At 72.8% G+C, this 57,671-nt stretch carries 40 protein-coding genes, 1 pseudogene and 1 riboswitch (1 of these 42 cut by a window edge); of the genes and pseudogenes, 18 read left to right on the forward strand and 23 right to left on the reverse strand.

All coding sequences use genetic code 11. The features are described 5' to 3' along the window. Nucleotides 1-643, reverse strand: partial view of a (5-formylfuran-3-yl)methyl phosphate synthase gene (locus tag GTY67_RS33710; protein WP_093688126.1) — the 5' portion only. It extends 110 nt beyond the left edge of the window; 643 of the gene's 753 nt are visible here — the first part of the coding sequence; the start codon lies at nt 641-643; the stop codon falls past the left edge of the window. A gap of 230 nt (nt 644-873) precedes the next feature. Here GTY67_RS33710 and GTY67_RS33715 point away from each other — a divergent pair, with 230 nt between their 5' ends. The 5 genes from GTY67_RS33715 (at nt 874) to GTY67_RS34740 (ending at nt 3,573) form a co-directional block, all read left to right on the forward strand. Next, nucleotides 874-1,053 carry a hypothetical protein gene (locus GTY67_RS33715; protein WP_093688128.1) on the forward strand — a complete coding sequence of 60 codons (180 nt, stop codon included), beginning with the start codon at nt 874-876 and terminating at the stop codon, nt 1,051-1,053. A gap of 226 nt (nt 1,054-1,279) precedes the next feature. Beyond that, nucleotides 1,280-2,011 (forward strand): HemK2/MTQ2 family protein methyltransferase, encoded by a 732-nt coding sequence (locus tag GTY67_RS33720; protein ID WP_202462430.1) that lies wholly within the window; start codon nt 1,280-1,282, stop codon nt 2,009-2,011. Further along, the gene (locus GTY67_RS33725; RefSeq protein ID WP_093688132.1) at nt 1,995-2,252 is read left to right on the forward strand and encodes a CDGSH iron-sulfur domain-containing protein; all 258 of its coding nucleotides are present in this window, start codon (nt 1,995-1,997) and stop codon (nt 2,250-2,252) included. The genes GTY67_RS33720 and GTY67_RS33725 overlap by 17 nt, the downstream gene beginning before the upstream one ends. Then, complete coding sequence (locus tag GTY67_RS33730) at nt 2,252-3,259, forward strand: iron-containing redox enzyme family protein (protein WP_161281551.1); 1,008 nt, start codon at nt 2,252-2,254, stop codon at nt 3,257-3,259. Before GTY67_RS33725 ends, GTY67_RS33730 begins: the two co-directional genes overlap by 1 nt. A gap of 146 nt (nt 3,260-3,405) precedes the next feature. Further along, nucleotides 3,406-3,573 carry a DUF6381 family protein gene (locus tag GTY67_RS34740; RefSeq protein ID WP_176727412.1) on the forward strand — a complete coding sequence of 56 codons (168 nt, stop codon included), beginning with the start codon at nt 3,406-3,408 and terminating at the stop codon, nt 3,571-3,573. Between the two features lie 23 nt (nt 3,574-3,596). Here the strand turns inward: GTY67_RS34740 and GTY67_RS33735 are convergent, their stop codons facing one another. The 3 genes from GTY67_RS33735 to GTY67_RS33745 form a co-directional block, all read right to left on the reverse strand. Next, entirely contained in the window at nt 3,597-4,352 is a 756-nt protein-coding gene (locus GTY67_RS33735) for a transporter substrate-binding domain-containing protein (RefSeq protein WP_161281552.1), read from the reverse strand. An 88-nt stretch (nt 4,353-4,440) separates the two neighbouring features. After that, nucleotides 4,441-4,950, reverse strand: a complete 510-nt coding sequence (locus tag GTY67_RS33740; protein ID WP_161281553.1) for a DinB family protein — start codon at nt 4,948-4,950, stop codon at nt 4,441-4,443. A gap of 64 nt (nt 4,951-5,014) precedes the next feature. Beyond that, nucleotides 5,015-7,432: a polysaccharide lyase 8 family protein gene (locus GTY67_RS33745; RefSeq protein WP_161281554.1), complete on the reverse strand. Its 2,418-nt coding sequence runs from the start codon at nt 7,430-7,432 to the stop codon at nt 5,015-5,017. Nucleotides 7,433-7,755: 323 nt separating this feature from the next. Here GTY67_RS33745 and GTY67_RS33750 point away from each other — a divergent pair, with 323 nt between their 5' ends. The 6 genes from GTY67_RS33750 to GTY67_RS33775 all read left to right on the forward strand — a co-directional run bounded on the left by GTY67_RS33750 (nt 7,756) and on the right by GTY67_RS33775 (nt 14,983). After that, the gene (locus GTY67_RS33750; protein WP_161281555.1) at nt 7,756-8,856 is read left to right on the forward strand and encodes a substrate-binding domain-containing protein; all 1,101 of its coding nucleotides are present in this window, start codon (nt 7,756-7,758) and stop codon (nt 8,854-8,856) included. Nucleotides 8,857-9,073: 217 nt separating this feature from the next. Continuing rightward, nucleotides 9,074-10,381, forward strand: a complete 1,308-nt coding sequence (locus GTY67_RS33755; RefSeq protein ID WP_161281556.1) for a sugar ABC transporter substrate-binding protein — start codon at nt 9,074-9,076, stop codon at nt 10,379-10,381. A 105-nt stretch (nt 10,382-10,486) separates the two neighbouring features. Further along, nucleotides 10,487-11,470 (forward strand): sugar ABC transporter permease, encoded by a 984-nt coding sequence (locus tag GTY67_RS33760; RefSeq protein WP_343238808.1) that lies wholly within the window; start codon nt 10,487-10,489, stop codon nt 11,468-11,470. Beyond that, nucleotides 11,467-12,399, forward strand: a complete 933-nt coding sequence (locus GTY67_RS33765) for a carbohydrate ABC transporter permease (RefSeq protein ID WP_161281557.1) — start codon at nt 11,467-11,469, stop codon at nt 12,397-12,399. The genes GTY67_RS33760 and GTY67_RS33765 overlap by 4 nt, the downstream gene beginning before the upstream one ends. A 56-nt stretch (nt 12,400-12,455) precedes the next feature. Next, nucleotides 12,456-13,442, forward strand: a complete 987-nt coding sequence (locus GTY67_RS33770) for a hydroxyacid dehydrogenase (protein WP_161281686.1) — start codon at nt 12,456-12,458, stop codon at nt 13,440-13,442. Between the two features lie 59 nt (nt 13,443-13,501). Then, on the forward strand, nt 13,502-14,983 hold the full coding sequence (locus GTY67_RS33775) for an HAD-IA family hydrolase (protein ID WP_161281558.1): 1,482 nt from the start codon (nt 13,502-13,504) through the stop codon (nt 14,981-14,983). Here GTY67_RS33775 and GTY67_RS33780 read toward each other — a convergent pair. From GTY67_RS33780 to GTY67_RS33790, 3 genes are all read right to left on the reverse strand, one after another. After that, nucleotides 14,980-15,849 (reverse strand): class II fructose-bisphosphate aldolase, encoded by an 870-nt coding sequence (locus GTY67_RS33780; RefSeq protein ID WP_161281559.1) that lies wholly within the window; start codon nt 15,847-15,849, stop codon nt 14,980-14,982. The genes GTY67_RS33775 and GTY67_RS33780 overlap by 4 nt on opposite strands. Before the next feature lie 47 nt (nt 15,850-15,896). Beyond that, nucleotides 15,897-16,781, reverse strand: coding sequence for an SIS domain-containing protein (locus tag GTY67_RS33785; RefSeq protein WP_161281560.1), 885 nt, complete (start codon nt 16,779-16,781; stop codon nt 15,897-15,899). 162 nt (nt 16,782-16,943) lie between these two features. Further along, nucleotides 16,944-19,151 (reverse strand): AAA family ATPase, encoded by a 2,208-nt coding sequence (locus GTY67_RS33790; protein ID WP_202462750.1) that lies wholly within the window; start codon nt 19,149-19,151, stop codon nt 16,944-16,946. Nucleotides 19,152-19,458: 307 nt separating this feature from the next. On the opposite strand from GTY67_RS33790, the gene GTY67_RS33795 reads away from it, so the two are divergent. Beyond that, nucleotides 19,459-19,713 carry a hypothetical protein gene (locus tag GTY67_RS33795; protein WP_093688157.1) on the forward strand — a complete coding sequence of 85 codons (255 nt, stop codon included), beginning with the start codon at nt 19,459-19,461 and terminating at the stop codon, nt 19,711-19,713. Nucleotides 19,714-19,791: 78 nt separating this feature from the next. On the opposite strand, the gene GTY67_RS33800 is transcribed toward GTY67_RS33795, so the two are convergent. From GTY67_RS33800 to GTY67_RS35255, 3 genes and pseudogenes are all read right to left on the reverse strand, one after another. Further along, nucleotides 19,792-20,220: a pyridoxamine 5'-phosphate oxidase family protein gene (locus GTY67_RS33800; protein ID WP_093688159.1), complete on the reverse strand. Its 429-nt coding sequence runs from the start codon at nt 20,218-20,220 to the stop codon at nt 19,792-19,794. Nucleotides 20,221-20,284: 64 nt separating this feature from the next. Beyond that, nucleotides 20,285-21,199, reverse strand: a complete 915-nt coding sequence (locus GTY67_RS33805) for a serine hydrolase (RefSeq protein ID WP_161281562.1) — start codon at nt 21,197-21,199, stop codon at nt 20,285-20,287. Nucleotides 21,200-21,962: 763 nt separating this feature from the next. Further along, nucleotides 21,963-22,085 (reverse strand): annotated as a pseudogene (locus GTY67_RS35255) (LysR family transcriptional regulator); the annotation flags it as partial. A gap of 182 nt (nt 22,086-22,267) precedes the next feature. On the opposite strand from GTY67_RS35255, the gene bla reads away from it, so the two are divergent. Next, nucleotides 22,268-23,233 carry a class A beta-lactamase gene (bla, locus tag GTY67_RS33815; RefSeq protein WP_343238809.1) on the forward strand — a complete coding sequence of 322 codons (966 nt, stop codon included), beginning with the start codon at nt 22,268-22,270 and terminating at the stop codon, nt 23,231-23,233. Between the two features lie 13 nt (nt 23,234-23,246). Here the strand turns inward: bla and GTY67_RS33820 are convergent, their stop codons facing one another. From GTY67_RS33820 to GTY67_RS33855, 8 genes are all read right to left on the reverse strand, one after another. Further along, nucleotides 23,247-24,944: a thiopeptide-type bacteriocin biosynthesis protein gene (locus GTY67_RS33820; protein ID WP_161281564.1), complete on the reverse strand. Its 1,698-nt coding sequence runs from the start codon at nt 24,942-24,944 to the stop codon at nt 23,247-23,249. A 70-nt stretch (nt 24,945-25,014) separates the two neighbouring features. Continuing rightward, the gene (locus GTY67_RS33825) at nt 25,015-26,937 is read right to left on the reverse strand and encodes a TOMM precursor leader peptide-binding protein (protein WP_161281565.1); all 1,923 of its coding nucleotides are present in this window, start codon (nt 26,935-26,937) and stop codon (nt 25,015-25,017) included. Then, on the reverse strand, nt 26,934-28,928 hold the full coding sequence (locus GTY67_RS35260) for a hypothetical protein (protein ID WP_161281566.1): 1,995 nt from the start codon (nt 28,926-28,928) through the stop codon (nt 26,934-26,936). Before GTY67_RS35260 ends, GTY67_RS33825 begins: the two co-directional genes overlap by 4 nt. After that, the gene (locus GTY67_RS33835) at nt 28,925-31,753 is read right to left on the reverse strand and encodes a lantibiotic dehydratase (RefSeq protein ID WP_202462433.1); all 2,829 of its coding nucleotides are present in this window, start codon (nt 31,751-31,753) and stop codon (nt 28,925-28,927) included. The genes GTY67_RS35260 and GTY67_RS33835 overlap by 4 nt, the downstream gene beginning before the upstream one ends. Before the next feature lie 186 nt (nt 31,754-31,939). Next, complete coding sequence (locus GTY67_RS33840; RefSeq protein ID WP_237502975.1) at nt 31,940-32,116, reverse strand: thiazolylpeptide-type bacteriocin; 177 nt, start codon at nt 32,114-32,116, stop codon at nt 31,940-31,942. A gap of 265 nt (nt 32,117-32,381) precedes the next feature. After that, the gene (locus GTY67_RS33845) at nt 32,382-44,594 is read right to left on the reverse strand and encodes a non-ribosomal peptide synthetase/type I polyketide synthase (RefSeq protein ID WP_161281568.1); all 12,213 of its coding nucleotides are present in this window, start codon (nt 44,592-44,594) and stop codon (nt 32,382-32,384) included. A gap of 411 nt (nt 44,595-45,005) precedes the next feature. Beyond that, complete coding sequence (locus tag GTY67_RS33850) at nt 45,006-45,344, reverse strand: antibiotic biosynthesis monooxygenase (RefSeq protein WP_093688177.1); 339 nt, start codon at nt 45,342-45,344, stop codon at nt 45,006-45,008. Between the two features lie 94 nt (nt 45,345-45,438). Further along, nucleotides 45,439-46,299 (reverse strand): helix-turn-helix transcriptional regulator, encoded by an 861-nt coding sequence (locus tag GTY67_RS33855; protein ID WP_161281569.1) that lies wholly within the window; start codon nt 46,297-46,299, stop codon nt 45,439-45,441. A gap of 127 nt (nt 46,300-46,426) precedes the next feature. Here GTY67_RS33855 and GTY67_RS33860 point away from each other — a divergent pair, with 127 nt between their 5' ends. The 4 genes from GTY67_RS33860 to GTY67_RS33875 all read left to right on the forward strand — a co-directional run bounded on the left by GTY67_RS33860 (nt 46,427) and on the right by GTY67_RS33875 (nt 51,024). Beyond that, nucleotides 46,427-47,419, forward strand: a complete 993-nt coding sequence (locus tag GTY67_RS33860) for an aldo/keto reductase (protein ID WP_161281570.1) — start codon at nt 46,427-46,429, stop codon at nt 47,417-47,419. 479 nt (nt 47,420-47,898) lie between these two features. Next, a riboswitch (cobalamin riboswitch) is annotated at nt 47,899-47,972 on the forward strand. Between the two features lie 119 nt (nt 47,973-48,091). Continuing rightward, nucleotides 48,092-49,201: an iron ABC transporter permease gene (locus tag GTY67_RS33865; RefSeq protein ID WP_161281571.1), complete on the forward strand. Its 1,110-nt coding sequence runs from the start codon at nt 48,092-48,094 to the stop codon at nt 49,199-49,201. Continuing rightward, nucleotides 49,201-49,986, forward strand: a complete 786-nt coding sequence (locus tag GTY67_RS33870) for an ABC transporter ATP-binding protein (RefSeq protein ID WP_161213678.1) — start codon at nt 49,201-49,203, stop codon at nt 49,984-49,986. The genes GTY67_RS33865 and GTY67_RS33870 overlap by 1 nt, the downstream gene beginning before the upstream one ends. 15 nt (nt 49,987-50,001) lie before the next feature. Continuing rightward, nucleotides 50,002-51,024: an ABC transporter substrate-binding protein gene (locus GTY67_RS33875; RefSeq protein WP_161281572.1), complete on the forward strand. Its 1,023-nt coding sequence runs from the start codon at nt 50,002-50,004 to the stop codon at nt 51,022-51,024. Nucleotides 51,025-51,039: 15 nt separating this feature from the next. On the opposite strand, the gene GTY67_RS33880 is transcribed toward GTY67_RS33875, so the two are convergent. Continuing rightward, entirely contained in the window at nt 51,040-51,666 is a 627-nt protein-coding gene (locus GTY67_RS33880) for a TetR/AcrR family transcriptional regulator (protein ID WP_093688187.1), read from the reverse strand. A 124-nt stretch (nt 51,667-51,790) separates the two neighbouring features. Here GTY67_RS33880 and GTY67_RS33885 point away from each other — a divergent pair, with 124 nt between their 5' ends. Continuing rightward, nucleotides 51,791-52,477: an SDR family oxidoreductase gene (locus GTY67_RS33885; protein ID WP_161281573.1), complete on the forward strand. Its 687-nt coding sequence runs from the start codon at nt 51,791-51,793 to the stop codon at nt 52,475-52,477. 139 nt (nt 52,478-52,616) lie between these two features. Here GTY67_RS33885 and GTY67_RS33890 read toward each other — a convergent pair whose 3' ends face one another. The 4 genes from GTY67_RS33890 to GTY67_RS33905 all read right to left on the reverse strand — a co-directional run bounded on the left by GTY67_RS33890 (nt 52,617) and on the right by GTY67_RS33905 (nt 57,044). Continuing rightward, nucleotides 52,617-53,444 carry an aldo/keto reductase gene (locus GTY67_RS33890; RefSeq protein ID WP_093688191.1) on the reverse strand — a complete coding sequence of 276 codons (828 nt, stop codon included), beginning with the start codon at nt 53,442-53,444 and terminating at the stop codon, nt 52,617-52,619. Nucleotides 53,445-53,590: 146 nt separating this feature from the next. Further along, nucleotides 53,591-55,006, reverse strand: coding sequence for an NAD-dependent succinate-semialdehyde dehydrogenase (locus GTY67_RS33895; protein WP_161281574.1), 1,416 nt, complete (start codon nt 55,004-55,006; stop codon nt 53,591-53,593). 220 nt (nt 55,007-55,226) lie between these two features. Continuing rightward, nucleotides 55,227-56,132 (reverse strand): NAD-dependent protein deacetylase, encoded by a 906-nt coding sequence (locus GTY67_RS33900; RefSeq protein WP_161281575.1) that lies wholly within the window; start codon nt 56,130-56,132, stop codon nt 55,227-55,229. A 267-nt stretch (nt 56,133-56,399) separates the two neighbouring features. After that, nucleotides 56,400-57,044 carry a TMEM175 family protein gene (locus tag GTY67_RS33905; protein WP_161281576.1) on the reverse strand — a complete coding sequence of 215 codons (645 nt, stop codon included), beginning with the start codon at nt 57,042-57,044 and terminating at the stop codon, nt 56,400-56,402. Nucleotides 57,045-57,671 lie beyond the last annotated feature (627 nt).

The following is a 57,671-nucleotide window of genomic DNA, read 5'->3' on the forward strand; positions in this document are numbered from 1 at the left end:
CGCAGACCGCGCCGCGCACACCCACGATGTCCGTCCCGATGCGGGTCAGCGTCGCGAGGTCCTCGGCCTTCACGCTGCCCGCCAGGGCGGCGAGCAGATCGGCCTCATGGGCGAGCCGGACGAACTCCGCGCACGCCGTCGGCGACACATGGTCGAACAGCCGCGTCCCGTCCTTGATCGCGGTGTCCAGCATCGCCGCGTCGGAACCCGAGCGACGGGCGATGTCCGGCAGCGCGAGCGGGTTGACGCAGCCGATCCGGTGGGCGTCGGCATAGCCCGAGGCCACGACGAACGCGTCCGGCCGATAGTCCTTCACGGCCCGCACGACCCCGCTCATCACCTCGATGGCCTGGTCGGGCGTCGTGCACCCGTACAGGCCGACCTTGATGTACGTGGCACCCGAGACGGCCGCACCGAGCGCCGCCTGCGCCACCGTGCCGGGCTTGAACGGCACGTCCCCCACGGTCGCGGAGACCGGCTTGTCCGCCGGGACCGCACCGCGGATCTCCCTGATGACCCACGGGTAGTTCGCGCCGAGCGAGCCCTCGTCGGGCTTCTTGACGTCGACGATGTCGAGGTGTTCCGCCGCCTTCGCGCATTCGAGGGCCTCTTCGACACCGTCGGGGGAGATGAGAAGCAGCAACGTGGATTCCTTCCACCGCAGGTCCACCCGCCGGAGGACGGGTGCGCGGATTCGCCGGGATCTTGTGCGGTCGGCTCATCCTCGCCGCGGCCCGGGGCCCCCGGCAGGGCGCGAGGGTGGCGAACGGGGCACTGCCGCGATGTGCTCACGCCCCCAAGGCGCGCCCTCCGCTGTCTGAACCCGCGATTCGAGGGCACATGGGTCTCACCACACTAGGAAGGGAATCACCCATGCTCGGTATAGCCGCGGCAGTTCTGTTCTTCATCGCCTTCCTGATCAACGCGGCGGACATCTCGACGAACGATGTGTTCGCATCGACGAATGTCATGCTCATCGGTCTGACGCTGCTGGCCCTGCACGTGGCAGGAGTCGGTTCCGGCCTGCGCACCGGAACCTCGCGCAGGCGCTGACGCAGGAGGAACGCCTCACAGGGCGGGGCCCCGTACATCCGTGTACGGGGCCCCGCCCTGTCACGCGCCGTGGCCTCTTCCGCCGCCCTGTCACCGACCGGGTTTCGCAGGTGTGAACGGGTCCGGCAGGGGAACTCGCTACGTCGGCCGGCCCCGAGTACCGGTCACGCTCTGCGAACTCACGATTGGCGCCCCGGACCGAAGGAGCGGAGCCTTGACGGGTGGCATGACCCACGATTCACGCGTCCGACGCGTGCAGGAGGTACCCGTGACCGCTGCTGTGCCCACGTCGGCCGCTTCCCGGCGGCAGGGTGTACGCACCCTGCCCGGTGTCTACGCGCCCCAGCACGACACCCATCTGCTGCTGAAGGCCCTGGCCCGCGAGACCGTCCGCCCCGGCTCCGACGTGATCGACCTCGGCACCGGCAGCGGCCTCCTCGCCGTGGCCGCCGCCCGCAGGGGCGCCCGTGTGACCGCCGTCGACGTCGGCCGCCGGGCCGTCCTCACCGCCCGGCTGAACGCGCTGCTCGCCCGGCAGCGGGTGACCGTCCACCGGGGCGACCTCGTGGACCCGGTCCCGGGACGGACGTACGACCTGGTGCTCAGCAACCCGCCGTACGTCCCCTCACCGCTGGGCCCGCCGCCCCGGCGCGGCAGCGCCCGCGCCTGGGACGCGGGGCACGACGGGCGCGCGGTGGTGGACCGCATCTGCGACGCCGCCCCCTACCTCCTGCGCCGGGGCGGCGTGCTGCTCCTGGTCCACTCCGACCTGACCGGTACGGAGGCGACCCTGCGGCACCTGTCCCGAGGCGGGCTCAAGGCCGAGGTGAGCGACACGGCGAGCGTGCCGTTCGGGCCCGTCCTGCTCTCCCGGCTTCCCTGGCTGCGCGGCCGGGGCCTCCTGGACGCCCACACCGACGAGGAGAAGCTGGTGGTCATCCGTGCCGAGCAGCCCTGAACGGTCCGCCCGCCCCGCCCGCGTCACCCTCGGTACCGACGGGCCGCTCCTGGTGGAGGGCCCCGTCGAGGTGGTCGGCGACGACGGCACCCTCTACACCTCGCGCCGCTTTACCGCCGCGATCTGCACCTGCCGCAAGACCCGTACGTACCCGTGGTGCGACACCAGCCACCGGCGCCGGGTGAAGCCGGAACCGGAACCCGCCGAGAGCGGGACCGACCGTACCGATGGAGCCGCCTGATGACCGCCTACCGTGAGCCGAGGCGCCGTAGCCCCCCGCTGCCCGCCCCGCGCGGACCGCTGTCCGGCGAGGTCATCGCCGCTCTGCGCACCGGCGAGGCCCCCCGGGCCCACGCGGCCGGTGACGCGGACCCCTACGGTGACGACCTCCAGCTCGCCCTCTACGTCCTGTACGAACTGCACTACCAGGGCTTCGCGGACGTGGACGAGGAGCACGAGTGGGACCCCGCTCTGCTCGGCCTGCGCCGCTCCCTGGAGCAGCCCTTCCTCGCCGCCCTCCGCGCGGACGCCCGCAGGGACGGGGACGTGGACGCCGCGCTCGCCGGTCTGCTCGTCGAACCCGTCGGCGACGACGGCCACAGCGTCAGCCATTTCCTCCAGAACCACGGCGAGCTGTGGCAGCTACGCGAGTACGCGGCCCTGCGCTCGCTCTACCACCTCAAGGAGGCCGATCCGCACGCCTGGGTGATCCCCCGGCTGTACGGACGGGCCAAGGCCGCCATGGTGGCGGTCGAGTTCGACGAGTTCGGCGCCGGACGGGAAGCGGACATCCATGCCCGCCTGTACGCCGAGCTGATGGACGACCTGTCCCTGGAGACGGCGTACGGGCACTACCTCGACGCCGCACCCGCCGATGTGCTCGCCACCGTCAACCTGATGTCCCTGTTCGGACTGCACCGCTCGCTCAGGGGCGCCCTCGTCGGCCACTTCGCCGCCGTCGAGGTCACCTCCTCACCCGGCTCCCGCCGGCTCGCCGCCGCGCTGAAACGCGTCGGCGCGGGGCCGGCCGCCCAGCGGTTCTACGACGAACACGTGGAGGCCGACGCGGTGCACGAACAGGTCGTACGCCGCGACGTCATCGGCGGACTGCTCGCCGACGAACCGCACCTGGAGGCCGACATCGCCTTCGGGATCGAGGCCACCGGACTGCTGGAGGACCGCCTCGCCGCGCGTCTGCTCGCCGCCTGGCGGAGCAACTCCACCGCGCTGCGCGGCCCGCTGGACTGACCGGCGGCGAAACGGCCCCTCACGTCAGTTGTCACCGTACGTAACCGCAGGAGATGCGGTCCGGACCGACTCCGGTGACGCTGGGGCTCCGACCGCGCACGCAACACCAGGTTGCCGACGGAGGAACCACGACGGAGGAGACCCTCATGGACCTGCCCGACACCCCGCTCGAACGCACCCGCCGCACCCGTGAACGCGCCGAGGAGCTGGGCCGCGCCGCCGACCGCGCGACCGACCCCGAACACCGCCAGCGCCTGCGGGAGAAGGCCCGGCGCCTGCTCGGCGAGGAGGCGGAGGGCCAGGAGAGGAGCTGACCCGCGCCGAGGCGAGGCGCGGGTCAGACGGCCAGAGGGGCGGCCGGTGCCACGAGCGCGCCCTCGATGCCGTGCCGCTCCAGCGAGTCGGCGACGAACCCGCTCGCCTTCATCTCCTCCACGAAGGACGCCAGCACCTCCTGCGCCGTCGTACCCCGGGGGGCCGGGATGCCCATGGCCTGCTGGATCACCATGAAGCGCCCGGGCAGCACCCGTACGCCGGGGGCGCGCCGGGCCTCATTCTCCAGCAACTGGCGGATCCCGGCGGCCACTTCGACCTCTCCCTCCCGCAGGGCGGCGAGCGCGGCGGGAGCGCCCCGCCGCCGCACGATCTCGGCGTTCTCGATCGCCCGGGTGAGGAAGAGGTCGTAGGCGCTGCCCGAACCGACCGAGATCCGAGTCCCCTTGACGTCCACCTCCCCGTTGCCGGTCAGCGTGGAGGACTCGCGTACGAGGTAACTGCCCTCGATCAGCACATAGGGAGCGGTGAACAGCAGCCCCTCGCTCCGGGCGGGGTCCACGGCGAAGAACCCGATGTCCGCCTTCTCCGCCCTCACCGCGTCCACCGAAGCGGCCGCCCTCTCGAAGACCACGAGCTCCACGCCCACCCCGAGCCGCCGCCCGAACTCGTACGCGAGGTCGACCGAGACCCCGACCGGGTCGCCGCCCGCCGGGTTCCGGCTGGCCAGGATCGGGTTGCCGAGGTTGATGGACGCGCGCAGTGTGCCGTCGGGTGCGAACGCGGGAACAAGGGCCGGAGCTATCTGCTGCTGGGTCATGCGGGCGAGTCTACGAGCCCGGTGCCAGGCGACGACGGAGCCCGAAATCCCCGCCGCCGACCTGGCCCGCGACCGCCTCCGTACGGCCTCACGCGCCCACCGTCCCGTCCACCCCTTCGCGCAGCAGGTCCGCGTGCCCGTTGTGACGGCCGTACTCCAGCAGGACATGCACCATGACCATCCGGAGCGAGACCTCCTCGCCCCACCGGGGCTGGTAGCCCGCCAGAGCCAGGGAGCCGGCCTCCCTCTCGATCCGCCGCGAGGTCTCGACCTCGGCCTCCCAGGCGGTGAACGCCTCCACCCGGTTCGACGCGCTCGCGTCGTACGCCGCCTGGAAGTCGACCTTCTCCGACCAGACCATCGGGGCCTCGTGGTCCTCGAAGGTCCGGCGGAACCAGGCCCGTTCCACCTCCGCCATATGACGGACCAGGGCGAGCAGCGACAGGGTCGAGGGAGGCATCGACTTCCGGCGCAGCTCGTCGTCGGTCAGCCCCTCGCACTTCATGGCCAGGGTCGCCCGGTGGTAGTCGAGGAAGGCCCGCAGGGTCTCGCGCTCGTCACCGAAGGAAGGAGGTCCTGTCCGGTGGTCCTCTGTCATGGCCGCATCCCTCGTTCCGTCGTTCCGGCGGTCAGTATCCCTCTCGCCTTCCCCGCCCCTGGGATCAGGTCAGCCGCACCTTCACCGTCTGCGTGGCCCCCCGCGTACCGGAGAGATCGCCGAACACCAGCCGCAGCGAAGCGCCCGTGGTCGCCGAGGTCACGGTCGACGGCTTCGAGACGACGGAGGCGACGGCCCTGTTCCAGGTCAGGGTCAGGCTCGTCCGCATCCGCATGGGGTCGCTGACGCAGACGGTGGCCGTGCCGTCGGTGTGCTCGGTGACCATGACCGAACAGGGGGCGTCCGCGACGAGCGGCCCGACGCTTCCGCCGAACCAGAAGTTGACGGCGGTCAGCCCGAGCGAGGGGACCGAGACCCCCTGCTGGTCATCGGTGTTGGCGAGCACCCGCAGCCAGCCGGGGTCGGCGGCCCGGGCGGCGGTCCGCTGCTCGGAGGCGCCGGGCAGCAGCTGGTAGGCGTACGAAGCGTCCGCCGGGTTCTGGCCGTGGTCGACCCAGAGGGTGAGATAGGTGCGCGTCAGCGTCTCCGTGGAGCCCCCGGTGTTGATGTCGCGCCACCGCCCGGACCGGTTCTCGCGCACCGCCTTGACGGTCGCCCTGCCCGGGAAGACATAACCGCCGTGCCCGCCGAGATGGGCCCAGGAGGCGTCGGTGAGGGTCGCCGACCACGGGCGGGTGACGGGCTTCGCCGAGCCGTCGACGGTGAAGGGGGCGTTCCCCGTCGGCCCCAGGTTGCGGTTGTCGACCGTGGTCTCCACCGCCGTACCGTCCTGGCAGCGGATACCGGCACCCAGACAGACCACCGTGTCGTCCAGGAAGAACCACGACTTCTTCGCCAGCAGCGTGCTGGACAGCCCCTTGAGGTACTGCCCCACCGCCGCCCGCTTCTTGTCGGTGACCCCGCCGACCCAGTTCACATCGGGCAGCGCCGCCCCCCAGTCGCCGCCCGCCCCGTCGGCCAGCGGCTTGCGCGAGGCCGTGGTGCCGGGAAGCCGGTACGGGTCGACGGTGGGCCAGAACGCGTCGCTGTACTGGCCGTTGGCGAAGGTGTCGCCCCACCAGTAGAGCATCCCCGACCCCGTGTGCCAGCCGCGCAGGTTCTCGCCGTTGCCGCATTCGTAGTACGTGATCCGCCGGTCGGCCATGGACAGGGCGGCGGCCCAGCCCGGACGGCGGTGGGTGGCCCGCGCCATGTCGGGGAAGAGGCGGTGGCCCTCCGGCTCGGGGAGCGGGGTGAGCGAGGTGTCGTCCAGGACGGACTTGAGGCGGGACAGGGCGGTGAGGTTGAGGGAGGGGTTGCTCAGCGGCGGGCTGTAGTAGTCGCGCTGGGCCCAGCCCTTGACCAGCGAGCGCCACCGGGCGTTCTCGGCGGCCGACGCGCCCCGGCCGAGCAGCACGATCGAGGCGAGGATGGGGTGGCCGCGCCGGTGGTCGTCGACCTCGCCCCGGCTGATCGCGCGGCCCGCCACGGAGTCCATGACGAGCCCGTTGTAGAGGAACGGCGCCCAGGCGTTCTCCACCGCGTCGAACACCACCTGCCGCTTCGGGTCGGTCACCTCCCACGTGGTCCCCTTGAGCAGCGCGAACAGCAGCCCGAGCCCGCCGAGCATCACCGAGCCGTAGCTGCCCGTGTAGGGCACGGTGGTGTGCTGGATGAACGAGCCGTCGCCATAGAGGCCGTCGCCCTTGGTGACCAGCGGGAAGACGGGGGAGAGGGCGTCCCGGGCGAGCGCGATCTTGGCGGCCGTCCCGCCGACGACGCCGCGCAGGGCCAGCACCCGGCACAGGTCGACCCGGTTCGCCCCGGTGCTGGTCCCCGTGTACGAGGCCACGGCGGAGTCCGGTACGAAGTGGTCGACGGCGGCGCAGTAGCGCCCGAGCTGCGCCGGGGTGAGGGCGTCGTACATCAGCACGCACACGTCCAGCAGGGCCTGCGGTGCGCCGATCTGCCAGCTGTACCAGTTCCCGTACCGCACCTGACCGGCCTTGTAGACCTGGCTGTTGAGGTGTTCGAGGCCGGTGACGATCGCGTCGCGCAGCCCGGTGTTCCCGGTCAGGCCGGTGCCCTGCTGCCGGTAGGCCTGCGCCATCGTGTTGAGGCGGATGAAGCTGTCGGCCATCTTCGCGGAGAAGCCGTACGACTCGGGGTCGGTGTTCGGGTCGGGGTCCGCGTACACGGCGTCCGGCCACAGCGCCCCGTTCGCCGGAGCCATGGTGTCCAGCCACCCCCGGGCCTGGGTGCCCAGCGTCGCCAGCCGGCTCTTGAAGGGTTCGGCGGTCGGACTGAACCCCTCGCCGAGGATCAGGGCGCTCCAGGTGGCGCGCAGTGCGGCGTACGGATCGTCGGCCGCTGTCGCGGTGCCGGCGTTGCCGGGTGCGGCCAGCGCGAAGGCGCTGCCGCCCGCGGCGGTGAGCACGGCGGAGGTGGCGAGGAACGTACGGCGGGACCAGGCAGAAGGCATGGGTAGCTCCAGGTCGGGCGTCTCGTTTCCGGTGGAACCGGTGCGCCGAGCGCTGACCAGATCCCTGGATCCGACTGTTCTGAGCGGGCAGGCACTTTCTAACAGCCGTCCCGCAACCCGCTCAAGAACTTTGGCCGAATTGATCGTGTTGATCGGTTCGGTGGGGGTGTATATCGCCGGCCAGGGGGAACCGGCCCGCTTCCCCGCCGTACGGGCAGAGCCGCCGGTGGGATCGTTTCGAGCGCATGTGATCGATATGGTTGAGGGGCGTGAACCAGAGCAGCCGTCACCGCCACAGCCGTCCCGAGAGACCAAGGGGATCCATGCGACTCCACGTCGACCAGCGCCACGAGCGGGTGCTCCAGCTCGTCCGCGAACGAGGCAGCCTCCGCGTCGCCGAACTCGCCGAGGAGCTCGGCATGTCCGCCGTCACCCTGCGCAGGGACGTCGAGGCGCTCGCAGCCCAGGGGCTGGTGGAGCGGCTGCACGGCGCGGTGGTCTGGCCCTCCGGGGCGTCCAGGCCGGCCCCTGCCGCCACGCCCTCCGCCGAAGGCCTGGTGGTGGGCATGGTCGTCCCGACCACCGAGTACTACTACGCGGACGTGGTGCGCGGCGCCCGGGAAGCGGTGGAGGCGGCCGGCGCGCGCCTGACCATCGGGCTCTCCCGCTACCTCCCCGACGAGGACGCGGCCCAGGCCCGCCGCCTGCTCTCCACCGGCGCCGACGGCCTCCTCCTGACCCCCAGCTGGGAGCGCGGCCACCCGGAGCCGGGCGAGGGGCTGTGGGCGGCCGAGCAGGACACCCCGGTCGTGCTCGTGGAGCGCTGGGCCCCGCTCGGCCACCCGGCGGCGGGCCTGGACCGGGTGCGCTCCGACCACGCCCACGGCGCCGCGGAGGCGGTCGCGCACCTGGCCGGGCTCGGCCACCGCTCCATCGCGCTCGCCGTGCAGGAGAGCCCCACCGCCCCCCGGCTCAGGGCCGGTTACGCGGCCGCCGTCGCCGCCCTCGGCCTGAGCCCGGTCGCCGCCTCGCCCCTGGAGGGGGCCCCGTCACGCTCGGAGACCGACCGCTTCGAGCGGACGCTGGAGTACCTCTGCGAAGGGGTGGCGAGCGGAAACGTCACCGCCGCGATCGTGCACAGCGACGCGGACGCCATCGTGCTCATCCCGCGCCTCCAGGCCCGTGGCGTGCGGGTGCCGGAGGATCTGGCCGTCATCGCGTACGACGACGAGGTGGCGAGCCTGGCCGACCTGCCGCTCACCGCCGTGGCGCCGGACAAGCACGCGGTGGGCGCGGCCGCGGCGAAGCTCCTGCTCTCCCGGCTGGGGGTGCCCGACGAGGGCCCCGCCGCCCGCCGCCACCTCGACATCCTGCCCACGCTGCGCGTCCGGGTCTCGTGCGGAGCGGCCGACGCCGACGCCTGACCTGACGCGCCCCAGCCGTACCCCCGGGTCAACAGGCCCTGCGGGTACGGCTTTTCGCATGCCCGGCGCGCCCCCGCAGCCGATCCTCCCGCCGACCGCCCTTGTGATCGATTCGATTGAATTGGTCATTTGCTCTTGACGGTGATCGGTTCTGCGCAAAATGATGTGTGCCGTTCGCCTCATCTCCCGCAGTTCGAGGTCCCGTAGGAGCCGGCCCATGTCCTGTACGCACCGCACCACCCGCCTCGCCCTCGTGGCGTCCGCCGCCTCACTGGCCCTGCTCACCACCGCCTGCGGTGGCGGCTCGGGCTCGGACGCCTCGGGCCCCGGCGACGGCAAGCCCGTCACGCTCACCTTCTGGTCGGCCACCGCGGGCGCCAAGGAGACGGCCGAGGCGTTCAACAAGACGCACTCCGACATCAAGGTGAAGTTCTCGCTCGTCCCGGCAGGCCCCGAAGGCGTCACCAAGCTCTCCAACGCGGTCAAGGGCGGCAACGCCCCCGACATCACCACCATGGACTACTCAGCCCTCCCCGAGTACGCCAGCGAAGGCAACCTGGAGGACCTCACCCCCAGCTCCGGCGAGCTGGTGAAGAAGGAGTTCCCCGAGGCGGTGCAGTCGCTGGTCAACCTGGGCGGCTCCACCTGGGCCGTCCCCTTCGACGTGACGCCCATCCAGCTCTACTACCGCAAGGACCTCTTCAAGAAGTTCGGCGTCGAGGTCCCCACCACCTGGGCCGAGTACCGCACGGCCGCGGAGAAGATCCACCAGGGCGACCCGAACCTCACCATCACCAACTTCGGCGGCGGCGACCCGGCCCTCCTCTCCGGCCTCGCCTGGCAGGCCGGCGCCCGGTGGTACGGCACCAAGGACGACGCCTGGAAGGTGAACATCGACGAACCGGCGTCGCGGAAGGTCGCCGCCTACTGGGACGGCCTCCTCAAGGACGGCCTCGCCTCCAAGACCCCCCTGTGGGGCGAGGGAGAGACCAAGGAGCGCGCCACCGGCAAGGTCGCCACCATCATCGGCGCCGCCTGGAGCGCGGGGAACTTCCCCGTCAGCTACCCCGACAGCAAGGGCAAGTGGGGCATAGCCCCGCTCCCGACCTGGGACGGCACACCGAGCACCGGCATGTACGGCGGCACCTCCTACATCGTCCCCAAGGGCAGCAAGCACACCGAAGCGGCGGCCGAGTTCATCAAGTGGGTCACCACCGACCCGAAGGCCATGACCGCCCGCCTCTCCTCCCTCAAGACCCCCAGCAGCGCCCTGCCCGCCAATGAGGGCATGCGCGCCGCCGCGGCCAAGGAGTTCGACAGCTCCTACTTCGGCGACCAGGACGTCTACCAGCTGGCCGGAGAGGCCGCCGACACGATCGTGCCCGGCTGGACCTGGGGACCGGTGCAGCAGCAGGTCACCTCGGCGCAGATGGCCGCAGGCGGGGACCACACCAAGATGCTGAGCGCCGGACAGGCGAAGGGCGAGAGCGCGGTCACGGACCGCGGCCTGAAGCTCGCCAAGTAGCCCGGCGCCCGACCGGCGGGGCGCGCAACGGAACCGACAGGCCCCGACCGCCCCGCCCCGGGCTCCCCTTCCCCCCTCCCGCCCATCCTGCCGAAGGAGCACCAGGTGGCAGCCCCACTCACCCGGCCGGCCAAGAACCCACCACCCCGGGCCGCATCACCCTCGGGCGGCCCCGCCGCACCGAAGAGCCCCGGCGGCCCGGGCGCGCGACGTGGACAGCGCCGAGCCGTGGCCCTGTTCATGGTGCCGTTCTTCGCCCTCTTCACCGCCGTCACCGTCCTGCCGATGTTCTACGCGGCCTGGATGAGCCTCTTCCGCGAGGAGTCCTCCGGCCTCGGATTCGGCGGCACCGAACGGGTCTTCGCCGGATTCGGCAACTTCACCGAGGCCCTGGGCAACGAGGCGTTCCTCCGCTCCTTCGGCCACATCGCCTTCTACTGCGTGCTCTACATCCCCGCCATGGTCGGCGGCGCGCTCATCCTCGCCCTGCTCGTCGACTCGGCCATGGCCCGGGCCCGGCGCTTCTTCCAGATCGCCTACTTCCTGCCGCACGCGGTACCGGGCCTGATCGCCTCGCTCATCTGGCTCTACCTCTACACCCCGGGGCTCAGCCCGGTCACCGACGTACTCGACGCCCTCGGCGCGAACTGGAACTTCTTCGGCCAGGACGAGGCGATCTACTCCGTCGTCAACATCTCCGCCTGGCAGTGGACCGGCTACAACATGATCATCTTCTATGCCGGGCTCCAGGCGGTCCCGCGCGAGGTCCTGGAGGCCGCGACCGTCGACGGCTCCGGCGCCCTGCGCACCGCCCTCCAGGTCAAGGTCCCCATGATCAGGCCGACCGTCGTGCTGACCCTGCTCTTCACCTGCGTCGGCGCCATCCAGCTCTTCGACGCCCCCAAACTCGTCCAGCTCCGCGCCAACACCATGGGCGAGGACTGGTCGCCGACCATGTTCATCTACACCGTGGCCTTCAAGGGCCACGACTACGGCCTGGCCGCCGCGAGCTCCCTGCTGCTCGCCCTCGTCGCCGGCCTGCTGTCCTTCGTCGTCACCAAGCTCGGCAACCGGTGGAAGGCCTCATGAGCACCCAGACAGCCACCCCCGACGCACCGCCCGCCCCCGAGCCCCGTACCAAGGCGGGACGCCGACCGTCCCCGGCCCCGCGCCCCCGGCGTACCCAGGGGCTCACCTCGAAGGTCGCGGTCAACGCCGTACTCGCCGTCGTCGCCGTCTACACCCTCATGCCGCTGACCTGGCTGCTCATCGCCGCCACCAAGAACTACCGCGACCTGTTCGCGACCAACCCGTTCAGCCTCGGCGACTTCCACCTCCTGTCCAACCTGGAGGCCCTGTTCGCGTACAACGACGGGCTGTACGGCCGCTGGCTGCTCAACAGCCTCCTCTACACCCTGGTCGCGGCCGTCCTCTCCACCCTGGTCTCCGTCGCCTGCGGCTACGCCTTCGACAAGTACGTCTTCCGGGGCAAGGAGAAGCTGTTCGGCGTCGTCCTGGTCGGTGTGCTGATCCCGTCCACCGTCGTCCAGCTCCCGCTGTACCTGATGGCCTCGGAGCTGGGTCTCGTCGACACCTACTGGGCCGTGCTGATCCCCAGCCTGGTCAACCCGTTCGGCGTCTACCTGGCCCGCGTCTTCTCCGAGGGGTACGTCCCCGGCGAGGTCCTCGAAGCGGCCCGGGTGGACGGGGCGGGGGAGCTGAAGACCTTCACCAAGGTCGCCCTGCCGATGCTCGCGCCCGGCTTCGTGACCATCTTCCTGTTCTCCTTCACCGCCAACTGGAACAACTTCTACGGCGCGCTGATGATGCTCAACGACGAGCGGCTCTACCCCGTCAACCTGGGCCTGTTCATGTGGAACCAGAACGTCTACCAGCAGCCGGAGCTCTACCCGCTGGTCATCATCGGCTCCCTGGTCGCCGTCGTCCCCCTGATCGTCGCCTTCCTCTGCCTCCAGCGCTTCTGGCGCTCGGGCCTCACCGCAGGAGCCGTCAAGTGAGCAGCCCCGCCACCACCGCCGGCCGGCTCCGCACCCGCCCCCGTACCGTCCTGGCGATGAGCGGGGAGACCCGCGACGCGATCCTCCCCCCGCTCGCCCTGGAACGGCTCACCCGGGTCGCGGACGTACAACCCGCCCTGCTCGTCACCGACTTCGGGGCCGACGACCCGCCCCAGCGCGCCGCACTGCGGGACGCCGAGGCCCTCTTCACCGGCTGGGGCTGCCCGCCCCTGACCGCCGACGCCCTGAGCGCCATGCCCCGCCTGCGGACCGTCGTGCACGCGGCGGGCTCGGTCAAGCACCACATCACCCAGGACGTCTGGGACCGGGGCATCACCGTCTCCACGGCCGCCACCGCCAACGCCCTCCCGGTCGCCGAGTACACGGTCGCGGCGATCCTCTTCGCCAACAAGCACGTCCTGGAGAGCGCCCGCGTCTACCGGGAGTCCCGGACCCGGGTCAACCTCCTGACCACGTTCCCCTCCATCGGCAACTACCGCCGCACGGTGGGCATCGTCGGCGCCTCCCGCATCGGCCGCCGCGTCGCCGAACTGCTGCGCCCCTTCGACCTGCGCCTCCTCGTGCACGACCCGTATCTGGACGAGGAGAGCGCACGGGCCCTCGGCGTGGAGCTGACCTATCTGGACGCGCTCGTCGCGCAGAGCGACGTGGTCACCATCCACGCCCCCGAACTGCCGCAGACACACCACCTCTTCGACGCCGGACGCCTCGCCCTCATGCGGGACGGCGCCACGCTCGTCAACACGGCCCGCGGCTCGCTGGTCGACACGGACGCGCTGGTCAAGGAGCTGGTCACCGGCCGCCTCAACGCCGTACTCGACCACACCGAGCCCGAAGTGCTGCCCGCCGACTCACCGTTGTACGAGCTGCCGAACGTGCTGCTGACCCCGCACATCGCCGGCTCCCAGGGCGGCGAGCTCCACCGGCTGGCCGACGCGGCGGTGGACGAACTGGAGCGGTACGCCCACGGGCTGCCGTTCGCCCACCAGGTCGACCCCCGCACGCTGCACCAGCAGGCCTGACCCGTACCCTGCGCCCCAGCGCCCCCGCCCGTAACACCCGTACCGCCCAGGAGTCCGCCATGCCCCGTGCCCGCCGTGTGCTCGTCGTCGGCATCGACGGTGTACGCCTCGACACCCTCGCCCGTGTCGCCACCCCGCACCTCGACACCATCGCCGACGCCGGATTCCTGGCCCCCGTGACGGTCGAGGAGTCCACCCCCACCATGTCCGGCCCGTGCTGGGCGACGATCGTCACCGGCGTGCGCGTCGCCAAACACGCCGTGTGGTCCAACGACTTCAGCGGCCACCGCCTCGGCGTCTTCCCGGACTTCACCACCCGCCTGGCCCGCCAGGACGGCCGCCGCACCTATGCCGCCGCGGCCTGGGAACCCCTGGTCACCGTGGCCGACGGCGGGCCGATGTTCCGCCGCCCCACCCGGCTCACCCACCACGCCCCGGCCGCCGACTCCCCGCAGGCCTGGGAGGACGCCGACGAGGCGACCGTGCGCGACGCCGTCGCCGTCCTGACCCACGAGGACCCCGAGGCCTCCTTCGTCTACCTCGGCGCCCCCGACGAGACCGCCCACCACCTCGGCTGCGCAACGGCGTACGAGGAGTCCATCGCGGTGGCCGACCGCCGCCTGGGCCGCCTCCTCACCGCCCTGCGCACGCGCCCGACCTACGGGGAGGAGGCCTGGACCGTTCTCGTCGTCACCGACCACGGGCACCGGGACGAGGGCGGTCACGGCGGGGCGAGCGAGGCCGAACGCACGGCGTGGCTGGCCTGCGCGGGCCCGGACATCACGGCGGGCGCCCGCCCGCTGCGTCCGGTCCGGCACGAGGACGTGGCCGCCCAGGTGTACGCGGCCCTGGACCGGACCCCCGACTCGCACTGGACCCTCGACGGCACCGCCGTACCGACCGTGCCGCAGGCCGTCCTCCTCGACATGGACGGCACGTTGGTGGACACCGAACCCCTGTGGCTCGAAGCCGTCCGCGAGGTCGCCGCCGCCCACGGCCACACCCTGACCGACGAGGAGGGCGCCGGAGTCCTCGGCCGCACCTGCGCCGACACGGCGGCCTGCCTGGCGACGCTCAGCCCACGGGCCGCAGGCAACCCGGCCCTGGAAGCCGACCTGGAGGACACGTTCCTCATGGCGGTCGAGAAGGGGGTACGGCTGCGCCCCGGAGCCCGCGACCTGCTGGAGCGGCTGGCCGACGGGAACATACCCGCGGCCCTGGTCTCGGCCTCCCCGCGCCGGGTCGTGGACGCGGTGCTCAAGACGCTGGGCGCCGAGGCGTTCCGTACGACGGTGGCGGACGGCGAGACGGACCGCTCCAAGCCCCACCCGGACCCGTACCTCGAAGCGGCCGCACGCCTCCACCTCCCGCCCGCTGCCTGCCTGGTGGTCGAGGACAGCCCCACCGGCATCGCGGCGGCCGAGGCGGCGGGCTGCCGGGTGGTGGCCGTGCCCTCCGCGACCCCGATCGACGCGGCCCCCGGCCGGAGGGTGCTCGGCGATCTCACGGCGCTGCTGGACACGTGGGGAGCACAGCCCTAGACGGCGTTCGCGGCAGCCGCGGGCAGCACGGAGATCAGCCGGCTCACCGTCCGCGCCATCGCGTCCCGGCCCGGCGCTAGGTAGGCGCGGGGATCGACGCCCCGCTCGTCCTGCGCGAGGCGCTCCCGTATCGCGCCGGTCATCGCGATGTTCAGCGCGGTCCCGATGTTGACCTTGGCGATCCCTCCGGCGACGGCCCGCGCCAGCTCGTCGTCGGAGGCGCCGGACGAACCGTGCAGCACCAGCGGGACCGGCACCGTGGTACGGAGACGGGCCAGCAGGTCGTGGTCGATCCGGGCGTCGCGCGAGGTCATGGCGTGGGAGGTGCCGACCGCCACGGCCAGCGCGTCGACCCCGGTGGCGGCGACGAAGGCGAGCGCCTCCTCCGGGTCCGTACGGGCCCCGGGTGCGTGCGCGTCCAGCGGGGCCTCCCCGTTCTTGCCGCCGACCTGGCCGAGCTCGGCCTCCAGCCAGAGCCCCTCACCGTGCGCCCACACGACGGCGGCGCGGGTGGCCGCCAGGTTCTCCGCGTACGGCAGCCGGGCGGCGTCGAACATCGCCGAGCCGAACCCGCACTCCGCCGCCTGGTGCAGCAGCTCGGGGGAGTGGACGTGGTCGAGATGGAGGGCGACCGGAACGGCGGCCGCCCGGGCCGTCTCGTGCGCGGCGCGGGCCAGCGGGCGCAGCCGGCCGCCGTGGTACTTGACCGCGTTCTCGCTGATCTGGAGGATCACCGGCGCCCGTGCCGCCTCCGCTCCCTCCACGATCGCTTCCGCGTGCTCCAGGGTGATGACGTTGAACGCGGCGACCGCACCGCGCCGGGCTGCGGCGTCGGCGATCAGTTCGCCGGTGGCGGCGATGGGCATGGCAACTCCGGGGTGAGAGGCCCTCGGGCGAGAGGCCGTCGGACGGTTCAGGCGGTGCTGAGGATGACCGAGCGCGTCAGATGGCGCGGCCGGTCCGGGTCGAGGCCGCGGGCGTCCGCGATCGCCAGCGCGAGCCGCTGCACCCGGACCAGCTCCGCCAGCGGGTCGAGTCCGCCGGCCACCCACCGGGCGCCGGTCGCGTGGACCTCGTCGGTCAGTCCGGCCGGTGCGTCGCCGAGCATCCAGGTGGCGGTGGAGCGGGTGGAGATGCTGATCGGGCCGTGCCGGTACTCCATCGCCGGATACGCCTCGGTCCAGGCCAGCGCCGCCTCACGCATCTTCAGCGCCGCCTCGTTGGCAAGGCCTACGCTCCACCCCTGCCCGAGGAAGGTGAACTGGGTGCACTCCACCAGACCGGCCGGCAGCGGCTCGGCGAGCGCGACCTGCGCGTCCTCCACCACCGCGTCGGTGTGCAGGCCCAGGTGGGCGCGGAGCAGGGTCAGCGCCGAGGTCGCGAACCGCGTCTGCACCACGGACTTCTCGTCGGCGAAGTCGAGGACCACCGTGTCGTCGGCCATCGCCGCCATGGGGGTGTCAGGGTCTCCGATGACCACGGTGCGCCGCGTGGTGCCCTTGGTCCGCGCGAGCAGTTCGAGGACCTCGGTCGTGGTGCCGGAGCGGCTCAGCGCCACGATCCGGTCGTAGCTGCGGCCGACAGGGAATTCCGACGCGGCGAAGGCGTCGGTCTCGCCCTGGCCGCTGCCCTCGCGGAGAGCCGCGTAGGCCTGGGCCATGAAGTACGAGGTGCCGCAGCCGACGACGGCGATGCGCTCACCGGCCGCCGGAAGCCGCCCCGCGAGCCCGTCGGCCATCCCCGCCGCCCGCTGCCAGCAGTCGGGCTGACTGGCCAGCTCCCGTGCCACATGCGTCATCTGATCTCCCCATCCACGCGTGATGCTCGAAGCTGCATATTAGGCCCGAGTTTCGAGCATTATCAAGCAGTGAGGGGTGCTGGGGTACGCGACGGGAACACGGAAAAGCCCCCCGGGTGCGGACCGGGGGGCTTCGGCGAACGGGAAGGTGGCGGGCGGCGGTCAGCGCAGGGCCGGGGGCAGCGCCTCCCGGTGGACGATGCCCAGCCGCTGGGTGGCGCGGGTCAGCGCCACGTACAGGTCGCTCGTCCCGTACCGGCCGGGCTCCACCACCAGCACATGGTCGAACTCCAGCCCCTTGGCCTGGCGCGGGTCGAGAAGCACCACCGACCGTGTGAGGTCGGGCTCGGCCCCCGCCGTGACCTCGTCCAGGGGCGCGGCGATCTCCTCGTGCAGCTCGCGCGGGGCGATCACCGCGAGCCGGCCCTCCTCGGGCGTCAGCTCGTCGACGGCCTTCGCCACCGCACCCGCCAGATCCTCACCGGCCTCCCGCACCCACGGCTTCTCACCGGTGGAGCGCACCGAACCGGGCGCCACGAAGGAGGGGCTGCGCTCCCGTACGACGCGGGCGGCCAGCTCCATGATCTCGGCGGGCGTACGGTAGTTGACCCCGAGCGTCACATGCTCGAAGCGGTCACCGACGTACGGTTCGAGGATCTTCTCCCACGAACCGACCCCGGCCTCCTCGGACGTCTGGGCGGGGTCGCCGACCAGGGTCAGCGAACGGGTCGGCGAGCGCCGCATCAGCAGCCGCCACGCCATCGGCGACAGCTCCTGCGCCTCGTCCACGATGATGTGCCCGAACGCCCAGGTCCGGTCGGCGGCCGCCCGCTCGGCCGCACTGCGGTGGTCGATCTCCTCGTGCCGCTCCGCCATGCGCTCGGCGTCGATGATGTCGTGGGCGGCGAGGACCTCGGACTCCTCGTCCTCGAACTCGTACGTCTCCGAACCCCGCGACAGCTCCAACAGCCCCTGCGCATAGGCGATCCGCTCCTGGCGCTCGGCCTCGGCGGCGGCCCGCGCGGCACTGTCGTCGGCCCCGAGCAGCTCGGCCGCCTCGTCCAGCAGCGGAACATCGGCGGGCGTCGACTCCCCGCCGGGCTCCCGCCGCAGGGCATCGGCGTCCTCGGCCGCCAGATACACGGGCTCGGCCAGGTAGGAGGCGAGGAACCCCTGCGGGGTGAGCGTCGGCCACAGCGTCTCGATGGCCTCGTGCACCTCCGGGCTCATGGCGACGGCCTTGCCGAGCTGCGCGATGTCGTCCGGCCCGAGGAAGTTGGGCCCGCCGTACGGGTCGGCGCCGATGCGCTCGGTGAGCTGCTCGGTGAGGGCGTCGATGATCCGGAAGGCGAAGTGCGGGCGGGCGAGGTTGTGCGGCAGCAGGGTGTCCCGGGCCGCCTGCCGGGCCTCGTACGCGATCTCCCAGTCCAGGACGAGGTCCCCGTCGTCGTGCGGGATGACCAACGGGGCGCCGGGCTCGGGCAGTTGCTGCCGGTCGCGGACGGCGAGGGCGAGCGCCTCGGCCATCTCCGCACCGCCCTTGACGGCGGCCGCACGGGGCGTGTCGGTGCCGGTGGCGTGGACGCCGGGGAAGAGCTCGGCCTGCGTGGCGAGCAGCACGCCGGTCTCACCCAGCGCGGGCAGCACCTCCGCGATGTACCGCAGGAAGGCCGGGTTGGGCCCCACGATCAGCACCGCCCGCTTGGCCAGCACCTCGCGGTGCTCGTACAGCAGGAACGCGGCCCGGTGCAGCGCGACCGCCGTCTTCCCGGTGCCGGGCCCGCCCTCGACGACGAGGACACCGCGGTGCGGGGCGCGGATGATGCGGTCCTGCTCCGCCTGGATGGTCCGCACGATGTCACCCATACGGCCGGTCCGCGCCGAATTCAGCGCGGAGAGCAGAACGGCGTCGCCGTTGGGGTCCTCGAACCCTGTGCGGTCGTCGTCCCCGAGATCCAGGATCTCGTCGTGGAGCTCGGTGACCGTACGCCCCTCGGTGGTGATGTGCCGACGCCGCCGCAGCCCCATCGGCACATGTCCGGTCGCGAGATAGAAAGGCCGGGCGACCGGCGCGCGCCAGTCGATCAGAAGGGGCGTGCGCTCGGTGTCGTCCTCGCGGATCCCGATGCGCCCGATATGGTGCGCGGCGCCGTCGCAAAGGTCGATACGCCCGAAACACAGTGAGCCGTCCACCGCGTTCAGCGCGGCGAGCAGCCCCGACCGCTCCGCGACGAGCACATCACGTTCGAGCTTGGCCTGGAGCCCGGTCCCGACCGGCGTCAGCGCCTCCTCGACGCGCCGGGCCGTGACCCCGCGCAGCTCGTCGACGCGCGCGTGCACACGGTCGATGAATTCCTGCTCTTCCCGCAATTCGACGGCTTCCCGGTTTGACAAAACGGCTCCCTGCCGGATATGGTTCTTCTTATAAGGCCTCCGAGTGGGGCCTTTCTGCATGAACATAGAAAAATCAAATATACGCGGCGAAAACCCTGGTACGCAATTGCGGACCGGGGATTTTTTTGCGGCGAGGGTGGTCCCCTCGGGGCCGGACAGGGGGGTGCGCCCGTCCAGGTGTATTGCCCCTGGCATGTGCGTGTCCGTCCCGTCACCGGCCCCCTCGTGCGTAACGGTTAGGGCTCCGCACCATCCGTTACGCAGTTGCTGAGAAGGAGCACCCATGCTTCGTCGTATCGCCATCACTCTCGCGACCGTCGCCGCGGCCGGCCTCGTGGCGGCCACGCCCGCCGTCGCCGACGGCGGCTGGGAGGCCGGCAAGGTCGCCGCCGGCTACCAGGCGATCGAAGGGCACCGCGGCCACGCCGAGTACACCAACCTCGGTGGCCCGTACGGCATCACCTACGCCGAGGAGAGCCGCCAGCACTTCGGGGCCGAGCGCGGCTACCTCTACGGCGAGTACCTGCAGGGCCACTGACCTCCAGCGGTGAACAGGGCCCGCCCCCTCGGGGGCGGGCCCTGTTCCTGTCTTCGTTCCCGTCGCCGGGCCGACGGCTCAGGACTCGCCGAGGTCCGAACTCAGCCAGCGCTGCGGCCGCATGTGGATGACCACCTGCTCGCCGTGCTCCTTCCACGCGAACTCGACGTACGCCTCGACCTTCTCCGCCGGCAGATAGCGCGACGAGATCTCCACCAGCTGCTCACGGGTGGCGGGCCGCGTCGCGACGACCGGTCCCTCGACGGACACATAGCGGACGGTCGGCGCGACCCGGTCGACCATCAGCGAGAACCGCCCCGCCGCGCCGATCAGTTGCCCCTTGCGGGAGTCGCGCCCCGTCATGATCCAGATGTCACCGCCGGGCTCGTACTGGTACCAGATCGGCACGGTGAGCGGGGCCCGTCCCTCCTCCGCCGAGTCCACGGCCAGCGCGGCGACATGAGGTTCGGCCAGGAACTGTTCACGCTCGTCACGGGTCAGAGCCACAGGTACTCCTCCATCGACTGGATGTCCTGCGCCCAGAATGCCGCAGCCCGTCCCCGGCCGCCGGTCAGACATCCTGGCGTCTGCGGAGCTCCTCCACCGCGACCCTGGCCACCGCGCCGATCACGGCGTCCGCGCGCGGGAGCTTCTTGTCGGCACGGGCGGCCTGGGTGAAGACCACGGCCGTGTAGCGGCTGCCGTCCGCGAGTTCCACCACCCCCGCCTCGTGGCGCATGGAGCCGAACGTGCCGGTCTTGCCGTAGACGGTGACATCGTCGTACGGGAATCCGGAGGCGAGGCGGTGCGTCCACGGCTGGGTACCCATCGCGGCCCGCATGAAGGAGCAGCTCTCGGGCGAGGCGGCCTCGTCCGTCCAGATCGCCCGGAGCAGCCGGGCGATCTCGGCCGGGGTGGAGGACGCCTTGTACGCGGGGTCGTAGACGTCCGGCGGTACGACGGCGTCGTTGTCCGAGACCCGGGCCATGGCGGCGTCCAGCGACCCGGCGCCCGTCTCGGCGACCAGCCGGTCGAACGTCCCGACGACGCCGCCGTGGATCCGGGTGTGCGGCAGACCGAGCTCGGCGCACACCCCGTCGACGACATCGGCGCCGACCGTACGCAGCACGGCGTGGGCCGCCGTGTTGTCGGAGACACTCATCATCTGCACCACCAGATCGCGCAGCGACATCGTGACCGGGTCGCGCAGGATCGACAGCCCCGTGGGGCCGGGCACCCGGTCGGCGGCCTCCAGCGTGAGCCGGTGGAGCGGGTCGACCCGCCCCGCGTCGGCCAGCCGCCAGAAGGCGGTCATCAGCGGCACCTTGTAGACGGAGCCCATCGGCACCTGCTCGTCCGGGTCGATGACCACGCGGGCCGACGGGTGCTCTAGCTCCGCCACATGAAGCCAGCCCCGGACACCCGCGTCGTCGAACAGGGCGCGGATGGCCGCTTCCACCCCGCCGCCGCGCCGTGAGCCGTTCACCTGGCCGCCTTCCGGGAGAGGACGTCCTCCAGCAGCCGCGCGGTCCCAGCCGGATCCTCGGAACCGGACGCGGAACGCCGGGGGTTCCAGACCACCCGCAGCCGCAGGGGGAGCGGCGGGTCGGTCGCCCGCTCCGCTCCACCTGCGAGGCCGTCAGCGCTTCGTCCGCCGTGACCAGGACGGCCTGGCCCGCCGCCACCAGCGCCAGCCCGGCCCGTTCGTCGGTGACCACCACCGTCTCGACCCGGCGGCCCCGGCTCGCCAGCGTGTCGACGAACAGGTCATGGGCGGCGGGCGCCTCTCCCCGGGGGCGTACGGCGACAGGCAGCCGCCGTGGCGCCGCACCCGGGCCCGCACCACCGGACTCCGCAGGCCGGGCCGGGGCGAGGATCCACGTCGGCAGAAGGATCACCTGCCCGGCGGCGAGACCGTGCAGAACGGAGGGGTGCCGGACCACCGCCAGGTCGAGGCGGCCCGAGGCGACATCGGAGAGCAGGGTCGCGGTGGGAGCCGTCACCGTACTGATCCGGGTCCGGTCACCCGCCCGCACCGGGGCGGCCGCCACATCCGCCGCGAGCGGCGCCGGCACCTCGGGGGCCAGCCCGAGCCGCAGCCTGCGCCCGTCCGCGTGCTCACGGGCGCCGGTCTCCCGAAGCTCCGCCAGGGCGGCCAGAGCCCTGCGGGCGTGCGGCAGCAGCAGGGCGCCCTCCTCCGTCAGGAACACCCCGCGCTCCCGCTCGAACAGCCGGACGCCGAGGAGCGCCTCCAGCCGGCGCAGCCCCTGCGAGAGCGGCGGCTGCGTGATCCCCACCCGTTGGGCGGCGGCGCCGAAATGCTCCTCCTCCGCCAACGCGATGAAGATTTCCAGGTGCCGTTCCGTCAGCACTCCCTCTCCCTGGCATGCGGTGATACGGCGGGTGAATCACTCCGATGCCGAGATCGTATTCGACTTGCGGGGCGGTGGCGGGCTTGACTCCGCGGAGGGCGACGACAGGCCCTGGTGCCGGGACCGGGCCACGACCAGGCCCGAGCGCCGCACCACCACGCCGAGAGAGAGGTCTTCCCGCCGTGCCCACCCGAACGCACGCCCATGTCTCACGCCGCTCCGCACTCACAGCGCTGACCGCCCTGACCGGGGCGGCCCTCCTCCCGCTCACCGGCTGTTCGACCGGACCGGACACCGCACCCGACCGGACGGGTGACCCGAGCGGCCGCAACGGTTCCGGCCCCTCCCCGTCGCCCTCGACCCTGCCCCGTACGGACCGCGCCTTCGCCGAGCTGGAGCGCAAGTTCGACGCACGGCTGGGTGTGTACGCGGTCGACACCGGCGACGGACGGACCGTCACCCACCGCCCCGACGAACGGTTCGCCTACGCCTCCACCTGCAAGGCCCTCCTCGCCGGTGCCGTACTGGCCAAGAAGAGCCTCCCGCAGATGGAGCGCCTCGTGCGCTACGGCAAGGAGGAGATCATCAGCAACTCGCCCGTCACGGAGAAGCACGTCGCCACCGGCATGACCCTGCGCGAGCTCTGCGACGCCGCCATCCGCTACAGCGACAACGCGGCGGCCAACCTCCTCTTCCGCGAACTGGGCGGCCCCCGCGGCCTCCAGGACGCCCTGCGCGGAATCGGTGACCAGGTCACCCGCTGCGACCGCTACGAAGTGGCCCTCAGCGACGCGACCCCCGGCGACCTCCGCGACACCAGCACACCCCGCGCCCTGGCCGCGGACCTGCGCGCGTACGCTCTCGGGTCCGCGCTCCCGGCGGAGAAGCGGGCCGTGCTCACCGACTGGCTGAAGCGCAACACCACCGGCGACCACACCATCCGCGCGGGCACGCCCCGGGGCTGGGTGGTCGGCGACAAGACCGGCACCGGCGGCTACGGCACCCGTAACGACATCGCCATCGTCTGGCCCCCGGACGCCGCCCCGATCGCGCTCGCCGTCCTCTCCCGCCGCGACACCGAGGACGCCGAACCCGACGACGCCCTGATCGCCGGAGCCGCGAAGGTCGCCCTCGGCGCGTTCGCCTGAGCGGACCGGGGCGCTACGCCGTGGGCATCGCGGGGTGGCGGCCGACCGGCAGCACGTACTGGAGCGGCCGGTCCAGGTCGTCGAGGCCGAAGATCTCGTGCGCCAGATCGTCCCGGAACCCGCCGAGGGGCGTCGTACCCAGACGGAGCGCGGTGGCGGTCAGGAGGAGCGACTGCGCCAGATGGCCCGCCTCCAGGAGCCCCAGCCGCAGGGCGCGCAGACCGTAACGCTCCCTGAGCCGCCCCAGGTCGACATACAGACCCAGGACCACCGGGAGCGCGTCCGGGACGATGCCGTCGGGGTCGTCGTCGGCGCGCGAGAGGTACGAGGACAGCGACTTCACGTCCTCCATGGCGGGTGCCGGGCCGACGTACCGCAGCGAGCGCCGTTCCGGCACGCACTGGTAGGTGCCCGGCGCCAGCCCCTGGACGTCCAGCGCGAGCAGCCGGAGACCGGCGGTGTAGAGGGCGCCCGCGCTCGGATACGGCCGGTGGCGCATGAGCCGTTCACCGCCGTCGGCGAACCGGTGGACCGACTCGTGCCCGGACGCGTGCGAGCCCCAGAGCAGCGTGCCGAGCGACTCCGCGTCCAGCGGACCCGTCAGCGCGCCCCGCCGGGAGACGCGGGTGTTCATCACCGTGCGCAGGGCCGTGTCCGGGAACGGGCCTGCGGGAAGCGGAAGTTCGGGGCCGCCCCGGAGGACGTGGCCTGCGGGCGGTACGTCGCGGGGTGCCGAGTCCTGCTCCCGGCCGAGGTGGAACTTGCTCCGCTCCAGGTACTGCCGGTCGGGTGAGGTGTGGCCTTCGGGGAAGTACGAGGCCGCCTCGCCCCGGTCGCCCCGGTCGAGGAGTGTGCGTGCGGCCAGCCGGCACACCGCCCGCTCCTCGTCGGGCGCCAGCCCCAGCCGGTTGAAGAGCATGTGCAGCTGGGACGCCCAGATCTGCGGACGGGTCACCGGCAAAGAGAGGGAGCGCAGCGCCCGGTCTGCGTCGCGGACACCGTCGTACCAGTCGGCCGCAGCGCCGGGGGCCGTGCCGTCCTCCAGCGCCTGCCGCAGGGCCCGGGCACGGCTGGTGAGAGTGCCGCGTTGGAGGGCGTAGACGCTGTTGACCCTCGCGTGGATGTGCTGAGCGCCCAGCAGCGGGACGTCCTTCGCCCACCGCCAGCCCGCGGCGTGGCGCCGTAACCACTGAGCCGCCGCCAGCCGGTCCATGCCGCGGGCGAGAGCGGTGGTGTGCGCGAGATCGATGGCCAGGGCGAGCCGGGCACTGCCGCGCGGGGTGTCCTGGACGCCCCGCACGGCCACCCGGCTGGAGAGGACGAAGAGCTTTTCGGCCACCGGCAGGGCCTCAGGACCTCCGTAGCGCCCGGTCTCCGGGACGTACGGCTCCTCGCGGACCTCGGCGTGCTCCGCCTGCCCGTGCGGGAACGGCCCGCCTACGGAATCGGCGACCGGCAGCCGCTCGGCCGCCCGCGCGAGATCCTTCGGCAGGGACGCGGCCCGCGCCCCCGCCACCCCGCGCACCCGGATGCGCAGATGGTGCCCGCCCTCGTCGTAACGGATGAAGAACCACCCGGTGGCCTCGCCCTCGGCCACGAGCCCGTCGAGGAGCGGGGCCACGGCCCCGGTGAGGAAGGCGTCGACGTCGGCGGGGACGGAGCGCAGAAAGCAGTGGAGGCTGAGCCAGGTGGGCTGGGATGAGTTCGTCACGGGATGGCGTCCTGTTCCGCGTTCCGGGGTTCCGGGGGGTGGTGGTCGGTGGGTTGGCGTGCGGCACGCCTCACGGGAACGGGTGCGGATGCAGCGCGAGTTCGTCATGACGTGCCCTGCGCGGCGTGCGCCCCAGCCGGAACGGCACCTCAAGCAGCCGGTCGAGTCCGAGCGTGCGCCGGTTGACATGCCCGAACGTCATCGGCAGCGAGCCCGGGACGACGACCTTCGCCGTGTGCAGCCCGAGCCGGTCCCGTACGGCGGACTCGCTCAGCGGTACGGCGACGACCTCCAGGCCGAGACCGGCCAGCCGGGCCACGGTCCGCTCCAGCAGCGCGGTGACATCCGGTACGGGCTCCGGTCCCGACGCCTCGGGCCAGATGTCCCGCCAGTCCGTCTCGGGGCCGTCCGGATCGAGGAAGTCCAGCCGGGGGAGAGCCTCGGGCAGGGTGTTCACAGCCACATGGTCCGCGAGCGTCCTGACCAGCTCCGGCCGCTCCAGCATCGGGAGCAGCCGCCGCCGGTCGAACATCTCCGGCTCGGCGCGGTGCCGGTGGACGGCGTTGACCACGTTGGTGACCACCTCGGCGAGGGCGGAGCGGATCGCGGTACGCGGATGCTGGTGGCTCCCGGCGGCGACGAACGCCCTTGGGGCCGAGGCGGGTTCGCCCCGGTGCAGGGCGACGGCGATGACGGCGGGCACCTGGAAGTCGTTCGTCGCGTCGAACAGCGCCACCCGGTACCCGGCGAGCGCCGCCCGGTCCACGAGATGTGCCACCTCCGGGTCCTCGGCGGGCACGGCGACCCGGCGCAGCGGGGTGCGCGCGTACCACGCCATCAGGAACGCGTCCCGCTCGGCGACCTCGAACAGCCCGTACAACGCCGCCTCCGCCGGGCTGTTGCCCAGCCCGCAGCCGCTGGAGCACTCGTACACCACCCGGGGCCGTCCCGGGCTCGCGTCCCAGTAGGCGACGTGCTCGGGCACCGCCGTCGTACGGTCACGAGTCAGGGACCAGCCGTGCACCCAGTCCAGCTCGAGGTCCGGTGCGTACGGCACGGTGGCGGATGCGGGGTGCCCGTGGTGCACGGGATCGGGCAGCCCGAGCCGTACCGGATCCACCGCCCGTTCGGGGCCGAGCTCCGCGTAGGGAGCGCGCAGGACGGTCCGGTGGCCGGTGGGGCTCATCGACGCCAGCCGCTCCGCCGCCTCGAACAGGGCGACGCGCTCGCTGCTCTCGAAGTCGGTGCCGCGCCCGTAGCCGCCATCGCGCAGGTCGCGGCCGTAGGTCACGTACGCGCTGGTCAGGCTGTGCACGGACTCCTCGGTCCGGAGGATCTGGTGGACCGGCCCGAACCGCTCGTCGAACAGCACCTCCCGCAGACCCGCCACGCCTGTACGGGAGTTGGGCTCGCGCAGCGACTCCGGATCGCTGGGGGGCCTCGGCGCGCGGCGGGCGTCCGGACCGAAGGCGGCCTCGGCGGCCTCGGTACGGTCCGGCGGCAGCGGCAGGCAGACCGCGCATCCGCCCACGGGTTCGAGGCGGTGGGTCGACCAGGTGCCCCGGCCGTTGTGGACGACATGGACGACGGTCTCGCCACCATCCAGGAGAGCGAGGAGAGAGGCGGCCAGCACGCCGACGGCGTCGACGAACGCGGGGGAGGGGCGGCCCTCCAGCCGAAGTCCCGGACTGCGCCACGGCACCCGGCCACCGATCGTCGCCAGCCGCCGGTACTCGCCGCACGACAGACATCCCCGCGCGCCGGGCCGCAGCACGGGCCCCACCACCGTCAGCGCCCCGTCGCCCCGGACGGGGACGAGCGTCACCGGATGGCGCAGCGCGTGCCGGGACAGCTCCTCCGCCATGCCCAGGGTCCAGGAGTCCAGGACCACGACGGCGCTGCCTTCGGTGAGCCGCAGGGCGCCCGCCGCGTCGAGGACGGTGGTGGGTATCTCCTCGGCCAGGGCCTGCCGAAGGGGGTCCGGGGCGATCACCGGGATCCTTCCGTGGGGCGGGGGAGCGGGCGGGGGCCGGTCCGGGCGGCCAGAACGGAGAAGCCGCACTGCCGGAGCGCCGACCACAGCGTGTGTACGTCGGCGGGCGCATCGGCCGACGGCTCCCAGGGTTGGGGGGCCCATCCGGTGAGGCGGGTGAGGGCCTCCTGGAATCCCGGCTCGCGGCCGGCCAGTTCGGCCAGCCAGGCCGTCGTCCACCCCGCGTCCTCCCAAGGAGCCGACTCCGCCGACCGGGCGAGCGGGGCCGACGCACCGATGGGTGTCACCAGATGCCGGACGCGCGGGGAGTGCGGTGCGTCGGTGGCCGCCTGGACCCTGACGACGGCGGAGAGCGCGGCGAAGGCGACGGCGTCGTCCGCCGTGGCCTCAACGGCCGTGCCGAGCAGGTCCGGTGGGCCGCCCGCCGTCGTACGCCCCCGGACGCGGGCACGGAACACGCTCCCGCCGCCCGTGTCGAGGCGTGCCACTGCCACGTCCGCGTCGACTCCGAGCCGCCGGACCAGGACGGACCACCAGTGCAGCGCCTGCGGATGGCGGCCGGTCTCGGGGACCCAGGGGACGGTGCGGTCCAGGCCTTCGCGGTACGAGCCTGTGTGTGCGTCCGCCGCTGCCTCCTGGTGGCCCGCCGCCCGCCGCAGCGCGCGCCCGCATGCGTGCTCCGCTCCCGCCCCGACCACCACCGGGCCCGATTCGCCACCTCCCAGGCGGAGTTCGGCCGCACGGCAGACCGCTTCCAGCCGCGCCAGGTCGGCCCGGGCGGAACCGGACAGCAGGTCGCCGTCTGCCACCGCGCAGCGGACCAACGCCGCCGGGAGCTGGGGGAGCGCCCCGGGGTCCGGCTCGTCCAGCACACCGACCAGGCGGTCCGTGAGCACCGGGATACGGGCCAGCGCCTCGGCCAGCGTACGTACGTCAGCACGCGGGCGGACCCGGTCGGCGTCCAGGAGCACGGGGCCTGACCAGTTCCGGTACTCACCCCGTAACGGCTCCTGCTCCGCGATGAGCGCGGCCGGGAGTCCAGGGAGCAGCCGGGCGTCTCCCGCCTCGGCCGACGGGTCACGGAGCCCGGCCACCGCGCACACCAGCCGCTGCGCCGCCGAGGAGGCCAGGAGCACGGGGAGCCCCGGGTGCTCGGCTGTGCCGGGAACCCCCCACCGGCGCAACCTGGCGGCCAGCCCGTCGGCGTCGGCCCGCGCCTGCTCCGCGCTGCCCACGGGGGTGACGAACCCGAGGCCCGCGCGTACGCCGACGGCGACGGCATGTTGCTCGGCTGCGCGTACGCCGATGGCCGCAGCCTGTTCCCCGCCTGCGTCGGCCGCCGACTCCTGTTCCGCCGCGCCCCGTTCCCGTACGACGGCCGAGGGCTCGCCGGGTCCTGTGGCGATCAGCAGGGTCTGCCCGTCCGGCAGGTCCGCCGCCTCGACGATCACGACCTCCGTCCGGACACCGGCACGGGCCAGCGCCCGCGCGGCGGTGCGGGCCAGCGGGCTGTCCGGGCGTGCGGTGAGAACCCGCGCCCGGCTGCGGCTGAGCGCATCGGCCGCTGCGACGGGCCGGTCGGCGACGGCCCCCAGCCACTGACCGGCCGCATCCTCCGCCCCCTCGGCCTCCTCGACGGAGCGCGCGACCAGGAGGTCGTGGTCGTGCAACTGGCCGATCACCGTCAGCAGAGCGGCCCGCAGCGGCGAACCCGCCGGAGCCGCCCGCGCCAGCTCCGTACATCCGGCCTCGGCCCTGTCCCCACCCGCCGCCAGCGCCTCGGCCAGCCGGCCCCACAGCACCGGCAGCCCGGGTCCGCCCTCCACCGTGACGCTGGTGATCCAGCCCCGCAGGTGTACGGCGTTGTGCAGCACGGTCACCGCGACCCCCGGACGTAACGTCCACAGCCCCAGAGAATCCAGCGCGTCCGGCGCGGCCCGTTTTTCTTCCCCCGGGGTGGTCGTGCTGTGCGCCGCCTGATCGACGGTCATCGGTCGTCTTCCCTTCGGTTCGGCTGCCCGGCCCGGTAGGTCTCCACCACCAGCTCCACCGCCGCGTGCTTCTCGCCCCGCGCCGGTGCGGGCAGTGCCTCCTCCAGGACCGCGCCGTCCCGGTGGCGGGCCAGCCACTTGCCCAGGCAGCGCAGATGCAGCGCGTCGCCGAGATCGACGTACTGCGGCTTGGGGCGGTCGAGAGCGCGCAGGAGGTCCTCGTCCACCCGGCCGCCCCGGGCCGGTGGCGCGGCACGCAGATAGAGCTGGTCGGGCACGCCGAGCAGAGCCCGCCAGCGCGCCACCGTCGCCACCGGCACCTCACCCTCGGCACCCTCGGCCGCGAGCTCCGCGAGCAGGACGGCCACCGTGCCGGCCGCCAGCTCCCACCGGCGCCGGCGCAGCACGAGGTGGCGGTGGCGCAGGCGGGGGGTGCGCACCAGGTCTCCGCCGGGGACGGCGGTGACGTGACGGGGCACCAGGGCGCCGAAGTCGGTCATGCCGTGCGGGTGGTCCATCAGCAGGGGCGCGAGTCTCGGTTGCAGCAGGATCGGGGCGAACACCCCCGCGTAGAGCACGTCGGCCCACTCACCGGTGGCCTTGACCCGGACGCGTACCTCATCACCGTCGAGGTCATGGACGAGTTCGACGTCGTCCGCGCCGAGAGGGGTGTACGAACGGTCCGGCCCGATCTCGTCCTCCACGAACAAGAGATGCAGGTTGGCATTGAAGCCGCTCACCGGCCGCACCTGGACCACCGTGGCGCCGGGGCCGAGCGCGTCCAACACCGCACCGGCCGTTTTCCGCACGGCCGCCGGATCCAGGGAATCCAGGAACCTGCTGGTGAAGCGCCCCCACCCCCCGTACACATGGTTCACACACAGCGCTCCGCCCGGTCCGCGCTGGAGGAACCCGGTGTACGAGACCGGGCGCCGCGCCGCCCACGACGGCATCCGGGAGCCGAGTCCCGCCACCAGCCCTTCCGGCAGGACGACATCGTCATCGGGGCCGCCGCCACTGTCCGCGTGCGCCCGGTGCACGGCCGCCGCCAACTCGTGCCGGAGTACGGCGAGTCGTCGGATGCCCTCGGCCGCCGTGGAGTCGTCGCTGTCGCCGTCCGCGTCCGGAGACCCCCCGCCGACGGTCCGCGCCGCCCGCTGCCACGCCTCGTCGGCGTCCGCGCCGAAGTCCCACACGTGCGGGCAGACGCCGCCGGGCCCGTACCGTGCGACGAAACTGTCCCGCACCTCCCGGCGCACCACCGGCCCCACATCGAACACCTCGGCCAGGAGGGCCAGTTCACCGATCGCCCGGTGGTCCGCGTCGCCCAGGAAGCCGTCCAGCCGGACCGGCCCATGCATGACGATGTCCTCGCTGAGCACGGTGAGGCGGGCGGGGGCGGGGTCCACCGGGCGGCCCACCTCGGCGAGGAGCGTCACCCAGCGGTCCCTGAGGGTGGCGAGTACGGCGGCGCGACGGTCGGGCACAGCCGCGCCGAACTCGTCGGTCAGAACGGAGAGTTCGTCGATACGGAGGGCCAGCGTGCGGTCCTTCGGCGAGCCGGTCCCCCGCAGCCAGTGGGCCAGCCGGGGGAGGGGGGCCGGGTCCTGCGGGTCGAAGGGCTCCACCGGGACGAGCAGCCCCGCGTCGCAGACCTGCCGGACGAAGGCGGATGCCGCGCCGAGCTGCCCCGGCTCCGGCCTCGGCTCCGGGCCTTCCCCGGCCCCGGCCGCGAGCAGCCGGGCCAGCGCGTCAGGCGTGGCCGGGGGGTCGCACAGCGCGGCGAGCCGGCCCAGCGGCTCCGGCGCGCCGAGGGTGACCACGTCGTCCTCCACCGCGAGGAAACGCGCGGCGGTGAACGCCGTACGCGAGCGGGCGAAGGTGGCCCGGCCGTCGGAGACACGCAGGCTGCTGCACATGCGGTGCGGCAGGGTGGAGCGGCGGCGCAGCTCCGCCGCCAGCGCCGCGAACAGGGTGTCCACCAGAGTCCGGTTGGCGCGGACGACGGCGCGCAACGAACCGAGCGGCAGGTCCGCATCGTTCCAGAGACAGGGACCGGCGGTTTCCCGGGCGACTCCACTCCAGGGGCCGGCGGTTTCGGGGTCCACTCGGCCCCAGGAACCGGCGGCCTCCGGGCCCGCTCCACTCCAGGGACCGGTAGCTGCCCCCTCCCCGCCCGACGGCTTCGGCAACACCCCCCAGCCGACCCCCGTGAACGCGGACAGCGGTGTGGTCCGGGCGACCGCCCGCGTCACGTGCCGCAGGACCCCCGCCTCCTCCTTCCGCGCCCTCCGGTCCGCCGGCTCGTGCCCCGCCCGCGTCACCGCCCGCAGCAGATCGGCGCTGGTGAACGACGCGGCGCGGAGGAACGAGGGCTCCCGGCACAACCCGGCGAGCACCGACCGCCCGGCGGCCAGGGCGGGGGCTGCCCCGGACCGGAGGGCCGTGAGCAGCTCCTCGCGGCGGTCGCGCGCCCCGAGCCAGGCGCGCAGTTCGGGGACGCGGTCAGGCAGGCCGCCCAGAGCCCGCAGAAGAGCGGGCCGAGGGGCGCGCCCGTTGTGCACGGCACGGCGGAGCGGAAGCACCACATCGCGGTGGAAGCCCTCCGTGTGGCCCGCGCGGCTCGCGTAGAGCGCGTCGCCGAGCGCCGGGGTCAGGGCTGCGAGCCTGCCCTCCAGCGCGACCAGTTCGGCGAGCGCGGCCCGGAACGCGGCGGCGGAGCCGGGTTCGGCGGGCAGCCTCAGCAGGGTCGTACGGACCAGCGCGCCGGGGGCGATCCGGGGGAGCGGGACGGCGCGCCCGGCGCGAGCCGGGGCCGCGGGCATCTGGAGTTCCGGTACGGGCGGATTCACATCGATCCAGTCGACTGGGCGTTGGACAGAGGCCGGCACACGTTTCGTACGGGCCGGATGGCGCACGCGCCGGACTGCGCACGCGCGCGGGCCTCCGCGACACCGCACCCAGCCACGAAACGCGTCGGCGGTGCCGCGAAAGCCCTCACGGTTCCTGTGTCACGCGGTGTTGAGCTCCAGCGGCGGCTGGACGCTGCAACCGCTGCAACCCTGACAGGACGTCGAGGAGGAGGACGACAGCGAATAGGTGGACTCACCTATTCCGGCCGTGTCGCGCATCGCGGTGACGGTGATCTCACCGAGATCCAGCCCGTCGAGATCGAAGGAGGTTGCCATCTCTGGAAGTGACATGTGTTCTCCGGGAGTCGTGAGAGCAGAAACGGTGCTTCTGTGCACCCGGTTCGGCAGCGTAGGCCGGAGGGCGCTGCCCGGAGCAGCGCCTTAATCAGCCAACGGGACGGCGACGGAATGTCTCAAAGGCGCGTTACCGGCCGATTGCCTCACAGAGACCGCAGGCAGGGCGATGCCTCTGTGCTCACCAGGGCCTCCATCCGGCTCGTCCGCTGCCGCGCCGAGAGCGGACAGAGACAATTCTTACGTTTCATTCCCGAAATGCCCTGTCCGGGATGTGCCGGGCCGTATCCGCGTCGATGGTGTGGGTGAGCAGATGGAGCGGCGCCGCGCGTGTGCCGGTGGCCTCCGCCGCAGCCCAGTAGGCCAGGCCGGTGGTCGCACCGACCGGACCCCGCACCAGCGGGACGTCCGTCCCGGAGGCGTGGAGCAGGGACTCCAGCCGACAGGACGCGATGGTGTCCGGGAGCGAGGGCTGCGCGAGGTAACCGGCCACCGCGGCGGCCGGCAGCCCGTCGGCCACCTGCCGTTCGACGGTTCCGATGCTCAACAGCCCGCCGCCGACGACCAGGACGTCCTTGGCCCGCGCCATCCGGCCGATGGCGCGCCCCGTGTCGAAGCAGTGCGGGAACGAGTCGTCCACCACCGTCGTACCGGGTTCGAGGCGGTCGACGTCGAGGAGCGCGCCGCCGCCGCTGACCGCCGCGACGATCAGACGTGCCCCGTACACCGCGTCGGGAAGCCCTCCCCCCGATTCGAGTACGTCGACGGCGTCGGCGAGACCCCGTTCGCGGAGCCGGTCGGCGAGCTCCTTGAGCCGTGGGCCGCTGCCCGGCACGTCGCAGAGCAGGAGCCGGGCGGGCGGGACCGGGGCCTGGCCGAGCAGCAGCTCCAAGGAGGAAGAGCCGATGGAGCCGAGCCCCACGAACGCGACGGTGAGAGCGCCCAGTTCCTGCCCGGTGGCGTCGAGTGCGGCATGCACGGTCTTCACGACGGAGACGACGGTCGCCGCGTGGCCGGTGGTGACGGCTGTGGTGGAGCCGGTGGCACCGACGGCCCGCAGGACGTCGAATCCGTAACCGGTGAGCGAGGGGATCATCCCGGCGAGGGAGACGGACCGGGCCCCGAGGGACGAGGCGAGGTCCACGCCCCGTGCGGTGTGCCCGAGCAGGGTGTCGCCGGGGGCCAGTTCGTCCGCGAACAAGGGGACGCACACGAAGCCCGAACGTCCCAGCGGTGTGCTGAGGGTTTCGAGGAGCCGTGGGCGACCGTCCGGGAAGAGCAGCGTACGTAGCTCCTCGCGCGGGAGGGATGCCTCCGGCAGACGCGCCAGCCGGGCGAGATGGGCGGGGGAGGGCAGATAGCCGATGAGCGCGGCATCCATGCGCTGTTCCCGCTCCCGCTCCTGCCCGGCCCCGTTCGGCAAAGGGCTTGGCAACGGGTTTGGCAGTGGGCTCAGGCTCGGCAAGGCGCCCTGGCTCGGTACGTTCAGGCTCCCGGCGCGCCGCTGCTCCGGTACCGGCGCGGCCACCGCGTGCATCAGCCCGTCCCGCATCCGGCCCGCGAACTCGGCCAGGTCCTCCGAGGTGAAGGCCGACGCCGACGCACGCACGGTGAGCCGCAGCCGCCCGGCGTCCAGCCCCACCGCCAGGAACACATCCGTACCGACCGGAGGCGGTGTGTACTCGCTGTCGCCGTCCTCACGGCCGACCGTCAGCGTCCGCCCGCTCTCCGGCCCCAGGGCGGAGAAGTCCAGATAGGTGAAGAAGAACTGGGAGGCCAGGGGCAGCCCGTTGGGAAGGGAAGGCACAGGGCCCTTGTGTACCTGTGCCGCCGTGGCCTCGGCGACGATGCGCCGCAGATCGTCCTCGAAGGCCGCCTCCGAGGGGCGCCCGGCATCCGGACCTGTCGGCCGCAGGGGAACGGCCGTGGCGAAGGGGCCGAAGACCCGGTGCGTGTCCGGCAGGGAGTGGTCCCGGCCGCTCACCGCGAGACCGAGCACCAGATCCGCTTGGCCGGTCGCCATCACGAGCGCCCGGTAGTAGGCGGTCAGCACGGGTGCGTACAGCGTGGCACCGGTGCGGGACGCGAGGTCGCGCAGCTTGCTCACCTGGTCGGCCTCGACCGTGAACGCCTGGGAGTGGAAGGGCATGTGACGGCCCGTTACGGCGTCCCCGCCTCCGAGTACCGGCGGCCGATAGGGAGCACTCAGCCGCGCCCACCGGCTCTCGCCGCAGACGGCATCGGGAGCTGTCGCGTCCGCCCGTACGGCGAGACGGGCGGCATGGTCGCGGAAGGAACCGCGCAGCGGGGTCAGGGCCGGTTCCTCGCCGCAGGACAGCGCGTCGTACACCGTCGTCAGCTCCCGTACCAGGAGCGCCGCGCTGTAGCCGTCGCCGATGATGTGGTGCGCGTGCACCACGAGGACGTGGTCGTCGGGGGCGAGGGTGAGCACCCGCAGGCGCAGCAGGGGCCAGGCCCAGAGCTCGAAGCGGCGCGCCCGTTCGGCGGCGACCCGCTCCTCCAACTGATCGGGTTCGGCCAGGGTTTCGAAGTCCACGGGCAGCCGCAGCGACGGTGGAAGCTCCTGCTGCACGGCCGGGCGCGCTCCGGCGGGAAAGACGGTGCGCAGCATGGGGTGCCGTACGACGAGGGTGTCCACGGCGGCCTGGAACCGGGCCGTGTCGAGGGGGCCGTGCAGGCGCAGGCGTGAGAGCCAGGACGATGCGGAACCGGGTGCCATGGCCTCGGCCAGCAGGAAGCCGCGCTGGGTGGGCGTGAGAGGGAAGGGCGCGGGTCCGTCCGGCCCCGCAACGCTCACGGCGGGCTCCGGGACCACCGATGCCTCGACCGCGTCGACGGCGGCGGCGAGGGCGGCCAGGGTGCGGTGCCGGTAGATCACGGTCGGCCGGGGGAGCGGCCCGCCCTCCTTCTCCAGCCGGGCGAACACCTCCAGCACGAGCAGGGAGTCGCCGCCGAGGGCGAAGAAGTCGTCCTCGCGGCACACGTCGTCGGCCTGGAGCAGTACCGACCAGATACGGGCGAGCCGGACCTCGGTCGGTGTCCGGGGTGCTGTACGGGGCGCCGTGCCGGGCTCCACCGGCTCGTCGAGGCCCTCCGCCCGCGCATCCGCTTGGAGGGCCAGCAGCCGCCGCCGGTCTATCTTGCCCGTGCCGGTGAGCGGCATCCTGGCGACAGAGGTGATGCGGGACGGAACCATGTACGGCGGCAGCGTCCCGGCGAGATGCAGCCGAAGCGCCACGGCATCCGCGGCGGGCGCCCCCGCCCTCGGCGTCACGAACGCGACGAGGCGGGCGTCCTGAAGGAGGACGACGGCCTGGGTGATGTCCGGCCGGGCCTGGAGCACGGCCTCGATCTCGCCGGGCTCCACCCGGTTGCCGCGCACCTTCACCTGGTCGTCCAGGCGCCCGAGGAACTCCAGGGTCCCGTCCTCGGCAGCCCGCACCCGGTCACCGCTGCGGTACCAGCGCCGCCCCCCACGGGTCGTGAACGCGGCCTCGGTGAGGGCCGGTTCACCGAGGTACCCGGCGGTCAGGCCGACCCCGGCGATGAGGAGTTCTCCGGCCTCGCCGGGTCGGCACGCCTCCCCGTCCGGGCCGACGATCTCGACCTCCGTCCCCGCCACGGGAGTACCGATGGGCAGCTGCCGTACGTCGTCACCCGGCCGGGAACGGATGATGTGGCAGCTCGTGTTGATGGTCGCCTCGGTCGGGCCGTACAGGTTGGCGATGTGCTGGCCGTCGCCGAAGAGATCGAACCAGCGGCGTACGTGAGCGGGGGACAGGGCCTCGCCGCCGACGTGGATCCACCGCAGGGCGGACAGACCGGGCCGTGGCGCACCGCGCCGTACCCGTTCCTCCGATGCGCTGAGGAGCTGTTCCCAGAGAGTGGGTACGGAGCTCCACACGGTGATCCGGGTGCGTTCGACGTGGGTCAGCAGGAGGTCGGGGTCGCGCAGGAGGTCCCGGTCCACCGTCACCACGGTCGCGCCCACGAGCAGCGGGGCGAGGAGCTGGCGCACGGAGGCGTCGAAGCAGAGCGAAGCCGTCTGGGCGAGACGGTCGTGCTCGTCGTACCCGAAGGTGCTGATGGCCCAGGAGAGGTAGTTCTCCATCGAACGGTAGGTGACGGGCACGGCCTTGGGCCGCCCGGTGGATCCTGACGTGAAGATCACGTAGGCGGTCGTGCCCGCGTCGACGGGACCGACGGGTTCTCCGGCAGCCCGCTGCGAGCTGGGTCCATGTGCCGATATGCCGACGTCGACCAGAGTGACGTCACCGAGCGCTTCGCCCGCCGCACGGGTGGCGGCATGGCAGAGCACCGTACGGGCGCCCGAGCGGCTGAGCTGGTCCGTGAGGCGCGCGGTCGGGTGGCCGGAGTCCAGCGGCACCCACCCCGCACCGGCGCGCAGGACGGCGACGACCGAGACGACCGCGTCGGCGCCGGGCTCGGTCAGGAGCCCGACCAGGCTTCCCGGCGTGACGCCGTGGGCCAGGAGCCGGGCCGCGAGCGCGTGGGAGGCACGGTCGAGTTCTCCGTACGTCAGGGTCCCGGCGCCCGTGTCGATGGCGACGGCGTCCGGGTTGGCCCGGAACCGGGCGAGCAGCCGCTCCACGATCGTTGCGGACCGGGATTCCGCCTCCGGGTGTGCGGCCTCGGCGCCCGCAAGGGCGGCCAGCTCACCGTGGAAGTCGCGGTCCAGCCGCGCCACCGTCTCCGGGGCGAAGAGGCGGACCGGGAAGTTCCACGAGAAGCGCAGAACCGTGCCGTCCTGCCAGCACAGCAGGCTGAGACGGGTCGCCGGGGTACCGGTCCCGGCCGCCGTCGGCCGCACGGTCACCGGGCACCGCGCGTCGAGAGCGGCCGGGAAGCGGGCGAAGCTGAACCCGGCCGGGCTCACCGTCCGAGGCCCGGCCCCGACCGGGCTGCCCGGCAGCAGCCGGGCCAGGTCGAGGCTGGTGGGCGCCGCATGCCGCTCGCTCTCCAGCCAGACCCGCCCGAGCCGCTCGGCCAGCTCCCACACCGACTCCTCCGGGTCGCTCTCGCACAGCAGCGGGAGGGTGTCGGCGAGCGGCCCCACGAGATGGTCGAGACCCGGCAGCCGGGCGTCCCGCCGGGCGCGGGCGACGTTCACCGCGACCTCACGCTGCCCGCTCCACCGGCCCAGGCAGCGCACATGGGCGGCGAGCAGCAGATGGAACAGGCTCACGCCGTGCTCGGCGGCCCGCTCCTCCAAGGTGGCGGTCAGCGAGGCGTCGAGGGCGCTCCCATGGGTCGCCAGCGGAGCGGTCGGGAGGGCATCGGGATCCCCGTCGTACGGCAGCCGCAGCGGCTCGCCCCGGGTGGCCAGCCGCTCCGACCAGTAGCGCAGGTCGGCGGCGAGAGCCTGGGCACCGGCCGCCGAAGAACGCTCCTCGGAGGCAGCGGCGGAGTACCGCGCGAAGTCGGTGCCGAGAGCGGGAAGCGACGGCCCGTCGGCAGGCTCCTGCCCCTGGGCGAGAGCCGTGTAGAGCGACCACAGCTCCTCCGCGAGGATGTTGAGGCTGTAGCCGTCGCCGGCCGCATGGTGGATCACCAGCACCAGATGGGCCAGGTCAGGGCTCTCCCGGGCGAGGACCGCACGCACGGGAGGCTCGGCGGAGAGGTCGAACGGCCGGTTGCGCAGGGCGCTTTCGAGATCCTCGATACGGTCCGGGCACTCCCGCACCTCGTACCAGGCGGACAGGTCGGTGGGCGGGGCTATGAACTGCCGAGGTGCCGTCGTGCCGTTCCCGTCCGGGCCGTCCCCTCCCGTGCCGTTCTCGATGCGGACCCGCAGCATGGCGTGCCGGTCGGCGAGCAGGGTGAGCGCGCGGCCGAGGAGCATGCTGTCCAGGGGCCCCTGAACGGTCTGGCGCACATACCCGTGGGCCGGGATGTCCGGGTGGAGCCGCCCGCTGGTGTGCAGGGCCAGTTGGACGGGGGTGAGCGGGAACGGCACCCCGTCGGCGACGGGGGAGGGGGCCGCCGGGGGCGCGGGTGGCGGGTCGGCCGGGGCGTCGAGGTGCGCGGCCAGTTCGCGGACTGTCCGGTACTCGAAGAAGAGCGTGGCGGGCAGGGAGGCGCCCAGCTCCCGCTCCAGCTGCCGCACGAGGTCGACGGCGGCGAGCGAGTCCAGGCCGAGGGAGAGGAACGGCGCGTCGTCGGGGATCTCGGCCGGTGACATCCGCAACGCCGCCGCCAGGAGCCGGCGCAACAGCACGGCGGTACCTGTGCCCGCACCCGTAACTGTGTCTGCGGCTATGGGTAGAGACGGAGGCAGCGCATCCGGTACGGACCCGCGTGCCGCCCCCGCCGTAGGCAGCGGTACCTCAGCTCCAGGGCGCGGTGGCGTCAGATCAGCCACCACCAGCTGGGCCGCGTCGACGCCCCACGCCGTACGGAGCGCCGCGAGCGCGGGAGCGGTGGCCAGCGGCCGACTGCCGACACGCTCTACGGCGGCGGAGCCCGGCCCCGCTCCGGTGCCGAGGCCCGCGGCCATGCCCGTCTCGGCGAACGCGGCGAGGTTCACGGACTGCCAGGGCCTGCCCGCCCGCCGCTCCGACGCGGCGAACGCGTCGAGGAAGGCGTTGGCGCCGGCGTACTCGCCCAGCGCGCCCGCCAGACCGGGCAGAAGGGCGGAGACGGAGGAGAAGGCCACACAGACCGTCGGGTTGAGCCCGTGCCGCCGAAGGGCCAGGGAGAGCAGCACCGCGCCCCGGGTCTTGGCGCCCAGGGCGACGGCCGTCTCCTCCGCGCTCCTGTTCCGCAGCGTGCCGGGGCGCACCACCCCCGCCGCGTGGAAGAGGCCGTCCAGACCGGGCAGTTGGGCGAGGAGCGCATCGACGTCCCGTTCCACCGAGACGTCGGCCACCCGGTAGTGCACGGTGGCGCCGAGCGCCCGCAGCTCGTCGACCAGCCCTGCTGGCGGTTGCGGGGAGCGCCCGGCGAGTACGAGGGTGGGGCGCCCCCTCCCGGCGAGGTCCCGGGCGAGCGCACCACCGATCCCGCCACCGCCTCCGGTGATGAGGAAGGTGCCGTCGGGCGGCAACGGGGACGCCGTACCGCCCTTCGCCGCCAAGGGCGCGATCCGCCGGACCAGCCTGCGGCCCGCACGCCAGGCGACGGTGGTGGTCCCGCCCGGTGTACTGTCCGCCCGGAGTCCGGCGAGTTCGGCGAGCACGGCGGCCAGCCGCTGGGCGGGGGTGTCCAGTGAGCAGAGGTCGAGACCGGTGGCCGAACAGCCCGGCGTCTCCTGCGTCAGAGCCAGCAGCGGCCCGCCCAGCACCGCATGGACCGGCCGAGGGCGCTCGGACGCGGCCCCCGTGGTGTGGACGTCCTCCGTCACCACCAGCATCCGGCGCGCCCGGGTCTCGTCCAGCCGGGTGAGAGCCTCACCGAAGGCGGCCAGCGCGGTCTCCTGCGCCCGGCCGAGCGCGTCGGCGTCCTCCCCCGGGCCGGGCGTGGGACCGGCCACCAGCACCACGGCGTCCGGCGGCTCCTCGCCCCCGGTGTGCAGCCGGATGCCCTCGGCGGCCAGCTGCTCGCCGAGCCGGGCCACGGACGCCGCGTCAGGACCGGTGACCAGCACGGAACGCACCGCCTCTGCCGCTGCCTCCGCCGCCGTCTCGGGCAGCGCGGAGTCCTCCCACAGGACCCGGTGCAGGAGCGGGCTCACGGGTGGATCGGGCCAGTACCGGTCGCGCCGGAAGGGGTAGGCGGGCAGCGGCACCCGGTGGTGGCCCGCGTCGAGTGCGGTGCGGTCCAGCGGCACACCACGCGACCACAGCCGCCCGACGGTCTCCAGCAGCTCCCGGCGCCCGTCACCGCCCGCCGCACCGCCGTCGGAACCGCCCGGGAGGGCGGGGAGCACCAGCACGGCCCCGTCCTGGCCGGCCGCCGCCGCCGCGCCACGCCGCCCGTCCGCGTCCGCCCCATGGCGTACCCCTGCGGCTGCCGCCGCCGCGCGTGCCGCGCCGGACAGGGTCGCCCCGTGCCCGACCTCCACGAACGTGTCGTACCCCTCCCCGGCCATGCGTTCCACGGCGGCCCCGAACAGCACCGGCCGCAGGGCGTGTTCACGCAGATACTCCGGCCCCAGGACCGGCTGCCACTCGGCGGTGACCGTACTCATCAGAGGGACGGACGGGTCGTGGAGGGTGAGCGCACGTGCCGCGTCGGCGAGCCGCTCGGCGACCGGGCGCATCAGCGGCGAGTGGAAGGCACGGGAGACCCGCAGCCGACGTACGGGAACGCCCTGGGCATCGAGGTCGCGGGCGGCCCGCTCCACCGCGGTGACGGAACCGGAGAGCACCTGAAGCCCCGGCCCGTTGTACGCGGCCACGGCGAGGTCACCGCCGGCCTCCGCCACCACCGAGGCGACGGCCTCCTCGCCCCCACGGACGGCGATCATGGCGCCGGGCTCGGTGAACTCACCTATGAGACGGCCGCGTTCGGCGGCGAACCGTACGGCGTCCCGCAGCGTCAGCACCCCGCTGACGCAGGCGGCGGCGATCTCCCCGACACTGTGCCCGGCGACCGCGTCCGGCTCCACGCCCCACTCCCGCAGCTGCCGGGCGAGCGCGACCCCGGAGGCGACGAGCAGCGGCTGGGCCACCTCCGTCCGGGCCTGCGCGACGGGGTCCGCGTCCGGGTCCAGGCCCCAGTCCAGCAACGGCCGCCCGCACACCGGTCCGAGCAGCGCGGAAGCCTCGTCGAGGGTGTCCCGGAAGACCGGCGCCGTACGGTACAGAGCCCGGTCCCGGCCGGGGAACTGCGCACCCTGCCCGGGAAACAGGAAGACGAGCCGAGGCCGCGAACGGGCGACGCCCTTCACACCCGAGGCAGGCGCCTTCAGCCGGGCCCGCAGATCACCCTCCGCGACGACGGCGAGCCGGTAGGGGCCGTCGTCCCGGGACGTGCTCGCGGTCAGGCACACATCGCCTTCGTCCAGCTCCGGATGCTCGCCGAGGTGAGCGGCAAGCCGGTCCGCCGCCTCCCGCAGCCCGTCCGCGCTGCGGGCCGACAGGGTCAGCAGACGCGGCCCGGCTCCCACGCTCTCGTACGGGGCGCGGGACGGCGCCTCCTCAAGCACGGCATGCGCGTTGGTGCCGCCGAACCCGAAGGCGTTGATACCCGCCACGAGCGGCCCGGCGGCCGTCCACTCCCGGGCCTCGGTCACCACGGAGAAACCGGCGGGCGCGAGGCCCGGCGAGGGAGACGCGTGGTGCAACGACGGGGGAACCCTGCGGTGGCTCAGCGCCAGCACGACCTTCACCAGAGCGGGCAGGGCGGCCGCGTTGAGCAGATGCCCGATGTTCGTCTTCACCGAACCGAGCAGCCTCGGCTCCCCGTCGGCCCGTACGGGAAACGCGTGGGCGAGCGAACGCAACTCGATCGGGTCCCCCACGGCCGTGCCCGTTCCATGGGCCTCCACATAGGTCACCGAGGCAGGATCGGTACCGGCCGCCTCGTACGCCCGGGTGATGACCTCGCGCTGGCGCAGCGGATTGGGCGCCATGAGGCTCATCGAACGGCCGTCGTTGTTGACGGCCGTACCCCTGACCACCGCGAGCACGGAGTCGTCGGCGGCACGGGCGGCGTCCAGACGCGTCAGGACGATCGCCGCGCCTCCCTCGCCGGGTACGAAGCCGTCGGCGTCGGCACTGAAGGCGCGGCTGCGGCCGGTGGGGGAGAGGGCCTGAGCCTCCTCCAGCAGGCGGTGTCCGGTCGACGTCAGGTGGAGGTTGACCCCGCCGACCACGGCGAGATCGCACTCACCGTCCAGCAGGCTGCGCCGCGCCAGATGCAGGGCCACCAGCCCCGACGAGCAGGCGGTGTCCACGGCCAGCGCGGGCCCGTCGAGGTCGAGGCACTGGGAGACGCGGGCGGCGATGAGGCTCGGCAGGTTTCCGGTGAGCGTGGCGGGCAGAGGAGACCCGTCGGCGGACGCCCGGTCCAGCACCTCCCGGTAGCCGCTCTCCCCGACGGCCGCGAAGACCCCGACCCTGCGGCCGTTACGGCGGGGCCCGGCGTAACCGGCACGTTCGAGGGCCTCATGGGCGAGTTCGAGGAAGAGCCGCGCCTGCGGATCGAGGGCACGGGCCTCGTCCTCGCCGATGCCGAAGTAGCCGGCGTCGAAAGCGGCGGGGTCGTCGAGCAGAGCGCCCCAGCGCTTGCGGTCCGCTGCCGGCCGGCTCTCGGAGTCCTCGTCCCATCGCCCGTCCGGTACGGGGGTGACGGCGTCGTACCCGTCGATGAGCAGGTCCCAGAAGGCGTCGGGTGTGTCGGCCCCGGGGAACCGGCACGCCATCCCGATGACGGCCGCGGGCGCGCCCGTCGCCCCTGGAAGCCGCTCACTCTCCGGGCCGGACGCCGGACGTACCGGAACGGAGGAGGCCAGAAGGTGACCGGCGAGCGCGCCGACGGTGCCGTGGTCACGGATCACCGCGGGCGGCAGCGTCAGCCCGAAGGCGTCCTCCAGGGCCACGAGAACCTCCATGGCCTTGAGCGAGGTCCCCCCGAGGCTCCCGAACGACTGATGAAGCCCGATCGACCCGGCGGGCCGACCGAGCACCCGCGCCCACACCTCCCGTACAACCTGTTCGGCCTCGTGCCGGGAGCGGGGCGAGGGGGCCGGGGGAGGAGGCACGGGAGACGCGAATCCGACTCCGGCCCCGGCTATGGCGTCTGGCTGTGCGTCGGCTCTTGCCCGTGCCCCGGCCCCGGCTTCCGCTGTGGCTTCTGCCCGTGCCCCGGCCCCGGCACCGGCCAGGCGGCCCCCGGCACCGGCCGAAGACGCGGCAGCACTCTCCGCCCCCGCCCCCCGGTCACCCGCCTCGAACCGCTCCCGCAGCCGCTGCCGTTGCAGCTTCCCGCTCGTCGTCCGGGGAAATGCCCCCGGGGCCAGGGCCAGCACCCGTACATCGTCGTGGAGCAGCGCCTCGCGGACCCGGGCGGCGACCCGTTCGAGCACCTCCGCCGCCTCACCCGGCGGCCGCGCCCAGGGAACGAACACCACGACGCGCTCCCCGCCGGTCACGGGGTCGGTCGACCCGATCACCGCGGGGGCACCGGGAGGCAGCCCGGGGGTGGCCGCCGCGACCGCTTCCATGTCCGGGGCGTGGAACGTACGGCCGTTGAGGAACAGCACGTCCTTGTACCGCCCTGTGACACACAGCCGTCCCTTCCGCAGGAAACCGAGATCGCCGGTGCGCAGCCACCCGCCCGCGAACACATCGGCGCTCACACCGGGAAGACCGTGGTAGCCACGGGCCAGCTGGGGGCCGCTCACCAGGATGTGCCCCACCCGCCGGTCCCCGAGCTCCGCGCCCGCGTCGTCGACGATCCGCACGGCGCATCCGGCCACCGGAACCCCGACGTCCATCAGCTCGACGGCCCCCTCGCCCGCCACCGCGTCCACAGCCTCACCCCGGCTCAGCGCTGCCCGGTCCAGGACCAGCGGCTCGGCCACTTCTCCCGGCGGCGGGAACGTCACCGCCAGCGTCGCCTCCGCCAGCCCGTAGACCGGCTGGGCCGCTGCCGGATCCAGCCCGGCCGGGCGCATCGTACGGGCGAACTCCCGCCACACAGCAGGCGCGATGGGCTCAGCACCCACCAGCATCAGCCGCACGGACGACAGGTCCAGCCGCGCGACGACCTCGTCGGGAACCCGCCGTACGGCCAGCGCGAGGGCGAAGTTGGCCGCCGAGAGCACGGTGGCCCGGTGCCGGTCCGCGGCCTCGAACCAGATCCGGGGCCGCTTGGCGAACGACAGCGGCCCGATCTTCACCTGCTTGGCCCGGGCGGCCAGCGGTGCGAGGTGGGTACCGATGAGCCCCATGTCATGGAAGTACGGCATCCAGCTGACCACGACGTCGTCGGCGCCGAGCGCCGAGGCCTTCCGCATCTGCTCCAGATTGGCCAGCACGGCACGATGGGTGACCTCCACCCCCTTGGGCGCACCGGTGCTCCCCGAGGAGAACTGCACGAACGCGACCTCGTCCGGCCCGGCGACGACGGGCTCCCGCAGCACCGGCCCGCGCCGCAGCACATCGAGTGTGAGAGCGCGTACGTCACCGGGCAGCACCCCCCTGGTCGCCGCGTCCACGACGACGGGCGGCCGGCCCAGGTGCTCCCAGACCGGCAGGACACGCCGGGCGTCGGGAGCCAGCGGTACGGGGACGAGACCCGCGGCGAGCGCGCCCCAGAACATCGGCTGGAAGTCCTCGCTGCGGTCGGCCAGCAACGGCACACAGGTCCCCGGCACGACACCGGCCTCCCGGAGGCCGCCGGCCACGCGCAGCGCGTCGTCGAGGAGTTCGCGCAGAGTGACGGTCAGCTCGCTGCCGTCGCCACGGACATGGACGGCGACCTGCCCGGGAGTCTCACGGACCGCGCCCAGCAGTACATCCAGCAGTGTCATGTTGTTGTCCACCGGTCCCCGTCGGTCCGTTCTCCACACGTGCGGCGACGCACGCGCTGATCCATTGCCCGGCCGGTCACCGGCCCCCGTCGATGATCTTAAAAACGCCCCGGTCGCGGGTAATCCACCGGCGGGAGGAGACCGCGTGCGCCCTGAGGCTGACCCGGGCCCGGCGAGGGGCGACGGAGGTAGCAGGCTCCCTGGCGAGGCCGGGGGAACATGCGTGGTGCATCAATGCTGGAGCAGACAGACCGCCGGTACCCGAGCGGCCGGGGACGACCGGCGCGACGGACCGGGGACGTCGGGTGCCCTACCCGGCCGGACAGGACACCCGACGGCTGTCGGGCAGGACACCCGACGACGATCGGGCAGGACACCCGAGGACTGCCGGGCAGGGCACCCGACGGCTCACTACGCGCCGGCGGGACCGGCCTGCTGCACGACCTCGAAGGACCAGACGGTGGACCCACTGGCCGCCGGCTTCGGACGTTCGCCGCCGCCGTCGGCACCACCGCCACCGCCCTGGTGGGCAGCCTTCATCGGTCCTTCCATCCAGGCCTGGAAGGACGCCTCGTCACGCCACCGCGTGTAGACGAGGTAGTCGTCCGTGCCCTCGACGGGCCGGAGGAGCTCGAACCACTCGAACCCGTCGGAGCTCTCGACGGCGTGGGCACGGGACGCGAAGCGCTTCTCCAGCGTCTCGCGTTGTTCCTGGGGGACGGTCAGCACATTGATCTTGACTACGCTCATGGCCTCATCCTGCCGTACGGCGCCGGGCGGAAGGAGCAGCGGCCCTGCGGTGTACGCCGTGCTGCATGAAGCGATCAGGGGCGGCCCGGCGCTCTCACCGCTCGGACGTGCCCGAACCCCCCGTCGTGAACTCTTCGACGCCCAGTACGCGCAGCAGATCCAGCCGCTCACGGGTCTCGGCATCCGCCGGGGTGAGGACGAGCAGCAGCTGGCCGTGGTCGGGCGTGACCAGCGTTTCGCAGTCCATCACCAGGCGGCCCACCCGTGGGTTCAGCAGGGTCTTGCGGTCGGCGCGCCGGACCGCGACCTCGTGCTCGGACCAGAGCCGGTCGAAGTCGGGGCTCGCGGCCCGCAGCCGGCCGACGAGTCGGGCGATCGCCTGATCGCCGGACCGGCGCCCGACGGCCGCCCGCAGGTCCGCCACCAGCTGCCGGGCCTGGTGCTCCCGCTCCTCCGGCGCACCGGCCGCGCGGGCGGCGGGGTCGGTGAACCAGCGGTACACGAGGTAGCGCCGGTCGCCCGAGAAGCCGGTGTGGTCGCCCGCCAGCAGGAGCGACATACGGTTCTGGGCGAGGACCTCGCCCAGATCGGACACCACCATGGCCGGGGTGTCGCCGAGCAGGTCGAGCATGCGGACCAGCCCGGCACGGGCGAGGCCGGCCACCGATTCGCCGGGCGGCGGCTGGTGACCGGCCAGGTGGAAGAGGTGGTCCCGCTCGTCGTCGGTGAGGCGCAACGCCCTGGCCAGCGCCCCGAGCAACTGGGGCGAGGGCTGACTGCTGCGGCCCTGTTCCAGGCGTACGACGTAGTCCACCGACATACCGGCGAGCATCGCCACCTCCTCCCGGCGCAGCCCGGCGGTGCGGCGCCGGGGCCCCTCGGCGATGCCCACCTCGGCCGGGCGGATCGCCTCACGGCGCCTGCGCAGGAAATCGGCCAGCTGATCACGTTCCATGGCCCCATGGTCCCTCGCGGCGGCCGGCCGGATCCAGGGAGCGCCACTCCCATGATGAACGCTCCGCTCCCGCCGGGCGCGGCACGGGCGCAGGGTGGGTGGCAGACCGACGACGAAGGAGCACGCCATGCAGACACGAACCCTGGGCACCACAGGACCCGCCGTCTCCGCACTCGGCCTGGGCGCGATGGGCATGTCGGACGCCTACGGCCCCACCGACCGCGCGGAATCCCTCGCGACCGTCCACGCCGCGCTGGAAGCAGGCGTCACGCTGATCGACACCGGCGACTTCTACGCCATGGGCCACAACGAACTGCTGCTCGCCGAGGCGCTGCGCGGCCGCGACCGGGACAGCTACGCGCTGAGCGTCAAATTCGGCGCGCTGCGGGGGCCGGGCCATGAGTTCAGCGGGCAGGACAGCCGTCCCGAGGCGGTGAAGAACTTCCTGGCCTACTCGCTGACCCGGCTGGGCACCGACCACATCGACATCTACCGCCCGGCCCGCCTGGACCCCGACGTGCCGATCGAGGAGACGGTGGGCGCGATCAAGGAGATGGTCGACGCCGGATACGTACGCCACATCGGCCTCTCGGAGGTCGGCGCCGCGACGATCCGCCGGGCGCACGCCGTGCACCCGATCGCCGACCTCCAGATCGAATACTCGCTGATCTCCCGCGCGGTCGAGGCGGAGGTCCTGCCCACCCTTCGGGAGCTCGGCATCGGCCTCACCGCGTACGGCGTCCTGAGCCGCGGCCTCATCTCCGGCCACTGGTCCACGGACCGCGCGGCCCCCGGTGACAGCCGCGGCTTCGTCCCGCGGTTCTCGCCCGGCAACGTGGAGCACAACCTCGCCCTCGTGGACGCCCTGCGCCGGGTCGCCGAGGCCAAGGGGTGCACCGTCGCCCAGCTGGCCATCGCCTGGGTGGCCGCACAGGGCCAGGACATCGTGCCGCTCGTCGGCGCCCGCACCCGGGAGCGGCTGACCGAGGCGCTGCCCGCCCTGGACGTGGACCTCACCGCGGACGACCTCGCCGAGATCGAGAAGGCGGTTCCGCCGGGCTCGGCACGCGGCGACCGGTACCCGGCCGCGTTCATGGCAGGCCTCGGCGTCGGCAACTGAGCAGGCTGCCGGGAAAGGCGGCGGCCGCCGCCGGGCCGCCGCGACGGCCTGCCGGTGCGAGAGGACGATCCGGCGCCGGGCCGGATCGATGTCCAGGATCCTGACCGGCAGGAAGCCACCGACCCGGACGGCGATGTCCGCGCCGGGAGAGGCGGTGCCGTCGCGAGGCGCCCTCGCCACGCATCTCCTCCAGCATCCCGGCGCGGCCCGCCGAGACCATCCGGCCGAGACCGGCCCAGAACGCGTCGTCGGCCGGGCGCCGGACGTCCTCGCCGCCGGTCTCGACGGCGTACGGGGAGGAGTCCACGCGCCCCGGAAACAGCCCGAGCCTCCGGGGCCGCGCCGACGCCCGCTCGCAGGGCCGGTCGCTGCCGACGTAGAGGTGCTGGTCCCAGCCCACATGGACCCGAGTCCTCCGCGAAGGCGGCGACCGCCCGGAGGCCGCACGGACGCACCCGCTAGGCTGCGAGTTCCCCACGGGGGAAGTCCGGTCGAAGTCCGGCGCTGACCCGCAACGGTAGGCGGAACCGCGATTCCGCAAGCCCGATCACCCGTGGCGGAGAAGGCTCCTGACAATTCGCCGTGGACTGCGAAGGGCGCTGCGCGGGCGGCCGCCGTCCGGGCTGCTCCGCCTTGTGCAGACGTACGGCCCGAGGCGAAAGCGACCGGCCTGTGGCCACGTCTGTCGACCGCATACCCTCCAAGCCCGCGCGCCCGTCCCGCGCCGGTACGGGGTCGCCGCCACCCCGGCGCATACCCCTGCCAATCCTCCTGACCGGCCTGTGCCTCGCCCTCCCCGTCTCCCTCGTCTGCGGAGCCGGACTCGGTGCTTCGGGGCTCTCCTGGGCCGAGGTGCTGCGCCATCTGTGGGCGGGCCTGACCGGTGGCGCCATCGGGCCCGACGAGGTGCCCGCGTACACCATCGTCTGGGAACTGCGCCTGTCGCGCGCCGTGTTGGCCGCGATCGTCGGAGCCGGGCTGTCGGCCGTCGGGGTCGCCGTCCAGGCCATGGTCCGCAACGCGCTCGCCGACCCGTTCGTGCTCGGGATCTCCTCGGGTGCGGCGGTCGGCGCCAACGCCGTACTGATCTTCGGGGCGTTGGGAGCCCTGGGCATCTGGGCGCTGTCCACAGCGGCGTTCGTCTCGGCCCTGCTCGCCATGCTGCTCGTGTACGCGGTCGCCCGCACCGAACGCGGACTCACCCCGCTGCGGCTCGTCCTGACGGGCACCGCGATGTACTACGGCTTCTCGGCCGTCACCACCTTCATGGTGTTCGCGGCCGAGCGGGGCGAGGCGGCCCGCTCCGCGATGATGTGGCTGCTCGGCAGCCTGAGCGGCGCCAACTGGGCCTCCGTCCCGATCGCCGCCGCAGCGGTGCTCACCGGCCTTGCCCACCTCGGCTGGTCGGCACGGCGCCTCAACGCCCTCGCCATGGGGGACGAGACCGCTGCCGCCCTCGGCGTCGACCCCGGGAGGCTGCGCAAGGAGCTCTTCCTGGTCTCGGCGGCCGTCACCGGGGCGGTCGTCGCGGTGAGCGGAGCGATCGGCTTCGTCGGACTGATGGTCCCGCACGCCGTACGGATGCTGGTCGGCGCGGACCACCGGAGGGTGCTGCTCGTCGCACCGCTCGCGGGAGCCGTGCTGCTGATCTGGGTGGACATCCTCTCCCGCGTGGTGCTGGCACCGGCCGAACTCCCGGTGGGCGTCCTCACCGCGGTCATCGGCGTGCCCTGCTTCATCCTGCTGATGCGCCGCCGGTCCTACTCCTTCGGAGGCATCTGATGCGGATCGACATCGACGCGCTGACCGTCGAGATCGCCGGCGCACGCCTGGTGGACGAGGTGACCCTCGGGGCGGGGGAGGGCCAGCTCGTCGGCCTGGTCGGCCCCAACGGCAGCGGGAAGTCCACGCTGCTGCGCTGCGTCTACCGGGCCCTGCGCCCCACGTCCGGCGCGGTCCGGGTCGGCGGCGACGACTTCCACGCCCTGAGCACCCGTGAGGGCGCCCGCCGCCTGGCCGCCCTCCCGCAGGACGCGGCCGCGGAGTTCGACTTCACCGTGGCCGAGATCGTGGCCATGGGGCGGATGCCGCACCAGGGCCCGATGGCGCGGGTGACCGACGAGGACCGCAGCCGCTGCGACGAGGCACTGGACGGGGTCGGCGCGGCCCACCTGGCCGAACGGGGCTTCCTCACCCTCTCCGGAGGCGAGAGGCAGCGCGTCCTCATCGCCCGCGCCCTCGCCCAGCAGCCCCGCGTCCTGGTGCTGGACGAACCGACCAACCACCTGGACATCGCCCACCAGCTGGAAATCCTGGCCCTCGTCCGCGCCAGCGGCCTCACCGTGCTCACCGCCCTGCACGACCTCAACCTCGCGGCCCTCCACTGCGACCTGATCCACGTCATCGACGGCGGCCGGATCGTCGCCTCGGGAGCCCCGTACGACGTCCTGACCACCGAGCTGCTGGCCGAGGTCTTCGGCGTACGGGCGCACCGCGTCGCCCACCCCGAGACCGGGGCGCTCCAACTGCTCTTCGACCTTCCCCGAACCCGCCCCGCCACCCTCTAAGGAGCCCCAGCCACCATGCCGAACCTCGTACGTCCCGCAGCTCTCGTACTCGCCGCCGCCCTGGCCCTCACCGGCTGCGGAGCGGACGTCACCTCGCAGGCGGACGGGAAGGACAGCACGGCGGAAGCCGGCCGCCACTACCCGGTGACCGTCGAGAACTGCGGTGAGAAGAAGAGCTACGACAAGGCACCCCAGCGCGTCGTGACCAACGACGTGGGCATCACCGAAATCATGTTCGCCCTCGGGCTCGAGGACCACATGGCGGGATACGTGATGCCCGACGACAAGGGCGACATGACATCCGTCCCGTGGAAGGACGGCTACAAGAAGACCACGTGGCTCTCCAAGCAGCGCATCAACAAGGAACTGGTCCTCGACGCCCGCGCCGACCTCGTCTTCGCAGGCTGGAACTACGGCTTCAACGAGGGCGAGGGCTTCACCCCCGCCGAGCTGAAGCGCGTCGGCGTCGACTCGTACCTCCTGAGCGAATCGTGCCGCAACGGGCAGGGCAAGGCCCGCGGAGTCATGCCGCCACTCGAAGCGCTCTACACGGACCTGCACAACCTCGGACGGATCTTCGACGTCGAGGACCGCGCGAACACCCTCATCGCGTCCTTCCGCAAGCAGGTCGCCGAGGCGCAGGCGAAGGCGCCGAAGGGGAGCGACCGCCCGCGCGTCTTCCTGTACGACGACGGGAAGGACAAGCCGCTGACCTCGGGCGCGTACGCCGGACCGCACGACATCATCACCAAGGCGGGCGGCGACCACATCATGAAGGACCTCAAGGACAGCTGGACGACGGTGGGCTGGGAGACCGTGGTCGACCGCGACCCCGAGGTCATCGTCATCAACAACTACGGGGACACCAGCGCCGAGCAGAAGCGCACGTTCCTGAAGTCCTACAAGCCGCTCGCGAACGTCTCCGCGATCAAGAACGACCGGATCGTCGTCCTCGACTACGTGGACCTGGTCGAGAGCCCGCGCAACCCCGCGGCCATCAGCTCGCTGGCGGCGGACCTGCGGAAGTTCGCCTCGTAACCCGGTGAACCGGGGTCACGGCCGCCGCACGGCTGGTGACGTCGGCTCCGCCGAACCGGCATCCGTGGCATCCGTGTCATCCGTCAGCGCTTCGCGCGCGGTGGTGAGGATCTCCTCGGAGATCGGGGAGCCCTGGGTGGCGCGGGCCAGGACGAGCGCGCCGACCATGGTGCACAGCCGGGCGATGCCGTTGTCGTCCTCGGCCTCGTCCTCGCTCGCGAGCCACTGCGCGAAGTCGGCCACCCCCTCGGCGTAGACGCGCCGGGCCTCGTCGTTCCCGGATCCGCGTGCCATGTCGGAGGCGAGGGCGGCGGCCGGGCAGCCGTCCGCGGCGCTGTCGCGGTGCTCTGCCGAGAGGTAGGTGGAGATCAGCGCCCGCTGGGCGGCATCGCGCTGCCCGGCGTGCCGCTCCAGCCCGTCCTCGCGGAGCCGGGCGAGCCCGTCGAAGGCATGGGCGGTGGCCTCGTCGACGAGCGCCTCCTTGGAGGCGAACTGCTTGTAGAAGCCGCCATGGGTCAGACCCGCCGCCTTCATGAGGTCGGCGACGCTGACATGGGTGCCCTGCTCCCGGAAGAGCCGCGACGCGGTCTCCACCACCCGTCGGCGGTTCTCCTCCGCCTGCGCCTGCGATACGCGGCCCATGGCCCACCTCTCTCACGGCTCTCATGGATGTCGATTGACATCTATTCTAGCGCGATGTTTAGATTGTGACCGAAATCTAAATCGTGCGGGCCGCTCGCCGCCCGCGCCACCCTGAGGAGTGGACATGGAACTCAAGGACGCGGTCGCCGTGGTCACCGGTGCCAACCGAGGGCTCGGACGGCATCTGGCAGCCCAGCTCCTGGAGCGCGGAGCGACGGTGTACGCGGCGGCTCGCCGCCCCGGCACGGTGGACCTCCCGGGCGCCATCCCGCTGCGGCTGGACGTGACGGACGAGGAGTCGATCCGGGCCGCCGCCCGCACCGCCTCCGACGCGACGCTGCTGGTGAACAACGCGGGCATCTCCACCGCCACGACTCTGCTCACGGGTGACCTGGAGGCGGTACGCCGGGAGATGGAGACGAACTTCTACGGCCCCCTCAGCCTGACGCGGGCCTTCACCCCCGTCATCGAGGGCAACGGCGGGGGAGCGGTGCTCAACGTCCTGTCGGTCCTGTCCTGGCTGCACCCGGCCGGACTCGGGTCCTACGCCGCGACCAAGGCCGCCGCCTGGGCGCTGACCGAGGCGACCCGGGAGGAGCTGGCACCCCGCGGCATCGCCGTGTCGGCGCTGCACGTCGGATACATGGACACCGACATGGCCGCGGCCGTTCCCGCAGACCAGAAGACCGACCCCGCCGACGTCGCGGCGCAGGCTCTGGACGGCATCGAGAAGGGCCTGCCGGAAATCCTCGCCGACGCGACCACCCGCCAGGTCAGGCAGAGCCTGGCCACCCTGCCGAACACGGCGTGAAGGGCCTCGACCGAATCACCACCGCCCCCATCAATGGCAAGTGCCTCGGAGCGAGGCCGTTGCCGACGGCGGCCGTACGAGGGCCTGTCCCCGGAGCCGTCGCCCGGGAACGGGCCCTCGAAACCGTCCGGCGTCCGGATCAGCCGTTGAACGTGTCCGGGTCGGGCCCGGTGCGCTCGTCACGGTTGAGGGCGGAGATCTCGCCGATGTCACCTTCGGTGAGTTCGAAGTCGAAGAGCTCGAAGTTCTCCTCGATCCGCTTCTTCGTGACGGACTTGGGGAAGACGATGTCCCCGCGCTGCACGTGCCAGCGCAGCGTCACCTGAGCGGGCGTCCGCCCCACCCGCTCGGCGATGCGCGTGATCGCCGGGTCCGAGAGCACCTTGCCCTGGGCGATGGGAGACCAGGCCTCCGTGGCGATGTCGTGCTCGGCACCGAAGGCCCGTACGGCGTCCTGGGTGAGGTAGGGGTGCACCTCGACCTGGTTGACGGCGGGTACCACCGTGCTGCTCTCCAGGAGCCGGCGCAGGTGGTTCGGCTGGAAGTTGGAGACGCCGATCGCCTTGGCCCGGCCGGACCGGTAGATCTCCTCCAGCGCCTTCCAGGTCTCCACGAAGTCCCCCGAACCCGGCAGGGGCCAGTGGATGAGGAAGAGGTCCACGTACTCGAGACCGAGCTCGTCCACCGTGCGGTCGAACGCCCGCAGGGCATCGTCGTGCTGGTGCGCGTCGTTGTTCAGCTTGCTCGTCACGAAGACGTCGGCGCGGTCGATCCCCGAGTCCCGGACTGCCTGGCCGACCTCCTTCTCGTTGCCGTACATCTGCGCCGTGTCGATGTGCCGGTATCCGGTCTCCAGAGCGGCCAGAGTGGTCTCGCGGGTCTCCTTCGGCGGGATCTGGAAGGTCCCGAAGCCGAGCTGGGGGATCGTCACACCGTTGTTGAGGGTGATGTCGGGTACTGCGGGCACGGTGACTCCTTGCTGTCGACGCCTGGGAAGGCGGTGGAAGATGTGTACGGGTGGGAGGCGCGCCGATCCGCCTGCGGACGGGCACGGAGGGCCTCGAGGGGTGCGGCGGCCCGGGGCGCGCGAGGAGCGGTGACTCCGGGAACTGCTCAGCCCGCGATGCCGCGCAGCTCGGCGTCGGGCGGCAGCACGCGTACGAGCTTGCGGTTGACGAACTCCTGCATGCCGAGCTTCGACAGCTCCCGCCCGTAGCCGGAACGCTTGATCCCGCCGAACGGCAGGTCGGGCTGGGTCGAGGTCGGGTGGTTGACCCACACCATGCCGGTCTCCACCCGCTCGGCCACCCGGCGGCCGCGTTCCACGTCCGAGCAGAAGACGGAACCGCCGAGACCGTACTGGCTGTCGTTGGCGAGAGCGATCGCCTCGTCCTCGTCCTCGACCCGGTAGACCACGGCGGCGGGCCCGAACAGCTCCTCCGCGTACGCACGCATGCCGGGCTTGACACCGGTGAGGATCGTCGGCTGTACGAAGGCGCCGGGACGGTCGATCCGGCCGCCGCCGATCACCAGCTCGGCCCCCTGCTGGACGGTCTCGCGGATCTGCTCGGCCAGATCGGAAGCCGCCTGCTCGGACGAGAGAGGCCCCAGCGTCGTCGCCTCGTCGGACGGATCGCCGGCCTCGAGCGCCCCGAACTGGCGGCGCATCCCCTCGACGAAGTCGTCGTGGACCTCCGCGAGCACGATGAACCGCTTCGACGCCACGCAGCTCTGCCCGGTGTTCGCCATCCGGCCGGCCACCGCGGCACCGACCGTACGCTCCAGGCCTTCACCGTCGAGGACGATGAAGACATCGCTGCCGCCCAGCTCCAGCAGGCTGGGCTTCATGTTGCGACCGGCCCGTTCCGCGACCTGGGCCCCGGCCCGCTCGCTGCCGGTCAGCGAGGCACCCTTCACGACGGGACTGTCGATGATGCGCGAGATCTCGTCGTGGCTGACGAACAGGTTGGTGTAGACGCCCTCGGGCGCCCCCGCGTCACGGAACAGCACCTCGAGGGCGAGCGCGGACTGCGGACAGATCCCGGCATGCTTGACGAGAACGGTGTTACCCAGCACCAGGTTGGGCCCTGCGAAGCGCACCACCTGGTAGAGCGGGAAGTTCCACGGCATGACACCGAGCAGGACCCCGAGCGGCTCGCTGACGAGATACGCCTCGCCCTCCTCCACGTCGAGTGGCTCGGGGGCCGCGAAACCGGGCCCGTGCTCCGCGTAGTAGTCGAGGATCGATGCGGCGAGATCCACCTCCCCGCGGGCTTCGGAGATCAGCTTCCCCATCTCCAGGGTGATCAGGCGCGCCAAGGTCTCCTTGCGCTCCCTCATCAGCCCGGCGACGCGCCCGACCAGCGCGGCACGCTCCTCGATGCTCCGCTTCCGCCAGGCGTCGAAGGCCTCGCCCGCGGTCTCCAGGACGGCGTCCACCTCCGCGCCCTCGATCGTCGGGAACTCCGCGAGGGTCTCACCGGTGTACGGATTGACGGTGGCGAACGAACTCTTGCGCTGCTCTGACATGAAATCTCCAGAACGACGGGTGGTGCACGAGGCGGAACGCTGCGCTCCGCCTCGCTGCGAGTACCCGACTGACCGAGCTGGAAACCAGCCAAAAGCATCCACATAGGTGGAAAATGCTCACGGAGCGTCACGAAGGGCGGGCAGCCCCGCTGAACTCCGGCGCGGCCCCACCCCACCCCGGTGCAGGAGGTGGCGCGGCCCCGCCCCACGGCCCCACCGCCTACGCCGTCCCGCCGACCCCGCCGTCGACGTGGACGCCCAGCCGGCCGGCCAGGGCGGTGAGGGCCTCCCCCAGCGGCAGCGCGATGCGGGTGACGGCGTGGCGGTCACCCCGGGTGGGATCCCGGTTGATGATCAGCACAGGCTGCCCGGCCCGGTCAGCCTGGCGGACGAACCGAAGACCGGACATCACCGTCAGTGAGGAGCCCAAAACGAGCAGGGTGGAGGCCTCACGGACCAGTGCGCGGCAGCTCTCGACCCGCTCGGCGGGTACGGCTTCCCCGAAGAACACCACATCGGGTTTGAGTACGCCGCCGCAGACGGTGCACGCCACCACGCGGAAGTCGCCGACCTGCTCGTCGGTGAGATCGGCGTCACCGTCCGGGTTGATCGTGGCGGCCACGGGCGCGAAGCCCTCGTTGGCCTCCTCCAGTCGCCGGGCGAGCTCGCGGCGCGGGCTGAGGGTGCCGCAGGAGAGGCAGACCACCCGGTCCAGACTTCCATGGAGTTCCACGACGTCTTCGCTGCCGGCGGCCTGGTGCAGACCGTCGACGTTCTGGGTGATCACACCCGAGAGCAGGCCGTGCCGCTCGAACGAGGCCACGGCCCGATGCCCGGCATTGGGCCGGGCACTGCCGAAGGTGCGCCAGCCGAGGTGGCTGCGCGCCCAGTACCGGCGACGGGCCTGAGCGTCGGCGATGAAGTCCTGGTACGTCATCGGGGTGTGCCGGCTCAGAGACCCGCCCTCACCCCGGTAATCGGGGATGCCCGACTCGGTGGAGATGCCCGCCCCGCTCAGCACCAGCACACCGCCGCTGCTCAGCGCGTCGGCGACCGGCTCCAGATCGGTGGTGCCCGGCGACAGCTCCTCGGTGGGGGTCCAGCTGAGAGTGGGGCGCATACGCATGCCCCTAGGGTACGGAACAGGCTGCTGTCCCCCGGAGCTTCCGCTGCACCCCGAGCGCACCGCGCCTGGCGGAGAAGTCGGTACGGAAAGGGGCGGCTGGCGAACAACACGGCAACCTGCCCACCACCGCCACGCAAGGGCGCCAACGCCGCGCGGCGGGGAAGGCGCAGCGGCACGGGGGTGACACCCGCTGCGGTCCGCCAGGGAGGCCAGGCCCCACTCAGGCGGACGCACGCCACCTGGCTGGTGGCCGCCGCGCCGCGAAAGCTACCTGGCAGGGGGCGAGCTGTCCCGCCGGGTGCTCCGGAGCCGCTCCTGTCGGCCGAGGGCGGCTTTGACGGGGAAGAGGGCGAGCCAGCACCACATGGCCGCTTGCGGGGCGAAGAAGGCGATGGGCACGGAGGCTCCGAACACGACGACGGTCGCGCCCAGGTCCGCCGCGGTGTCCCGCCACTCGCCTACCGCGCGGACGCCGTGCCGGCCCCTCAGCGTCGCGAACATGGCGAGCTGCAACAGGTCGATGAGGCAGATGGTCGCCGCGTACATCGCCACCGCCCAGGGCTCACGGGCCCCGTACTCGGCGAGGATGGACGTGGGGAACGGGACCAGGGCGATCACGCCGAGCACCGCGAGGGCCAGATGCTGGGGAAGGCCGCCCGTCTTCGCGGACATCAGCAGGATCTGGCGCTGATCGCGCCAGAAGATGGACAGGATCAGGAAGCTCAACGCGTACGCGGCGAGCTGGGGAGTGCTCTCGCGCAGCGCGTCATGGAACTGCTCGGAGTCCAGGCCGGGCGCAACCCTCACGTCGAGGGCGAGCAGCGTCATGGCGATCGCGAAGATGCCGTCGGACAACGTGATCAGACGGTCGGGGCGTGCTGATGAAGAGCTGCCTCTACTCACCCGCCTCACCCTGGCCCCTGGCCCGCAACCGGACGCGAATTGCTCCGACTGCGGGCACGCCGCTGTCCATCCCTCGCTGCCGTACGCCCGAACAGTGGCCACACCTTCTGCCTCACCAGGACCACTGTCCCAGCGGGCCCTTTGAAGGTGTGCGCCACTGCCACCTTCCGGGTCACCGCCAGGACCGGGGCGGGGAGCGGCCGAGAGCCCCATCCTGACCGACGCCATCCCGCGGGGACGACGTACATGCCCGACTCCGCGCGCATGGTGGGAGGCTGGCCCGAACGCCGGAACGAAGAGCGACGCACAGGGAGACGACCAGGCGCACTACGTTGCCGCGGCCGACCAGGTGGTCTTCCACCTCGGCAACGGCGCTTCAGGCGCCCCGGGCGGCCGTCTGCCCAAGACCGAGACCCGGCCGGGACCACCGTGGAGAACCGGGTCGTCATCCTCCGGGAAGGCAGCGGCGAACAGATCAGCAACACACGGAGCAGGGCTCGCTCGCTCGCTCACCAACAGCGCCACGGCCGCCGCACACGGGAAGGCCCTCGCCGTCACCGACTTCACCACGGTCTGCGTGGAGCCTGACCCGTCGTGCCGCGACCCGTGGTCCACCGGAAAACAGCGCCAAGGGGA

It is taken from the genome of Streptomyces sp. SID8374, assembly GCF_009865135.1.
In the GTDB taxonomy this organism is placed as follows: Bacteria; Actinomycetota; Actinomycetes; order Streptomycetales; family Streptomycetaceae; genus Streptomyces.

Coding starts and splice junctions, on each gene's coding strand:
- GTY67_RS33715 (WP_093688128.1), top strand. CDS start 874: ATGCTCGGTATAGCCGCGGCAGTTCTGTTCTTCATCGCCTTCCTGATC.
- GTY67_RS33720 (WP_202462430.1), top strand. CDS start 1,280: ATGACCCACGATTCACGCGTCCGACGCGTGCAGGAGGTACCCGTGACC.
- GTY67_RS33730 (WP_161281551.1), top strand. CDS start 2,252: ATGACCGCCTACCGTGAGCCGAGGCGCCGTAGCCCCCCGCTGCCCGCC.
- GTY67_RS34740 (WP_176727412.1), top strand. CDS start 3,406: ATGGACCTGCCCGACACCCCGCTCGAACGCACCCGCCGCACCCGTGAA.
- GTY67_RS33735 (WP_161281552.1), bottom strand. CDS start 4,352: ATGACCCAGCAGCAGATAGCTCCGGCCCTTGTTCCCGCGTTCGCACCC.
- GTY67_RS33740 (WP_161281553.1), bottom strand. CDS start 4,950: ATGACAGAGGACCACCGGACAGGACCTCCTTCCTTCGGTGACGAGCGC.
- GTY67_RS33745 (WP_161281554.1), bottom strand. CDS start 7,432: ATGCCTTCTGCCTGGTCCCGCCGTACGTTCCTCGCCACCTCCGCCGTG.
- GTY67_RS33750 (WP_161281555.1), top strand. CDS start 7,756: ATGCGACTCCACGTCGACCAGCGCCACGAGCGGGTGCTCCAGCTCGTC.
- GTY67_RS33755 (WP_161281556.1), top strand. CDS start 9,074: ATGTCCTGTACGCACCGCACCACCCGCCTCGCCCTCGTGGCGTCCGCC.
- GTY67_RS33765 (WP_161281557.1), top strand. CDS start 11,467: ATGAGCACCCAGACAGCCACCCCCGACGCACCGCCCGCCCCCGAGCCC.
- GTY67_RS33770 (WP_161281686.1), top strand. CDS start 12,456: ATGAGCGGGGAGACCCGCGACGCGATCCTCCCCCCGCTCGCCCTGGAA.
- GTY67_RS33775 (WP_161281558.1), top strand. CDS start 13,502: ATGCCCCGTGCCCGCCGTGTGCTCGTCGTCGGCATCGACGGTGTACGC.
- GTY67_RS33780 (WP_161281559.1), bottom strand. CDS start 15,849: ATGCCCATCGCCGCCACCGGCGAACTGATCGCCGACGCCGCAGCCCGG.
- GTY67_RS33785 (WP_161281560.1), bottom strand. CDS start 16,781: ATGACGCATGTGGCACGGGAGCTGGCCAGTCAGCCCGACTGCTGGCAG.
- GTY67_RS33795 (WP_093688157.1), top strand. CDS start 19,459: ATGCTTCGTCGTATCGCCATCACTCTCGCGACCGTCGCCGCGGCCGGC.
- GTY67_RS35260 (WP_161281566.1), bottom strand. CDS start 28,928: ATGACCGTCGATCAGGCGGCGCACAGCACGACCACCCCGGGGGAAGAA.
- GTY67_RS33835 (WP_202462433.1), bottom strand. CDS start 31,753: ATGCCCGCGGCCCCGGCTCGCGCCGGGCGCGCCGTCCCGCTCCCCCGG.
- GTY67_RS33840 (WP_237502975.1), bottom strand. CDS start 32,116: ATGGCAACCTCCTTCGATCTCGACGGGCTGGATCTCGGTGAGATCACC.
- GTY67_RS33845 (WP_161281568.1), bottom strand. CDS start 44,594: ATGACACTGCTGGATGTACTGCTGGGCGCGGTCCGTGAGACTCCCGGG.
- GTY67_RS33850 (WP_093688177.1), bottom strand. CDS start 45,344: ATGAGCGTAGTCAAGATCAATGTGCTGACCGTCCCCCAGGAACAACGC.
- GTY67_RS33855 (WP_161281569.1), bottom strand. CDS start 46,299: ATGGAACGTGATCAGCTGGCCGATTTCCTGCGCAGGCGCCGTGAGGCG.
- GTY67_RS33860 (WP_161281570.1), top strand. CDS start 46,427: ATGCAGACACGAACCCTGGGCACCACAGGACCCGCCGTCTCCGCACTC.
- GTY67_RS33870 (WP_161213678.1), top strand. CDS start 49,201: ATGCGGATCGACATCGACGCGCTGACCGTCGAGATCGCCGGCGCACGC.
- GTY67_RS33875 (WP_161281572.1), top strand. CDS start 50,002: ATGCCGAACCTCGTACGTCCCGCAGCTCTCGTACTCGCCGCCGCCCTG.
- GTY67_RS33880 (WP_093688187.1), bottom strand. CDS start 51,666: ATGGGCCGCGTATCGCAGGCGCAGGCGGAGGAGAACCGCCGACGGGTG.
- GTY67_RS33885 (WP_161281573.1), top strand. CDS start 51,791: ATGGAACTCAAGGACGCGGTCGCCGTGGTCACCGGTGCCAACCGAGGG.
- GTY67_RS33895 (WP_161281574.1), bottom strand. CDS start 55,006: ATGTCAGAGCAGCGCAAGAGTTCGTTCGCCACCGTCAATCCGTACACC.
- GTY67_RS33900 (WP_161281575.1), bottom strand. CDS start 56,132: ATGCGTATGCGCCCCACTCTCAGCTGGACCCCCACCGAGGAGCTGTCG.